The sequence below is a fragment of the Arthrobacter terricola genome, from assembly GCF_004354015.1.
Taxonomy (GTDB): domain Bacteria; phylum Actinomycetota; class Actinomycetes; order Actinomycetales; family Micrococcaceae; genus Arthrobacter; species Arthrobacter terricola.
On the sequence record NZ_SMRU01000003.1, the window covers coordinates 57672 to 113934 of the forward strand.

Consider the following 56263-nt stretch of genomic DNA (forward strand, 5'->3'; position numbering starts at 1 on the left):
AGAACTTCGGCGACGGTCCCGGCGAACAGATCAAGGTGTGGACGACGCGTACAAGCGGTTTCGCGGAACCGGATGACGTGATCGAGATCCAGGACGGCGAAGGCGGCCACGGCGGCGCCGATCCGCGTTTGATTTCGGAGTTCCTTCGCTTCGCTGCAGAAGGCGGGCGGACCCAGACCAATCCGATCGCAGCCCGGCAGGCGGTTGCGGCCGGTGTCCTGGCGACGGAGTCCCTCCGCGGCGACGGCTCCTCGAAGATTGTTCCAGTCTTGCCCGAAGGGCTCGTGGAATACTTCGACGCCGGCCAGCCCACCCGCGTCCGCGAACCCTAGCGCCCCGTGCCCCCGGCGAGCCCGGTCATGACCGTCCGCAATGCGTCGCAGACGGTCATGACCGACGCCCGCTTGAGCGTTTCCGGGCGGGCGAGGATATCGATCTTGCGCACCGAATTGACCCCGGCCAGCGGGCGCAGCACCACTCCGGCGTCCAGGACGCGCCGGGCGGTGAACCGCGGCAGCAGGCCGATCGCGCCTCCCGTCGCCACAAGGGCGGCAACAGTCGAGTAGTCATTGATGCGGTGCAGCACTTCTGCGGGCCGCCCGCTCACGGCGACGACGGCGGCCAGCACGTCCGCGGGCGAGTACCCGGCGCGGCTGGTCACCCAAGGTTGCCCGACGACGTCGGCCGGCTTGAGTTCGCGCCTGGCCGCGAGCGGGTGCCCGGCCGGCAGCGCGACGTCGAGCGGTTCGTCGGCAAGCGGGATGATGGCCACTTTGTCGCGCGGCCATTCCGGGCTGTGTTCCATCCGGTGGGCGAGGACGAGGTCGTACCGTGCGGCCAAGCCCGGAAAGTCTTCCTGCGCGACGTCCTCGTCAGCGAGCCGCAGCCGGGGTGACTTCCCGCCGTCGAGGGCCAGCAACGCCGCGAGGGGAGCGAAAAGGGCCTGCCCGGCGCTGTGGAAGGCGCTGACGGTCACGGTGGAGCCGGGGGAATCATGGTAGGCGCCGATAGCGGCCCGCGCATCCGCCATCGCGCTTACGACGGCGGCCCCTGCGTCGGCGAGGACCCTCCCCGCGTCGGTGAGCACCAGGGCCCTGCCCTCCTTGCGGGTCAGCGGGACCTCCACGGATTTCTGCAGGAGCGCGAGCTGTTGCGAAACGGCGGAGGGAGTGACCATGAGCGTCTCTGCGACAGCCTTGACACTGCCAAGATCTCCTAGTTCCCTGAGCATCTGGAGCTGGTGAACTTCCATTTAGTAAATGCTAAATCGTTGATTGAGAAAAACCTAGTTGTGCTAAACCTTTGCGGGGGCTTCAATGAAGTGGAACGGCAGGCCGAAGGCTCCGCCCCTTTGAGTTAGGAAGACCAATGAAGGCTCTCTACAAGTCCGGCCCGCACGCCGGTTTTGAACTCGTCGAACGTCCCGAGCCGGAAGCCGGTCCCGGCGACGTCAAAATCCGGGTCATGACTACGGGCATCTGCGGAACGGACCTGCATATCCAGTCCTGGGACGCGTGGGCGCAAAGCATCATTGAAACCCCGCTGATTGCCGGCCACGAGTTCTATGGCGAAGTGGTGGCCGTGGGGGAGGACGTCCGCGACGTCAAGGTGGGGGACCGGGTTTCCGGCGAAGGCCATGTGGTGTGCGGGATTTGCCGGAACTGCCGTGCAGGCCGCCGCCAGATGTGCATCCACACGGTGTCCGTCGGCGTGCAGCGCGATGGCGCGTTCGCCGAGTACGTCGTCATTCCGGAGACCAACGTCTGGGTCCACCAGGATCCTTCCGTTACCCCGGAGCTCGGCGCGATCTTCGATCCCTTCGGCAACGCCGTGCACACGGCCTTGAGCTTCCCGCTGGTTGGCGAAGACGTGCTCATCACCGGTGCCGGACCCATCGGACTCATGGCAATCGCCGTCGCACGCCACGCCGGTGCCCGCAAGATCGCCATCACGGACGTCTCGGCTCCGCGGCTGGAGCTCGCCAGGAAAATGGGCGTGGATCTCGCCGTCGATGTTTCAAAGATGCGGGTCAAGGAAGCCCAGCAGGAACTTGGCATGCGTGAAGGATTCGATATCGGCCTGGAAATGTCCGGGCATCCCACCGCGTTGCCTGAGATGATCGACAACATGAACCACGGCGGACGCATCGCCATGCTCGGCTTGCCCAGCCAGTCCATCGATATCGACTGGGGCAAGGTGGTCACGCACATGCTCACCCTCAAGGGCATTTACGGCCGCGAGATGTTCGAGACGTGGTACGCCATGAGTGCCATGCTGTCCTCAAACGCCGAACTCCACCGCAACATCTCCGCCGTCGTCACGGACAAGCTGTCCGCCACCGACTGGGAAAAGGGATTCGAGATCGCCCGTGCCGGCGTGGGCGGCAAGGTTGTCCTCGACTGGACCGAACTCTAGCAAAGACCACACACAGACTTTTCCTCCGAACCGGCACCGGGAGCCACCAATGTACTCAAGCATCAAAGACCAACTGCACGGCGAACTCGAGGAAATCCGCTCCGCCGGACTCTTCAAGACCGAGCGGCACATCGATTCGCCGCAGGCCAGCCACATCTCCGCGGGCCAGTTGGGGCAGCCCGCCAACTCCGTCCTGAACTTCTGCGCGAACAACTACCTTGGCCTCGCCGACCACCCGGACATCATCGCTGCCGCGAAGTCCGCCATGGACGAGCGCGGTTTCGGCATGGCGTCCGTCCGCTTCATTTGCGGTACCCAGGACCTGCACCTCGAGCTCGAAGCCCGCGTTTCGCAGTTCCTGGGAACGGAAGACACTATCCTGTTCTCCAGCTGCTTCGACGCCAACGGAGGCGTCTTCGAATCCCTTTTCGGACCCGAAGACGCCATCATCTCCGATGCCCTCAACCACGCCTCCATCATCGACGGCATCCGCTTGAGCAAGGCCAAGCGCTTCCGCTACGCGAACCAGGACATGGCCGACCTCGAGGCGAAGCTCGTCGAGGCTTCGGGCGGCGACGCCCCGGCCCGGCGGAAGATCATCGTGACTGACGGCGTCTTTTCCATGGACGGCTACCTGGCCCCGTTGGAGGCTATTTGCGATCTTGCCGATAAGTACGACGCCCTTGTCATGGTGGACGATTCGCACGCCGTCGGCTTCATGGGTGCGACCGGTGCGGGGACGCCGGAACACGCGGGCGTGTCCGATCGCGTGGACATCTACACCGGCACGTTCGGCAAGGCCCTCGGCGGAGCGTCCGGCGGCTATGTCTCCGGCCGCGCCGAAATCGTCGCGATGCTGCGCCAGAAAGCCAGGCCGTACCTGTTCTCCAACTCGCTGGCGCCCGCCATCGTCGCGGCAACCATCAAGGCACTCGAGCTCGTCCAGGGCTCCGGCGAGCTCCGCTCAAGGCTCTTCGCGAACGCCGGGCTGTTCCGCCGTCGGATGGCCGAGGAAGGCTTCGAGCTCCTCAACGGCGAGCACGCCATCATCCCCGTCATGTTCGGCGATGCCGTCGCTGCGGCGAAGGTGGCCGACGAGATGCTGGAGCACGGCGTCTTCGTCACAGCGTTCAGCTATCCCGTGGTGCCGAAGGGCGCGGCACGCATCCGCGTGCAGCTCTCGGCCGCACACAGCCCGGACGACGTCGAAGCATGCGTCCAGGCCTTCGTGAAGAGCCGTGCCGCAGCGGACCTCTGACCGGCCATGATCCTCACCCTCCTGGGCGGCGGCGGTTTCCGGGTTCCCTTGGTCTATTCGGCATTGCTGACGGACCACGGGCCCGGCCGCGTCACCGGGCTCCGGCTGTTCGATACCGACCCGGCCCGGCTCTCCGTCGTCGCCAAGGTGCTCGCCGAAATGGCGGAGGGGGTACCGGACGCTCCTGCCGTCGCGTTGTTCACGGAGCTCTCGGAGGCCCTGCCCGGCACCGACTTCATCTTCTCGGCCATCCGCGTGGGTGGCTTGGAGGGGCGTGCCGCGGATGAACGGATTGCCCTTGAGCACGGCGTCATCGGGCAGGAGACCGTGGGGGCAGGGGGGATTTCCTATGCGCTGCGGACCATTCCCGTGGTCTTGGACATTGCGGAGGCTGTGAAGAAGCACGCTCCGGAGGCGTGGTTCATCAACTTCACCAACCCGGCGGGGGTCATCACGGAAGTCATGACGCGGTTCCTCGGCGGCAAAGTAGTGGGGATCTGCGATTCGCCCGTTGGCCTCGCGAGGCGCTGCCTGTCCGCGGCCGGCATACGGGGGGTGGACGTCCGCGGGGAACGCGTGGCAATCGACTACATCGGCCTCAACCACCTTGGCTGGCTCCGCGGTTTGTCGGTCGATGGGGAGGATGTCCTCCCGCGCCTCCTGGCCGACGCCAGCGCCATCGAGTCGTTCGAGGAGGGCCGCCTGTTCGGAGCGCCCTGGATCCAGGCCCTCGGAGCGGTGCCCAACGAATACCTGCACTATTACTACTTCAGGCGGGAAGCGCTCGACGCCGATCGTCGCGCCGCGGACACCCGCGGTGCCTACCTCGAGCGGCAACAGTCCGCCTTTTACGAGGGCCTCCTGGCCGGAAACCACGACGCCGGAAACCACGACGCCGGACGGCACGTTCCGCGTGAAGGCGGCGGAAAGCCGGCGCTCAGGCTGTGGGAACAGACCAAGCTGGACCGCGAAGAGACGTATATGAAGAGCAACAGGGACGCCGCCGGTGCCTTCGAACGGGACGCCGCGGACCTGGAGTCAGGCGGCTACGAGGGCGTCGCGCTGGCGATCATGCGCGCTATCAGCCAAGGCGAAACCGCACGGCTCATCCTGAACGTGCCCAACGGGGCTACTTTGGCCGAACTCGGCCCCGAGGCCGTGATCGAGGCGCCGTGCCTCGTGGACGCGGACGGGGTCCGGCCGCTTCCGGCCCGGCCGTTGCCTGACTATGCTCGCGGCTTCGTGGTCAACGCCAAGGCCGTTGAACAAGCAACCATCGAGGCTGCGCTCACGGGTTCCCGGCGCGCCGCCTATAAAGCGTTCGCCATGAACCCCTTGGTGGACTCTGTCCGGGTGGCGCGGGGCTTGCTGGACGACTACATCGGCCACTTCCCGCAGCTCGGGTACTTGCGCTAGGCATGGCCCTGTCCCGCGACGCCCCGGAGGCCTAGGATCGGCACCATGGACAATGATGAAGCGCAACGCCCGGACGCAGGCCAGCAAGCCACCGAAGTGTTGGATTCCCAGGAATGCTGGAGCCTCCTGAGGAGCGTGTCCGTCGGCCGGCTCGCCGTGTGGCTCGGAGACCATCCGGATATCTTTCCGATCAACTACGCCGTGGACCAGGGGACGGTAGTGTTCAGGACCGGGTCCGGGACAAAGCTCGAGGCCGCCTTGAGCGATTTTCCGGTCGCCATGGAAGTTGACGGCGTTGACGCGAACACCGGGGTTGCCTGGAGCGTCGTGCTCCGTGGGAAAGCTGCCCCGGTGACGCGGATCGACGACGTCGTGAAGTCCTTTTCGTTGCCTCTCTTCCCGTGGGAAGCCGGCCGGAAAGACCATTTTGTGCGGATTCCCGCCGACTCGATCTCCGGGAGGCGTTTCACCGTCACGGAACCTTTGGCCTGGTGGACGCCGTACAGCGGCGTCAAACCATCAGCGATGGAGTAGGCCGGGATGGCTTCGATCTATGACGTGGTGATCGTCGGTGGCGGGATCGCCGGACTATCACTCGCTTCAGCGCTGGCGGGCCAGTGCTCGGTTGCCCTCGTGGAAGCCGAACAAACGCTTGCGTACCACACGTCTTCGCGCTCCGCCCGGCAGCTGATCCCGAGCTACGGTCCTGCAGTCGTGCAGGAACTCACTGTCCGGACTCTGGAGCTCATGGCGGCTCGTGACGCGGCGCTGCCGGTGCCGGTGCTGGAACCGCGGTCATTCATGCTGGTGGGCGACGAAGCGACCGTCAAAGCCGAAGCCAGCGGCCACATGCATTCGATCACGCACGCCGAAGCCCTGGAATTGTGTCCGGCGTTGATGCCCGGCGCGTTCACTGTGGCGGGTTTGGACACGGGATCGTTCGCCTGCAATGCGCCTGTGCTGTTGGATGACCACCGGCAGCGCGCCGGGGCCGGGGGAGTGGACATCATCACCGGGGCACGGGTCCATTCGGCCCAGCGGCTTGGCTCGGGTTGGCAGCTCGGCGCGGGGATGGAGGGGTTCCAGTCGGCCGTCGTCGTGAACGCGGCCGGTGCGTGGGCTGACGAACTTGCGGTGCTCAGCGGCGTGGAGAAGCTCGGGCTGCAGCCGTTCCGACGCACGGCGGCGATTGTCGACGTCGAACGCCCGCTTGCGCCGGGAACTCCCATGGTGGCGGCTGCCGACAACACTTACTACTTCCGGCGGGAAGGCGAACAGGTGCTCATTTCGCCGTCCGAAACTGTGCCGAGCGGACCGGAAGACGCGCGTCCCAGGCCCGGCGACGTGGACGCCATTGTTGCGCTCGTGAACTCCATCACCACCCTGGGGATCCGTTCCGTCGCCAAAGCTTGGACCGGGCTCCGCACCGAAGCCGCCGACGGCGTCCCGGTGGTCGGCTTCGACGCCGAAGCCCCCGGATTCTTCTGGCTCGCCGGTCAAGGAGGCTACGGATTCCAGACGTCCTCCGCGATCGCGGAACTCGCCGCGGCCGACATCCTGGGGTTCCTCTCCGCAACCAGTCCGGTATCCCGTACAGCGTCGGAGCTTGCGGCCACCCGGTGGTCCATTCGCCGTTGAACAATAGGTTCATGAGCGGGCAGACGAGCACACTGATAAGCAACATCGGCGAATTGATGACCCAGGACGCGGAGCACCGTGTCCTCAAGGATGCCGCAGTGGTGATGGAGGGCGAACGGATCTCCTGGATCGGCGCGACCGCGGACGCACCCGCTGCCGACCGGTTTGTGGATGCGGAAGGCCGTGCCGTGCTGCCGGGTTGGGTGGACTCTCACTCGCACCTGATTTTCGCCGGCGACCGTACCGCCGAGTTCGAAGCGAGGATGGCCGGCCAGAGCTACAGCGCGGGCGGCATTGCCGTCACCACCGGGGCGACCCGCGCGGCGAGCGATGACGAATTGCGCAGCCTCGCCGCCGGACGCGTGGCCGAAGCCGTTTCCCAAGGCACCACCTACCTCGAGAGCAAGACCGGCTATGGGCTGGACGTCGAGAACGAGGCGCGTAGCGCCCGCATCGCCGCCGAGACCGTAGACGAAGTCACCTACTTGGGCGCTCACCTTGTTCCCGCCGGCGCCGACGCCGAGGAATACACCGACCTCGTGTGCGGTCCCATGCTCGACGCCGTCCGTCCGCACGTGCGCTGGGCCGACGTCTTCTGCGAGCGTGGCGCCTTCACCGAAGAGCAGTCGCGCCGGGTCCTGGCAGCTTGCCGGGAGGCGGGCCTCGGCCTGCGCGTGCACGGCAACCAGTTGGGCGAAGGCCCGGGGGTGCAATTGGCCGTGGAGTTCGGGGCCGCGAGCGTTGACCACGTCAATTACCTCAACGACGCCGATATCCGGGCTCTTGCGGGAACGTGGAGCAAGTGGGACGCGTCCACGGGAACGGGGGAGCGTGGCACGGTGGCCACGTGCCTTCCCGCCTGCGACTTGTCCACCCGGCAACCGCTCGCGCCGGGCCGCGCGCTGCTTGACGCCGGCGTGCAGATTGCTTTGGCCGCGAACTGCAATCCTGGCACGTCCTACACGAGCTCGATCGCCTTTTGCGTCACGACGGCCGTGCTGCAGATGCACTTGAGCGTCCACGAAGCCGTCCGGGCGGCCACCTACGGCGGCGCGCTGGCGTTGGGCAGGGAGTCGGGCAACGACGTCGACGGCGAACGCGCGGTGGGCTCGATCGCCGTCGGGCACCGCGCGGACCTGCACATGCTCAAGGCGCCCTCGGCCACGCACCTCGCGTACCGTCCAGGCATCCCCTTGACGTTCGCCGTATGGCGGGCCGGAGAGCGTGCGGTCTAAAGCACACAGGCGTTGAAAGCAGGGTCCTTCCGTTCCGGAGGGACCCTGCTTTTTCTTTGCCCGCGCTGATGCTCAGACGATTCTTGTGCGATTGAAAATGATCGTTTAGTGTTTGTATAGATCACAAAACGTCAGAACGATCAGCGAGCAATCGGCGGACAGGAACGGTAAGCACGATGAGTAACAACGCCCTCGGTGCCTTCATGGAAGAAGAACTGGTATCGCAGCCCGAGGTCTGGCAGCGGGCCATAGGGCAGTCCACAACGGAGAACCTGCTGCCTGCGGACGGCGAGCGGGTCGCCGTCGTGGGTTGCGGAACTTCCTGGTTTATGGCGCAAAGCTATGCCGCTGCCCGCGAGGCGGCAGGCAAGGGCGTTACCGACGCATTTGCAGCGTCGGAAGCCTTCCTCAACCACAACAGCCCGGACCGCAAGTACGACGCCGTCATCGCCATTACGCGCTCCGGCACCACCACTGAGGTGCTCGAGTTGTTGGCGGCTTTGAAGGGCACTGTTCGCACCATCGCCGTGATCGGCGACGTGGAGTCGCCCATCACCGACCTGGCCGACGCCGTGATTGGACTCCCGTACGCCGATGAGAAATCCGTCGTCCAGACGCGCTTTGCCACCTCGGCCCTCGCATACCTCTTGACGAGCCTCGGTGTGGACCTGGGCGACGCCATCGCGGAAGCCCGCGCTGCCGTCGTCGAACCGGTCGCGCAAGAACTCATCGACGCTGAACAATTCACTTTCCTCGGAACCGGCTGGACCGTGGGCCTGGCCCACGAAGCGGGACTCAAGATGCGCGAGGCCGTGCAGGGGTGGACGGAATCGTACCCCGCCATGGAATACCGCCACGGCCCCATTTCCATTGCCTCACCGGGCCGTGTCACGTGGCTCTTCGGAGCGCAGCCCGAGGGCTTGGACGCGGAAATGGTCCGCACGGGAGCGCTTTACGTCAACACCGGCAAGCATCCCCTCGCAGAGCTTGCCCGCGTCCACAAAGTCACGCTGGAACGCGCACGCGCACGGGGACTTAACCCTGATGTGCCACGAAATCTCACGCGCTCAGTCGTCCTGAACGCCACGGCCTAGGCCCTCCCATGGTTCTCGGAGCCGCCGAATCCGCCGTCCTGGCCTTCGACGTCGGCGGGACGGACTTGAAGGCCGGGCTCGTCGACGCGTCCGGAAACATCCGTGGCCTGCGCCGGATTCCCACGCCACGCGATCCGGGCAATCCCGGTGATGCAATCGTGGACGCGGTAGGCAGCCTGGCCGCGGAGTTCGCAGCCGAATTCCCCGCCCACGCGGCAAAAGCCGCCTGCGTCATCGTCCCGGGAATCGTGGACTCGGACGCCGGAATCGGAATCTACTCGGCAAACCTCGGCTGGCGGAACTTCCCCTTCCGCGAGAAGGCAATGCAACGGCTGGGCCTCCCGCTCGCCTTCGGCCACGACGTCAGCACGGCCGCCGAGGCCGAATTCCGTTTCGGTGCTGCCCGCGACTACAGGAATGTCGTCGTGATGGTGATCGGAACAGGGATCGCAGCGGCCGTGATCTCGGACGGCTATCCGCTGCGGGCAGGGGGCTTCGCCGGGGAATTGGGCCATGCCCTCGTTCCGGACCCTGACGGCAAGGGTCACACGATCCTCGAGGCAGTCGGTTCCGCCGGCGGAATTGCTCGGCGCTACAGCGAAAAATCCGGGACTCCGCGCGCCGGAGCCCGCGAAGTAATCGAGCGGGCCAACGCCGGCGATCCCCTTGCTTCCCGGATCTGGGCCGATGCCGTGGACGCCCTCGCCTTCAGCCTCAGCCAGTGCGTGAGCATCATCGGTACCGAAGCAGTGGTGGTAGGCGGCGGCCTTGCCGAAGCCGGCGACCGACTCCTGGATCCATTGCGCATGCGCCTTGACAAGATGCTCGACTTCCAGCGCAGGCCCGTGATCGTGCGCGCACAACTCGGCCAGGACGCCGGACTGCTCGGCGCAGCCTTGCGGGCCCGCGCCCTCCTGCCCGCCGCGAAAGCCACCTCCGGAACAGGGGTGGGGCGATGAACCACGAGATGGGCCGCGTCGTCACCGTTACCCCCAATCCAGCCATTGACATCAGCTACCACGTCGCAGGCATCACCCCCGGGGCGAGCCACCGCGTGGAGTCCCCGATCAGCCGCGCCGGAGGAAAAGGCCTCAACGTCGCCCGCGTGGTGCACCAGCTCGGCTACCCGGCACTCGCCCTCGCCACCGCCGGAGGAACCACGGGAGCGGAGTTAGCCACGGACCTCCGCGCCAGCGGCGTGCCGCACCGACTGGTTCCCGTAGCAGCGGAAACGCGGCGCAGCATAGCGCTCGTGGACACGGTGGGCGGCGAAACTTCCATCTTCAACGAGCTGGGAAAGCCTCTGGAACCCGCCGAATGGCAGGCGCTCGCCGCCGCCGTCGTCGAGTCCTTGGAGAGCGGGAAGCGTACCGGAGTGATTGTCGCTTCCGGGAGCCTGCCGCCCGGCGCCCCCGCCGACTTCTACCCGGCGATCGTGAGGTTGGCGCACGACGCCGGGATCCCCGCCGTCGCCGACACCTCCGGTCCTGCGATCATCGCCGCCGCCCGCGCCGGAGCGGACCTGCTCAAACCGAACCATCACGAACTGCTCGAAGCTACCGGCGAAAGCGACCTCGAAGCCGCCGCGAAGCGGTTGATCGGTGAAGGAGCGAAGACCGTCCTGGTGAGCGCCGGCGCCGAAGGAATGTTCGCCTTCCATCACGCCGCGCCCGGCGGCTACTGGAGCGCCCGGCTTCCGGAAGCGCTCAGCGGAAACCCCACGGGAGCCGGGGACGCCGCAGTGGCTGCTGCCGCCGTCGTCCTCGCTGCCGGCAACCCTGACATTCGGACCATGCTCCGCAAGGCCACGGCTTGGTCGGCGGCGGCGGTGCTCATGCCTGCTGCCGGCGAGATCTCGCCGCTTTACGCGGACCTCGAACAACAACTGATTCTTAATTGGAAGGAGACCCCATGACCCTTGTCGGTTCCCGGGAACTCATGGAAACCGCCGCCTCGCGCGGCATCGGCCAAGGCGCCTTCAACGTCGTCCACCTCGAAACCGCGGAAGGGCTGGTAGCCGGGGCGGAAGCCGCAGGCCTTCCGGTGATCCTGCAGATATCGGAAAACTGCGTCCGCTTCCACGGCGGACTGGTACCGATCGCCCGCGCCACGATGTCCATCGCGCGGGACGCAGCGGTTCCCGTCGCAGTGCACCTCGACCACGCCGAAACCGAAGAGCTCGCATTGCAGGCCATCGACTTGGGCTTCGGTTCAGTGATGTACGACGGCGCCCACTTGCCTTACGCCGCCAACGTGGTGGTCACGCGGCGGGTCGCCGAATACGCCGAAGCCCACGGAGTCTTCTGCGAGGCAGAACTCGGGAAAGTCGGAGGAAAGGACCGCGCCCATGCCCCGGGCGTCAGGACCGACCCTGCCGAAGCACGGTCCTTTGCGGAAGAGACCGGAATCGATGCGCTCGCGGTCGCCGTCGGATCCTCGCATGCCATGACCGAACGGACTGCGGCCCTCGACCTCGGCCTCATCACCCGCTTGAAGGAAGCCGTCCATCTTCCGCTCGTCCTCCACGGTTCTTCCGGCGTAGCAGACGAAACCGTGGTGGCGGCGATCCGGGCAGGTATGACTAAGATCAACGTATCCACACACTTGAACGGGTTCTTCACCCGTGCCGTCCGTGAATACCTGGATGCCAACCCGTCAGTGGTGGACTCCCGGAAGTACATCAAGGCCGGCCGGGACGCACTGGTGTTGGAAACCGCACGTCTGCTGACGCTGTTCGCGAAAGTGGACTAGCTTCAATTTCCGGAAGGTTCGTGATGACCCGCAACGATCGGCTGACAGCCATCCTTGACCTCCTCGCAGAGTCAGGGCACGTTGAAGTCGAAGATATCGTGACCCGCTTGGGCGTCTCGCCTGCCACCGCGCGCCGAGACCTCGACAGCCTGGCCAAGCAGCGGCTCTTGAGCAGGACCCGCGGGGGAGCGACCACGGGCTCGGTGGCGTACGACCTTCCGGGGCGGTACAACCGGGATGACAACGCCGAAGCCAAGCAGCAGATCGCCCTTGCGGCATCGGAGCTGATTGTGCCGGGTGCCGTGATCGGACTCAGCGGGGGCACCACCAACACGGCCCTCGCCCAAGTCCTCTCCACCCGCGAAGACTTGAACGCGCCCTCCAACCGGCCGATGCTGACGGTAGTCACCAACGCCATCAACATCGCGGCTCAACTTGCGGTGCGCCCCAACATCAAGATCATGGTCACCGGGGGCATCCTGAACCCCCGCTCCTATGAGCTGGTGGGACCGTACACGGATGTCATCATGCAGAAAGTCGCCCTGGACATCGCCTTTATCGGGGTCAACGGGGTCGATCCCAAGATCGGCCCGACCATCACGGACGAGGGCGAAGCCATGGTGAACACCGTGATGGCCCGCCGCGCCACGGAGTCCTACGTCCTCGCCGATTCCAACAAGATCGGCAAGCGTGCCTTCGCGGCCATGGCAGGATACGAGTTCCGCCGGCTCATCACCGACTCCGGTATTTCGGATGAGGACAAGGCGGCGTTCGAGGCCGGCGGCACCGAAGTCATCGTCGCGAAGGCTTCGTAGCCGGCCGTTCAGAACCTCATGGGCGGCGCGTTCAGCACGGTGGCGTCCATGCCCCGCTGGACCCACTGGCTGAACGGCATATCGAGGTCATATTTGCCCTGCTCATTGAGAACGAGTGTCCGCAGCTCGGCATTGCCTGGGTTGTTGAGCGATTCGAAGTACTCCACCGACCAATGGAACCACCGCATGCAGAACAGCCGCATCGTGAGGCCATGGGTCACCAGCAGGGTGTTCGGGGCATAGTCCGGTTTTTCCCAATGCCGGTACAGCGTTTCCATGAAGGACGAAATGCGGTCGTACACATCCGAGCCTGATTCGCCTTCGCGGAAGCGGTAGAAGAAATGCCCGTAGAGGTTGCGCAGTTCCTTCTGGTCGCCGATGTCGCCGGCGATCTGGAAGTTGGCCCAGTCTTGTTCGCGCAGCCGGGGTTCCTCAATGACCCTTTCCGTCAGGTTGCCCAGGTCAAGTGCCTCAAGCGTCTGGTACGCCCGAAGGTACGGTGAGACATAGACGCAGACCGGCTCGCCGTCGAGCTTCCTGCGCAGTTCGGCGCCGGCAACCCGGGCTTCCTCGATCCCGCGCTCTGTGAGCGGGATCCGGTAGTCGGGCACGCGGTTGTAAATGGACGTATCGGCATTGGCGGCTGACTGGCCGTGCCGGATCATGAAAATTCTTGCGGGCGCGCTCATCCCACCAAGCATAGGGTCCGACGCCGGAGCGGGGCGCCGGTGCATTGGGGTACCGGCCATCCGGGTTCAGGCGCCTCACGGGAAAATATCAGGCAAATGCGGGCAAGATAGGAGCATGCTCCTTGCCTCAACGCGCCGGCTGCGCGCCGAAGTGCTGATTGTCCTCGGCCTGTCCCTGGGCCAATCAGCCGTGTATTCCGTGGTGCAGTTGTTGGACAAGATGACCCGGGCGCCCCTGGCACAGGGAACATCCACCCTCAACCAATCCCAGAGCCCGCGCGAGTATTTCGACCTCACCTACCAATTGCTGGACATTGCCTTCGCCCTGGTTCCCGTGGTGCTGGTGTTCTACTTCCTGGCGGTCGACCGACGTTCGGGGGAGAGCCCTTCCGGGTTCGCCCGCTTGGGCTTCAACTTCGCACGGCCTGGCCGCGACGCGCTGCAGGGGCTGGGGCTCGCTGCCTTGATCGGCATCCCGTCGCTCGCCCTCTACGCTGTGGGCCGGGCATTGGGTATCACCACAGCTATCATCCCCAGCGGCCTGGATACCTATTGGTGGACGGTGCCCGTCCTGATCCTCTCCGCTGTGCGGCACGCGATCGTCGAAGAAGTCATCGTGGTGGGCTACCTCCTGGACCGCTTCGCGAAGTTCGGCTGGAGCACGCCGCTGGCCATCGTGCTTAGCTCGCTCCTGCGCGGGAGCTACCACCTCTACCAAGGCTTCGGGCCCTTCATCGGCAACATGGTGATGGGCTTGGTCTTCGGCTGGATCTATACCCGGACGAAGAGGGTCATGCCGCTCGTCGTGGCCCATTCCCTCCTGGACATCGTGGCATTCGTCGGCTTCAGCGTGTTCGGGAAGGCGATCGGGCTGGGATAGGCGGCCGCGCCTCGCTCTACGCCTAGCCGCCGAGCGACGCTGCGGGTTAAAAAATTCGGCCGCCATTTACGGGTGACATCGTTGGCACCCGTGAATGGCGGCCGAAGCTGGCGGGCCTCCTTGCCCATGGCCAGTCAGTGGTGGCGCGTCAGATAGTGACGGCCCCGTTGGCGGTTTCAAACGTTACCGACATGATTCCCGGCGTTCCATGGGGAGCCATCCATTGGACTGCAACGTCCTCAAGGGGCTTCTCCACGGGCTCGCCGAGCCATTCGGTGACGCGCTCGGCGGAACCGGCGATGGTGAGGCTGGACATCTTGACGTCACTCGCGTAAACGAGGGACGGATGAAGAGCCGGGTCGCCCTCCCAGCGGAGCAGGTACGGGACCTGCGGATCCGCGATGAGGCCGAGGATGCCGATCTGCTGCCAGACGAGTTCGCGGCCGTCCGGGAACTTGCGGTTGCCGGGGACTGCGGAACGTCCGAGTCGCTGTTCGAAGGGGCTCAGGTCGTCAACGGCGACGCACCAGCCCATCCAGCCACCTCCTGCAGCGGAGCGTGCACGGACGGCTTGCCCAAAAGGTGCCTTGTCGGATGCCGGGTGGTCCAAGACCTCGACAACCTCCAGGTATTTGTGGTCAGCAAGGGGAATGATCATGTTGCGGGTACCGAAGCGCGGGTGCACTCCGCCCCGGACTGCGTCCACTCCCAATGCTGCGGAAATCCGCTCGGTGGTGGCCAAGAGGCCATCTCGTTCACAAGCGTAAGAGACGTGATCCATGCGCATGGCTTCATCTTGGCACTTTGTGATTGAGCTCTCAGCTAAGTCAAGCCTAACCAAGATGGGATGTACTAAAGATGCAGCTCAGGGACGCATGAAGACCGAATGCTACTGCGTTCGTCACAAAGGTTCCGCCCAGCGCGTTGCCATCCCTAGACTGGCGGGAACCGCGCGCCGGACGGCTGAACCGCGGCCCATTGCTCCACCCAACAACCCGAGGAACAAGGAGTCCGCAATGTCCCAAGGATGGTCATTCGAAACGCGACAGATCCACGTCGGCCAAGAGCCGGACGCCGCCACCGGCGCCCGGGCGCTTCCCATCTACCAGTCCACCTCGTTCGTTTTCCCCAGCGCCGAGAGTGCGGCAAACCGCTTCGCGCTGGCCGAGCTCGCGCCCATTTACACCCGCATCGGCAATCCCACGCAGGACGCTGTCGAACAGCGCATCGCGAGCCTCGAGGGCGGCTTGGCCGCGCTCCTGTTGAGCTCCGGCCAAGCAGCGGAGACGTTCGCCATCCTCAACATCGCCGAAGCCGGTGACCACGTGGTGGCAAGTCCGAGCCTCTACGGCGGTACCTACAACCTGCTGGCCCACACCCTGAAGAAGTTCGGAATCGACGTCACGTTCGTGGAAGACCCGGACAACCTCGAGCAGTGGCGCGACGCCGTCCGGCCCAACACCAAGCTGTTCTTCGCCGAAGTGGTCTCCAACCCGCGGCAGGACGTCCTGGACATCGAGGGTGTTTCCCGGACGGCGCACGAGGCCGGTGTTCCCCTGGTGGTGGACAACACCTTGGCGACGCCGTACCTGATCCGTCCACTCGAGTGGGGCGCGGACATCGTGGTCCATTCGGCCACGAAGTACCTTGGCGGCCACGGTTCCGCGATTGCCGGCGTCATCGTTGACTCCGGGAACTTCGACTTCGCCAAGGACCCGGAGCGCTTCCCCAACTTCAACACTCCGGACCCGAGCTACAACGGCCTCGTCTACGCGCGGGACCTCGGCAAGGACGGTGCCCTAGGGGCCAACCTCTCCTACATCCTCAAAGCTCGCGTCCAGCTCCTGCGGGACCTTGGTTCCGCGGTATCGCCGTTCAACGCGTTCCTCATCGCCCAGGGCATCGAGACGCTGAGCCTGCGGGTGGAACGCCACGTGGAGAACGCCACCAAGGTGGCGGAGTGGCTTGAAGCGCACGACGACGTCGAATCGGTCGCGTACGCGGGCATCCCGTCCAGCCCGTGGTTCGAGCGCGGCCGCAAGTACGGTCCCAAGGGCACTGGCGCAGTTGTTTCGTTCACCATCCGAGGCGGGATCGAGGCCGGCAAACGGTTCGTCGATGCCCTGGAGCTGCATTCGCACGTGGCAAACATCGGCGACGTCCGCTCCCTGGTCATCCACCCTGCGTCCACCACCCACAGCCAACTCACGCCGGAACAGCAGGCCGTGGCCGGCGTGAACCCCGGTCTCGTCCGGTTGTCCGTGGGCATCGAGCACATCGACGACATCCTCGCCGACCTCGAAGCCGGATTCAGGGCAGCCAAGGGAGCTTAGGGCACAGCCCCGAGCTCAGTAAGTCGTCCAGTCGTGGGCGTCCGCTTCGGCGGGCGCCCACGACCCCGTTAACCTCCGCTGTAGTACCCGGACGTATCGGCGATGAGCTGCACTGTGCCCGAGGAACTGTTGGTGAAGGCAATCGTGCCGTCCGGGCCGACGGGAGTGATGGCGAAGTTCGGGATGATTTGTCCCGCGGCATAGTTCACGTTCGAAGTGCTCGGCTGCGAGCTGCCGCCGGCATACGCCGTGATGTAGCCGAAGGACGTCGGGTTGGCTACGGTGATGTTCATCGCGACGGCGGACACGCCGGACGCTTGGATACCGCCCCGGCCGGTGACCTTGACCCTGATGGTCTGCCCTGGGGCGACCGGTCCGAGGACGCCGCCGGTCCCGTCGCGGGAGTCAAGTTGCCGGAAAGGTGCCTGGGCGGAAAACGCGCCGGCCGCCGTCGGCGTTCCCGCGAGGAAGTAGCCTGATGTGTCTGCGATGAGCTGGACTGTTCCGCCGGATGTATTGGTGAACGCGACCGTTCCGTCCGGCGCGACCGGCGTGATGGCGAAGTTCGGCACGATCTGCCCTTGGGCGAAGTTCAGGTTGGAAGTGCCGGGCCGCGGGGTCCCGCCGGCGTAGGCGGTGATGAAGCCGTTCGACGTCGGATTAGCCACCGTGATGTTCATTGCGACGGCGGAAACACCGGAAGACGGGATGCCGCCGCTGCCTGTGACCCGGACCCTGATGGTCTGGCCTGGTGCCACCGGCCCCCTGACCCCACCGGTGCCGTCCCTGGTGTCGAGCTGCCGGAACGGAGCCTGCGCGGAGAACGTGCCGGGTACAGTGGCCACACCGGTGGCAAGGTAGTAGCCCGTGGTGTCGGCGATGAGCTGCACTGTGCCGTTGGACGTGTTGGTGAAGGAGATGGTTCCGTCCGGAGCGACCGGCGTGATGGCGAAGTTCGGGACGATCTGACCTTGGGCGAAGTTCAGGTTGGATGTGCCGGGCCGCACCGTGCCGCCGGCGAAAGCGGTGATGAAGCCATTCGACGTTGGATTCGCCACAGTGATATTCATGGCGACGGCGGAAACACCTGACGCGGGGATTCCGCCCTGACCGGTTACTTTGACGCTGATGGTCTGGCCCGGGCTGAGGGCTCCGCTGACTCCGCCTGTGCCGTTTCGGGTGTCCAGTTGCCGGAATGGAGCCGTGGCGACGAAGCCACCCTGCGATACAACCGCCCCGTTGCTGTCATCGGGACCGACGTAGAGGAGGCGGTTCGGAGTCCCGGTGCCCGCGTATTGAATGACGCCGGGAGTTGCCGAGGCAGTCATTGACGCTGCCACCTGTGCGGGACTCCATGACGGGTGGGCATAGAGGATCATCGCTGCAGCGCCCGCGGCGTGGGGCGAAGCCATGGAGGTGCCGTTGAGGACAGCCGTGGCTGTATTCGAGGTTTGCCAGTCCGATGTGATCTGGACACCAGGGGCGTACAAGTCAACGCAGGATCCATAGTTTGAGAAGGATGCCTGGCCATCGAAGCTGTCGCTCGCGGCGACGGTGATGGCGGCGGGAACCCGGCTAGGGGACAAAGTGCACGCGTCCGTACTGGAATTTCCTGCCGCCAGGGTGACGGTGATGCCGCTGTTGATCGCGCCTTGGACGGCATCGTCCAGGCTTTGGTTTGCCGGTCCGGAGAGGCTGAGGTTCGCGATGGCAGGCTGGCCGGCCTGGTGCTGCTGGACTATCCAGTCCAAACCGGCAATGACGTCGGAAGAGTAGCCCGTGCCATCACAGCCAAGGACCCGCACCGGAACGATGGTGGCGGACTTCGCCACGCCGTAAACGCTTCCGGCCGCGATGCCGGCAACGTGGGTCCCGTGCCCGGCTTCCGAGATGGTCGGGTCGGTGCACGGAGCGTTGGCCGCTTGTCCCGAGAATGCGCTCCACCCGGCCGTGACCCGGCCACCGAAGTCCTGATGTGTACCCAGCACCCCGTTATCAACGACGTAGATGGACACCCCGGCGCCGCTTGAAGGTGGCGTGTAGCCCCCGGACAACGGCAGGGCCCGCTGGTCGATGCGATCCAGGTTCCACGGAGCCGGCGACTCGGTATCCGAAATCCGGACGGGCGTGTCCAGTTCCACCGATGCCACGCGGCTGGACTTCGCCAGTTGCGCGGCCTTGGCAGGCGACGCGGTGACCACTGCGCCCTTCACGGCGTGCGTGAAGGTCTTGTCCACCGCGACTCCCTCCGAGCGCAGTTCCTGGGCCTTGCCGGCGACGTCCGTCCCTGGAAGGTAGTGGACCAGGTAACGGTCCTCGCCCGCCGCGGGACCACTGTCCGCCTGGGCGGGGAGCGGGACTCCGAAAGTGAAACCCGAGGTGAGGAGGAACAGGGCTATCGGAACGAGGCCGAGCGGCTTTTTCACGATCTTCAATCTTCCTGTGGCGCGCAGTGCTGGTGGAGGCAATCGACGGCGGAGACTACTTCCCACCATTCTATCGAGCCACATGCGCACCACGCGTCCCTTCTTTTTCAGGACGCACCTGTCCGTGCTTGGCGAATAAAAGACCACCAATTGTCACAAAGTCGTCATAATCTTCGTCAGGAGGGTGCCGTTTTTCCTAGACTCTTCACACAAGGTCATGAGTGCCAGCAACAGCCCCGGCTTGCTGGCCGGCAACCCTCCTCTCGCGGTGGGGTGCCCCGGGTGAAGACCTGGCCCTTCGCTTGATTGGCGGCGGGCAAGCGCGATGTGAGGTGTCAACGAATGACAATTGCTGCAACAGCCGTACCCCTTTCCGGTTCCTCAGACGGAGCCCTCAAATACCAATCCGTCGGCGCCTTCGAGCTCGAAGCCGGCGGTTTCCTTCCCGACGTCGTCCTCGCGTACGAAACGTGGGGACGGCTCAATGCGGACGCTTCCAATGCCGTCCTCGTGGAACACGCCCTGACGGGAAGCACACATGTGGCCCGCGGCGACAGCGACGAGGAAGGCTGGTGGGAGCACCTCGTCGGACCCGGCGCCACGATCGACACCGACCGCTATTTCGTGGTCTCCGTCAACATCGTGGGAGGGTGCTACGGAAGCACAGGGCCGTCGTCGTCCGCTCCCGACGGGAAACCCTGGGGTTCCCGCTTCCCGCTGGTGACGCTGCGGGACAGCACCGTAGCCGAAGCCCGGCTCGCGGACGCACTGGGGATCCGGAGTTGGCACACGGTGGTCGGCGGGTCCATGGGAGGCGCCCGTGCGCTGGAATGGGCTGTCACCTTCCCGGACCGCGTCAAGCGGTGTGCGGTCATTTCGGTGGGTGCCTACAGCACGGCCGAGCAGATCGCCTTCGCCCAAGCCCAGACGCTCGCCATCCGGCAGGATCCTGACTTCAACGGCGGTGATTACTACGGCCAGGCCGCTCCCGAAGCAGGCCTAGCCCTTGCCCGGCGCATCGCCCACATCACCTACCGTTCGGCCCATGAGTTCGACTTCCGCTTCGGGCGCAACCCCCAGGGCGCCGAGACTCCTCTCGACGCGGCACGCCTGGACCGCCGCGGCCGCTACCAAGTGGAAAGCTACCTCGACCACCAAGGCAGCAAGCTGGTCAAGCGTTTCGACGCCAACAGCTACATCGCCATCACCGAAGCCCTCATGAGCCACGACGTCACGCGCGGCCGCGGTGCTTTGGAAGAAGCGTTGTCCGTGGCCACGGCAGAATTCTTCATTGCGGCAGTGAACTCGGACCGGCTCTACTTCCCGGAACAGTCACGCGAACTCGCGAACGCCCTGCCGGGCGATGTGCCTGTCCACGTGATCGAGGCGCCCATCGGGCACGACGGATTCCTCACCGAAATCGGCCAGCTCGGACCCCAATTGCGGGACGCCTTCTTCGGCTGAGGCTGCTTCTTCGGCTGAGGCTGCGCCTCTTGGGCGGCTTCAGCCGTTCATGATCTCCTGGCGGAGCTTCATGTACTCTTCCATGGCAATCTTCCCGTCGCTGAACTGCTGGTCGAGTTCGGCCAGTTTGCGCGCACGGTAGCCCTGGGGGGCTGCATCATGCGGGAGGGGGCTTTTCGCTGCCGGGATCGATGACGACGGCGGAGCGGCCTGCGGTGCGGGGGGTTCCGGTGGATACATGCTCGGATCGTAAGGCCTGGGATCGTAGCGGCCTGGAGGAGGCGGGTTCATGGGAGCGGGACCCGGGGGATAGGGGTTCTGCCCATACGGTCCTTGGTTGTAGTTCCCGGGCAGCCCGCCGGGGAAATTCCGGTAGCCGTTGTTCTCGAACTCGTCATTCCGGGTCCTGCGCATGCGCGAGCGGTTGTACATGCGGATTCCCATCGGAATCAGCCAAAAGCAGACGATGATCCAGAAGAACATACTGTTCACGGTGGCGGCCTCCCTGTCTTCCTCCAGCTTAGACCCGCACCCGCTAGCCCCTGGGCACGGGTGAACCGGCGGAACCGAAGACGGGTCCCGGCGTCGGGCGCTTTGGCAGGATTCCATCGCCGGACGATTGGTGGCGGATCCGGCGGATGACCCAGGGTACGAAGTACTCGCGCGCCCACACCAGGTCTCCCGACCGTGCCTCACGCCAACTGCGGGGCGGGAGCGGCTTGGGCAGGAGCGGCTCGAGGCGGTGCGGCACGTTGAGGGCATCGAGCACCATCGCGGCAATCGTATGGTGGCCAAGCGGCGAGAAGTGCAGCCGGTCCGCGTCCCACATCTGCGAATCGGCGAGTTGGCGCAAGGACCACATGTCCGCCACCACGGCGTCGTGCCGGGCGGCCACCGTCCGCAGGTTCTCGTTGTAGATGGCCACTTTTCCGCGGATGCGGCTCAGTACCGAAGATGCGGTGTCCGGTCCATTGAACAGGACGACTGTGGCGCCGTCGGAACTGAGAGTCTGGACGGCGGCGTCGAGTTTTTCGGCCAGGGCATCGGGGTCGCCTCCAGGCCGGATGAGGTCGTTGCCGCCGGCGGAAATGCTCACGAGGTCGGGCCGGAGCTCCATGCACGGAACAAGCTGTTCATCGAGGATCTGCTGCAGCAAACGCCCCCGGATGGCGAGGTTGGCGTAGGCGAAGTCTTGGTGCCCGCGGCTCAGTTCCTCGGCCACGCGATCGGCCCAGCCGCGGTGTCCGCCGGGGCTGTCGGGCTCGGGATCGCCGATGCCCTCTGTAAAGGAATCACCTAAAGCCACGTACCGGGTCCACGGATGAAGTCTTTCCCCGGAATCGTTGTCCGCCGTGGAATCAGTGTCACTCACGTTCTATCCTGCCTTTGCTGCGAAGCTACATGGCGTAACTAGTTACTCGTCGGTAACTGTAAGAATAGACCCATGAGTCAAGCTGCCGCCTTTCACGCCCCGTCCTTTTCGGATCCCGTAGTCCTCTGGTCCCACGAGGAAAACGAGCGGGCGGGAAGGCCCTTGCTTGTGCTGCTGCACGGCTACGGATCCAACGAGCAAGACCTCTTCAGCCTGGCAGACCTGCTGCCTTCGGAGTTCGTCGTTGCCTCCCTGCGGGCGCCGCTCGCCACGGGACCGGGCTTCATGTGGTTCCCGCTCACGGCGTCCATCGACTACTCGCTCGACGCCGTGAAGGACGCCGTGGAGTATGTCCTTTCGTGGCTGGACTCGGTCAAGTCCGGCTTCAGTTCGGTGACGCTCCTCGGTTTCTCGATGGGCATGGCGATGGCCACATCCGTGTTGCGGCGGCGCCCCGCCGACTTTGCTGCCGTCGTCGGGCTTTCAGGTTTTGCCGTCGACGCCGGAACGGACACCGCGTTCCGCGACGCCGAACTGGACGGTACTGTTCCGCTCTTTTGGGGACGGGACCAGCAGGACCCCGTCATCACGCCGGACAAGATCGAATTCACCATGGGCTGGGTGCGCAAGCACACCGACCTCACCAAGGTCCTCTATTCGGGCATGTGGCACGGCATCAACCAACAGGAAATCGGTCACGTCCGGGAGTTCCTCGAACACAAGGTTCTCACCACCAACTCCTAGGAATCCTTGGTGATGCGGACGGTTTGTCCGTTGACGGTCACGGTGTCGCCCGCGTGGAGCTGGCGGCCGCGGCGTTCGTCGATGTCTCCGTTGACTTTGACCAAGCCGTTCTTGATGAGCTCGGTGGCCTCCACGCCGTCCTCCACCAGGTTGGCGAGCTTCAACAGCTGGCCGAGGCGGATCATGTCGTCACGGATGGGGATCTCTTCGATTTCCGGGTTGCTCATACAAGCAATCATGCCTGACGGACAGCCTTTGGTACTTTCCAAAGGCCGGTAGGCTAGGACACGCAGCTTCCTGCAAAGCATTCCCCTTGATGACTGTTCCCCTAGAGCAAAACCGCGGACCGCACCCAGCGGCCCTGTAGAACATTGGAGTACCCATGGCAGCAAAATCCGTCCTCGACCAGATCATTTCCCTCGCCAAGCGGCGCGGCTTCGTGTTCCAGGCCGGTGAAATCTATGGTGGCTCGCGTTCCGCTTGGGACTATGGGCCCCTCGGTGCCGAGCTGAAGGAGAACATCAAGCGGCAGTGGTGGCAGAGCATGGTTCGTGGCCGCGAAGACGTCGTGGGCCTGGACTCCTCCGTGATCCTGCCCCGCCAGGTATGGGAAGCCTCCGGACACGTCGAGGTCTTCTCGGACCCGCTGGTTGAATGCCTCTCTTGCCACAAGCGTTACCGCGCAGACCACCTCGAGGAAGAATACGAGGAAAAGAAGGGCCGCCCAGCCGAGAACGGCCTCAAGGACATTGCCTGCGCCAACTGCGGTACCCGTGGCGAATGGACGGAACCGCAGGAATTCTCCGGCCTGCTCAAGACCTACCTCGGGCCGGTGACCAGCGAAGAAGGCCTGCACTACCTGCGCCCGGAAACCGCGCAGGGCATCTTCGTGAACTTCAACAACGTCCTCACCACATCGCGCAAGAAGCCGCCGTTCGGCATCGGCCAGATCGGCAAGTCCTTCCGCAACGAGATCACGCCGGGCAACTTCATTTTCCGCACCCGCGAGTTCGAACAGATGGAAATGGAATTCTTCGTCGAGCCCGGCACGGATGAAGAGTGGCACCAGTACTGGATGAACGAACGCATGTCCTGGTACACCGGCCTGGGCATCAAGGCCGAGAACCTGCGCTTCTTCGAGCACCCGCTGGACAAGTTGAGCCACTATTCCAAGGGCACCACCGACATCGAGTACCGCTTCGGCTTCCAGGGCTCCGAGTGGGGCGAGCTCGAAGGCATCGCCAACCGGACCGACTATGACCTCTCGACCCACTCGAAGGCGTCAGGCCAGGACTTGAGCTACTTCAACCAAGCCACAGATGAGCGGTACACCCCGTACGTGATCGAGCCCGCCGCCGGCCTGACCCGCTCCTTCATGGCCTTCCTGATCGACGCCTACACCGAAGACGAGGCACCCAACACCAAGGGCGGCGTCGACGTCCGTACCGTCCTGAAGCTGGACCCGCGCCTTGCTCCGGTCAAAGCGGCCGTACTGCCGCTGAGCCGCAACGAGTCCCTGTCCCCGAAGGCCAAGGACCTCGGCGCACAGCTGCGGAAGAACTGGAACATCGATTTCGACGACGCCGGTGCCATCGGCCGCCGCTACCGTCGCCAGGACGAGATCGGCACGCCGTTCTGCATTACCGTTGACTTCGACACCCTCGACGACCAAGCCGTCACCATCCGTGAGCGCGACACCATGAGCCAGGAACGCGTCTCCCTCGACAAGGTTGAGGCCTACCTTGCCGCGCGCCTGATCGGCGCCTAGGAATGGCCCTCGAGTACCGCGAATGGCGGGAGGGCGACGACCTCGCCCTCCTGGAAATCTGGGGTGACCCGGAGACGTTGCCTGCCCAGCAATTCCGGGCGGCCTTCGCGCCATCGAGCGACGGCGGCCAAGGCCGGCAGTGGCGCCGTTGCATCGTGGCCGAGGACGTCGTTGACGGCGTCGGCATTCCGGTGGCCGCAGGTGTGGTCCACGAAGCGTCGCTGCACCCGGAACGGTTGTGGGCCTACATCGAGGTCGCCAAGGACCATCGCCGCAGCGGCATCGGGGCCACGCTCCTGACCATGCTGCGGCACGAAGCCGCAGAGTCGCCGTCGGGAGTCAGCAAACTGCGGAGCAAAGTGGAGCCGGGAACCTCCGGGGCGGCGTTTGCCGAATGGGCGGGGCTGGCCCCCATCCAGCGTTCGCAGCTCGTCGTCGTGGATCCCGAACCCTTAAAGCTCCCGGTGTTCGGAGACGGTTCCGAGGAAGCGGCGTCCGAGCAAGTGGAGGATCTTGCAACCGGATCCGTCGAGTTGAGCGACGTCGTCGGGCGCTATTACACGGCGGTGCACCATTGGGACAGCCCGGGCGAACTGGGCGTTCCCAAAGTGCAGCGCTTGTTCCTGGACGAGCTCGCCGGCGCCCATGGTGCGCTCGTGCTGCGCGCGCCGAAAGCCAGTGCGTTCGGTGCAGAGGTACCGGCGAGCCGCAAGGGTAAGCTGCAGGCCTTCGCCATCAGCTACGCGCAAGGCAACTCGGATGATCCGTCTGAGGTCTTCCTGGGCCACGAGCCGCGCTTGGAGGAAGGCCCGGCACGCGAAGCGGTGCGGGATTTGCTCGCGCTGATCGCGTACCAACACCCTGTGCTGTTGGAAGTGGACGATTCGATGACGGCCCTGCGCGCCGTCGTGGACCCCCTACTGGACCAAGGCAAAGCGAAGCTCCGCGGAGCGGATACCGTGGTAGTCAGCGACTGAACCTACCCCTTCGCTCGCGCGAACGGTGGCCGTTTCCCCTTGGAAACGGCCACCGTTGCGCGTTAACCCGGAACATCTTGACGGCGTTGCAATGTGGGTGTAGGCCTAACCGGGTAAGCCCCGGCCGCATGTCTGGTGGGTAGGCGGCAGGAAGCACGGATCCGGTCTCACACACGAGAATCGGCGGTAGCACCCATGAATGGAACAGCGCTCGACGGACTGCGCGAACAGCTCCGTGGGCCACTCGTCACCCCGGATGATCCTGACTACGATTCAGCCCGTTCTGTCTATAACGGGATGGTCGACAAACGCCCTGCCGGCATCGTCCGTGTGGCGCAGGTAGCAGACGTCATTGCATCCGTTAACTTCGCCAGGGACAATTCGATGCATTTGGCCATCCGGGGCGGCGGACATAGTGCTCCCGGTTTCGGGACGTGGGACGACGCACTGGTGATAGATTTCGCGAACCGCAACGGTGTCCGTGTGGACCCCGAAGCGGCTACGGCCCGTGCGGAGGCAGGGACCACCTGGGCCGACTTCAACCACGCGACGCACGCATTTGGGCTGGCAACCCCCGGCGGGATTGTCGGGTCCACGGGTATCGCAGGACTGACCTTGGGCGGCGGCATCGGGTACTTGGCCCGGAAGCACGGCCTCTCTTGTGACAACCTGATCTCCGCCGATGTGATTACGGCGGACGGTAAGTTCCTCGTTGCCAGCGAATCCCGCAACGAGGACCTTTTCTGGGCCTTGCGGGGCGGCGGCGGCAATTTCGGCGTCGTGACTTCGCTCGAGTACAAATTGCACCCGGTGGACATGGTCCACGTTGGCATCGTCATCTACCCGGCCGAACACACGGAAACCGTCGCCAAGTTCTACCGGGAGTACATCGACAATGCGCCGGAGGAGTTCGGGGCATTCCTTGGCTTCCACCAAGGGCCGCCTGTCCCGTTCCTCCCGGAAGAGTGGCACGGCAAACCGGTGAGTGTCGTCGTCGGGATGTGGACGGGGGACATGGCCGAAGGCGCCGCGCGCTGGCAGCCTTTCCTCGACGTCGCGCCCGTGGCGGGATCCCTCATTGCTCCAATGCCGTACCCTGCACTCAACACAGCTTTCGACGGACTCAACCCCAAGGGCCTGCAAGGGTATTGGAAAGCCAATTTCATCAGCGAACTCAATGACGGCATCATCGGGGCGCACAAGGAATTCGGGTCCACTGTCACCAGCGTCAACACCTCGGTCCACGTCTATCCAATCAACGGCGCCGCCGCACGGGTGGGGCCTACGGAGACGGCGTTTTCCAACCGCGGCATGAAGTTCGCCCCGGTCATCGCTGCGCAATGGCCGGACCCGGCGGACAACGAATCCAATATTTCCTGGGCCCGCAGCTACGCCGAGGCGCTCCGGCCGCACTCCGCGGCCAGTGGTTACATCAACTTCATGGACGCCGAGGACCAAAGCAGGATCCAGGATAACTACGGTGCCAATTACGACCGCCTGCAAGCCATCAAGGGAAAATACGATCCCGGAAACCTCTTCCACGTGAACCAGAACATCAAACCCGCATGACCTGCGGTCCCTGCTGCTCCAAGTAGGGTTGTAGGCATGAGGTCTTCCTACTGATGGGTCACGGTCATTCCCACGCCGACGCCGATAATCCGGAGCCTGGCCCGCAAGCGCTTGCGGCACGCAAGCGGGCAAATTGGCTCCTTGTGGCGGTCTTGGCGCCGCTGGCAGTGCTCACGGCCGTAGCAATGTTCCTCATGTGGCCGAGCGGGAGCAAGGAAGGCATTTCCTTCGCGAGCCCATACCAGGCGGCGCCGGGGGTGACTTTCGATACTGGCAAGATCCAGGCCGTCACCCAGGAGAACTGCACCCAGGGCGTCCCGCCCGCGGGGACAGGCCAGGACCCCAGCGGCCAGCAGCAACAAGGTTCGCAATGCACGTTCGCGTCCACGCAGCCGGACAAGGGCGGCAGCCCCGTCAAAGTGGTCATCAACCCGGATGTCGCCAAATCCCACGGCGTCAAGGTGGGGGACAGCATCCGCTACTTGAACCTCACCGGCGTGCAGGGCGCGACGGCGGGCAACGGCTCGCCGTCGTACGTTTTCCTGGATTTCGTCCGGAGCGTTCCCATGGCGCTCCTGGCGATCCTTTACGCCGTGGTGGTGATCGCGGTCGCTCGCTGGCGCGGCTTCCGGGCGTTGCTGGGCCTCGCGGGGGCATACGTGGTCTTGGTGAGCTTCATGCTTCCGGGACTAGTGGAAGGCAAGCCGCCGTTGCTCGTGGCGTTGGTCGGCTCCACTGCGATCATGATGGGCGTCCTCTACTTCGCCCACGGCTTCTCGGCCAGGACCTCCACGGCGTTGCTGGGCACCATTTTCGGTCTTGGCATTACGGCGCTCCTGGCGGCCTGGGCAACTGACGCGGCCAACCTGACGGGGATCGGAACCGGCGAGGGTGCCACGCTCGTGAACATGTCGGACAAGATCTCCCTTTCAGGCATCATCCTGTGCGGACTTATCATCTCCGGGCTCGGCGTCCTGAACGATGTCACGATCACCCAGGCCTCGGCCGTCTGGGAACTTTACGAACTGGCACCCGAAACGGGCGCGCGCAAACTGTTCACCTCGGCGATGCGGATTGGCCGCGACCATATCGCCTCCACGGTCTACACCATCGCTTTCGCCTACGCGGGAGCCGCCCTGCCCATCCTCATCATCGTCATGCTGTATGACCGGCCCCTGGTGGAGGCCTTGACGAGTGCCGAGCTGTCCGAGGAAGTCGTACGGACTTTGGTGGGTTCCATCGGACTTGTCCTGGCCATCCCTGTCACGACTTTGATTGCCGTGCTCGTGGTCAAGGCGACAGGACGACGGCGACTGGCCGCCGCCGATTCCCGGGCGGCTACGGAAGCGCCCGACGACGGCCCGTTCCGCGAGCTCGAAACCTCACCCCGGTCGGCGGACGCCTTCGAGTCGTTCGACACCGGTGAGCTTGCCGCCGTCGTTATGACCAGGAGGGCACGCCGGGAAGCCGAGCGCCGGCAGTAACCCGCCCGCCCGAACACCGGTCATGACATTTGTCATCCCGCATTGGTGACACGCGACCCGGGTGCCGGACCGGGAAAGCAGCTTTGATGGGTAGTGGAGCAAACCATCAGCCAAGGAGCGTCATGACAACAATGAGTGTGCCGGCCGTCCACGCGGCCGGACTTCACAAGAGCTTCGGGAAAGTCCACGCAGTCCGCGGCCTGGACCTGACCGTGCGACCGGGGGAAGTGGTGGCCTTCCTGGGGCCTAACGGCGCAGGCAAGACCACTACGATCGACATGATCCTGGGCCTGAGTGCCCCGGACCAGGGAAGCGTTTCCATTTTCGGCCATTCACCCCGCGGAGCCATCGCGCGCGGCCAGGTGGCAGCCGTCATGCAGACCGGCGGGCTGCTGCGGGATATCAGCGTCCGCGAGACCGTTCAACTTACCGCCGCGATGTTCGATTCTGCCCGGCCTGTTGACGAAGTCCTTGCCCGGGCCGGCATCTTGGAGATCGCGGACCGGCAGGTGGAAAAGTGCTCCGGCGGCCAGCAACAACGGCTGCGCTTCGCCATGGCCCTCGTCTCCGACCCCGGCCTCCTCATCCTCGACGAGCCCACCACCGGCATGGACGTCGCAGGCAGGCGCGATTTCTGGTCGGCCATCAGGGCTGACGCCCTTCGGGGACGCACCGTCATCTTCGCTACCCACTACCTTGAAGAGGCCGATGCCTACGCCGACAGGATTGTCCTGGTCCGGCAAGGGCGCATCGTCGCCGACGGCACCGCGGCGCAGATCAAGAACCTCGCCGCCGGTCGGACCGTCAAGGCCTCCTTGCCGCCGTCGGACCGTGCACTGCTGGGCGGAATGCCGCCGGCGGAAAGCGTGGAGTACGACGCCGGACGCCTCACCGTCCGGACGGGCGACTCGGACGCCGTCGTGCGCTTCCTCCTCAACACCACGGGGGCCCACGACATCGAGGTTGCCGCCAACAACCTGGAAGAAGCCTTCGTTGCCCTCACCGGAGACGAAGCCTTGACGGACACCACCACGAACACTTTCGAAGGAGACCTCGTATGAGCACGACGGCAATCATCCAGGACCGGGCTCCCTCCCGCGGCGGAGTCAACCGCACGTTCCTGTGGATCGAAATCAAACGGATGCTCCGGAACCGCCGGACCATCATTTTCACCTTGTTCATGCCAGCTGTCTTCTTCTTCATTTTCGGCCTGTCCAACAAAGACCACCACCTGCCGAACGGACACACGTACGGCCAGTACATCCTGATCAGCCTGACGGTGTACGCAGCCATGACGGCGGCCACTGGTGCTGGAAGCCAAGTGGCCGTTGAACGCGCACAAGGCTGGAGCCGCCAGCTTCGGCTCACGCCACTCATGCCGGGGGCGTACATCGCGGTGAAGGCATTGGCCGCGCTGACACTGTCCTTGGTGGCCGTCATTGCCCAGTTCACCATCGGTGCCATGGCCGGAGTCACGATGGATGTCCAGACCTGGCTGACGGCCGGTCTCGTCGCCTGGCTGGGGTCCCTGGTTTTCGCTGCCCTCGGCCTGTTCGTCGGGTACCTCATGCCAAGCCAGAACGTCATGCAGATCCTCGGCCCGGCCTTGGCCATCCTTGCCATGCTGGGCGGGCTGTTCATGCCGATCGAGGTCATGGGGGACACCTTCGGCCAGATCGCGAAGTTCACGCCGGCCTACGGAATCGGGCAATTGGCCCGGAGCCCCATCACCGGTGAGTTCGACTGGGCGTGGATCGTCAACGTGGTTCTGTGGCTCGCGGTCTTCGTTGCCGGGGCAGCGATGGCTTTCCGCCGCGACACGAAGCGCGTCTGAATCGGCCACTAAGGTAGGCACCATGGACAGCGGCATTTTTACCGGCAGACCCGGGCTTGAGGGACGCGGGCCCCGGGGCTGGTTCATCGGGGCAGGGTTCTCCATCCTCTTCTGGACCGGACCAACTTGGAGCCTCGTGTGGTCGGTTGACGAACCGGAAGCCTGGAAGGCGGCCTCGACGCTGGCCCTTATCGCGTTCTTCGCCGCCTATGTGTTCCTGCCGCAGTTCAGTTGGCGCCGGGGCACACGGACCGGCATTGCGTCAGTCGGCATCCTGGTGGCGCTGAACTCGGTGATCATTGCCCTGCTCGGAAAAGATGCGTTGTGGACGTGGACGTTCCTCGCGTGCGCGATCGCGATGACCGCCCTCCCTCGATGGGCGGACTTCTTCCTCATCCTCGGCCTGGCGGGTGCCTCCCTGGTCACGCAACTGCTGACAGGCAATGCTGACCAGGCCTACTTCCAGCCGGCAATCATCCTTTCCCTCGGTCTCATGATGTCCACCTTTGCCCGGTTGATCCGCCAGACGGTGCGGCTCCGGGAAGCGCAAACCGAATTGGCCGATGCCGCGGTGGCCGCAGAGCGCAGCCGCGTCGCCCGTGATATGCACGACATCCTGGGGCACTCGCTGACGGTGATCGCGGTCAAGGCCGAACTGGCCGGGCGGTTGCTCGACGCAGCGTCGCCGGATCCCGCCGTGGACTGGGAGTATCTGGACAAGGCGTCCGCCGAAATCGCCGCGGTGCAGGACCTCGCGAGGGGTGCGCTCGCCGACGTCCGGGCCACCGTGGCGGGATACCGCGGAGTCAACGTCCTCGCGGAACTCGCAACCGCCCGGACCGCGTTGGAGTCGGCCGGGATCGACGCCGAATTGCCCGGAACGGTCGAACAGGTCCCTGCACGGCATCGGGAACTGTTCGGCTGGGTGCTGCGCGAAGGCGTCACGAATGTGGTGCGGCACTCCGGTGCCGCGCACTGCCGCGTCCGGTTCACGCCGTCGAGCGTCCTGGTGGAGGACGACGGCGTCGGGCCGGTGTCGGGGGCACGCCCGGGCAGCGGACTGGCCGGGATCCGGGAACGGGCGGGAGCCGCGGGAGGAACAGTCAGCACCGGCCCGAGTGAGCTGGGAGGATTCAGATTGGCGGTCGAAGTATGAGTATTCGATTGGTGATTGCCGACGACCAGGCCCTGGTGCGCGGGGCGCTCGCGGCGTTGCTGGGCTTGGAGCCGGACATCGAGGTGGTCGCGGAACTCGGCGATGGAACCGGGGTGGCGGCGGCCGTCGTAGAGCATTCCGCCGACGTCGCCATGCTCGACGTCGAGATGCCCGGCTTGGACGGGATCAGCGCGGCCGCCGCCGTCCGGCGGGCGGCCCCGTCCTGCAGCGTTCTCATGGTCACCACGTTCGGGCGGCCGGGATACCTCAAGCGCGCTATGCTGGCAGGCGCTTCGGGCTTCGTGGTCAAGGACACCCCGGCGCGGCAGCTCGCCGAAGCCGTGCGGAAGGTCCATCAGGGCCTCCGCGTGGTGGATCCGGCGCTCGCGGCGGAATCGCTGACCGCCGGGGACAGTCCGTTGACCGACCGTGAGGCGGAGGTGCTCAAGGCAGCGTCCGACGGCGGCACGGTCGCCAACATCGCGAAGGCCGCGATGCTCTCGGAAGGCACAGTGCGGAACTACTTGTCCGCGGCCATGGCGAAAACCGGTGGCCGGACCCGTGCCGAGGCCGTGCGGATCGCCCAGGACAACGGCTGGCTGCTCTGACTGCCGGAAATCCATCTGGAACACCCGATTTGCCCCGCTTTGAGACAATGGACGGGTGACTGTCGTAGCAACACCCCCTTCGCCCAAGCTTGAACTGCCTCCCCTGCAGTTGGGCAGCATCACCGTGGACACTCCGGTGATCCTGGCCCCGATGGCCGGCATCACCAACTCGGCGTTCCGCCGCTTGTGCCGTGAATACGGCGGCGGCCTGTACGTCGCGGAGATGGTGACGTCCCGTGCCCTGGTGGAACGCACTCCGGAATCCCTCCGGATCATCTCGCATGACGACGACGAGAAAGTCAGGTCCGTGCAGTTGTACGGCGTGGACCCCGTGACCGTGGGCCAGGGCGTCCGCATGCTTGTCGAAGAGGACCGCGCGGACCACATCGACCTCAATTTCGGCTGCCCCGTGCCCAAGGTGACCCGGCGTGGCGGCGGTTCCGCGCTCCCGTGGAAGATCGACCTCTTCACGTCCATCGTGCAGACTGCGGTCAAGGAAGCGTCCAAGGGCGGCATTCCCTTGACCATCAAGATGCGCAAAGGCATCGACGACGACCACCTCACGTATCTCGACGCCGGCCGGATCGCGCGCGATTCCGGCGTTGCCGCCGTCGCACTCCACGGCCGCACGGCCGCGCAGTTCTACTCGGGGAAGGCCGATTGGTCCGCGATCGCCCGCCTGCGTGAAGCGCTACCGGACATTCCCGTGCTCGGCAACGGCGATATTTGGTCTGCTGAAGACGCCGTCCGCATGGTGCGTGAAACCGGGATCGACGGTGTCGTCGTCGGCCGCGGATGCCAAGGCCGGCCGTGGCTCTTCGGTGACCTGCAATCCGCTTTCGAAGGCAGCGAAAAGCGCCACCGTCCCGGGCTGCGCGAAGTGGCGGACGGTGTGTACCGTCACGCGGAACTCATGATCGAGACCTTCGGCAACGACGAATACAAGGCGCTCCGCGAGATCCGCAAGCACATGGCCTGGTACTTCAAGGGGTATTCCGTCGGCGGCGAATTGCGGGCCAAGCTGGCCACCGTCCCCACCCTCGAAGTGTTGCGCGAATTGCTGGCCGAGCTCGACACGGACCTGCCGTACCCGGGCATCGACTCGGAGGGCCCGCGCGGCCGTGCCGGGACGCCCAAGAAGCCGGCCCTTCCCAAGGACTGGCTGCTCTCACGCCAGATGGACGCGGAACAGACCCGGGATATCACTGCGGCGGAACTGGACGTTTCCGGCGGCTGACCGCCGCGCATGCAAGACTGGCTTCAAGAAGCCATGACGGCGATGGGCCGGTAAAGCGGAGGAGGCAGATACCGATGGGAACGAAAGAGATGTCCGCGGCACGGGCTGCCGAAAACCCCGGGGGTATCCCCGGCTATGGGGATACCGACTCGGAACGCTGGGTGCAGGAACCGCGGAAAAGCACGTACCGATCGGATTTCGAGCGGGACAGGGCCAGGGTCCTGCATTCCTCCGCGTTGCGGCGCTTGGGGGCGAAGACCCAGGTGGTCGCACCGGACACGGACGACTTTGTCCGCACCCGCTTGACGCACAGCCTCGAAGTCGCCCAGGTAGGCCGCGAACTCGGCCGTGTCCTGGGATGCGATCCGGACGTCGTGGACACTGCATGCCTGAGCCACGATCTTGGCCATCCGCCCTTCGGCCACAACGGCGAATCCGCGCTCAATGAGGTAGCCCATGCCATCGGCGGTTTCGAAGGCAACGCCCAGACCCTCCGTTTGCTCACGCGGCTCGAGCCGAAGGTCCTTACGGCCGATGGCCATCCGGCGGGTTTGAACCTGACCCGCGCGAGCCTGGACGCAGCCTCGAAGTACCCGTGGTCCGCCGTCGACGCCCCCGTCATCCACGGACACCGGAGCAGCAAGTTCGGCGCCTACGAAGACGACCTGCCGGTCTTCGCGTGGCTGCGGGACGGCGCCCCCGGCAACCGCTCGTGCATCGAGGCCCAGGTCATGGACCTTGCCGACGACATTTCGTACTCGGTCCACGACGTCGAAGACGCGATCGTGGCCGGACATTTCCAGCTTAAGTGGCTCGACAACCCGGACCACCGGGCCCGCGTGGTGGGGTACACGAAGCAGTGGTACCTCCCGCACAACGATCCGGCCGAGATCGATGCCGCGCTGGCCCGCCTCGAAGCCACCAAGGTGTGGGTCCGGGAAGCCGACGGCAGCCGGAAATCCATGGCGGCGCTGAAGGACATGACCAGCCAGTTGATCGGCCGTTTTTGCCAAAGCGCCCTTGAGACCACGCGCGCCCGCTTCGGCCCGGACCGCCTCACGCGCTACGGCGCCGAGCTCATGGTTCCCGATGAAACAGTCACCGAGATCGCCGCGATGAAGGGCCTGGCCACCACCTTCGTGATCTCCACGGAGCACCGCCAGCCCGTATACGAGCGCCAGCGGGAAGTGCTGCACGCCCTCGTCTCCGTGCTCAACGCGAGCGGCGACCGGCACCTTGAACCGATGTTCGCCGCGGACTGGCGCGACGCCAACGACGACGGCGCGCGGCTGCGCGTCGTGATCGACCAAGTGGCGTCCCTCACAGACGCTTCGGCCCTGGCGATGTACGAGCGGTTGGTGGGCAGCCTCCCGTCGCTCTGGTAGCCGTCCCCGGGATCCCGACGGCGGTCCAAGCCAACCCAGCGGCGCTTCCGTCCGCCCTTCCACGTGTAAACGATTGATAGCCGACTCAAAGCGTTTACATAGGAAAAAGGCGCACCATGAAGTCAGGGGAAGCGCCGCATGGAGAGGAGCCGTTCATGAGTATCCGGAACAGAGGCAAACGCCTCGCCAGCGGCATCACCGCGGTGGCGGGAGCAGGGAGCCTTGCCGGCGCCGGGATCGTCGCGGCTGCCTTGTACGCGGGGACGCCGAGCAGCGCTTCGCGGGTTGACAATACCTCTACCAGCGATTCCGGGTCGACGTCCGGTGACGGCAGCTACTCGTACAACGGTTTCAGCCGGTCCCGGAACTTCGGCGGGACGAATCCGGTCCAACCCGGATACGGCGGAGTGACGCACGGGAACTCCTCCGGATCCTGACATGGGAGAAGAAACGGGCGGAAGCGCGCAGTCACGTTGGACCGTCTGGGGACTGGAAGCTTCGATAGTGGTGACCGACGCCGGTGCCCTCGCGGCAGCTGAAGACATTGTCCGGTCCGTCCTGGCTGAGATCGACCAGGCATGCAGCCGTTTCCGGGCCGACTCGGAACTTATGCGGCTCCAACCGGTCCTGGCCCACGGGGCACGTGTCAGCCCGACCCTACTGACCCTGGTGAATCACGCCCTCGACGCCGCCCGCTGGACGGACGGCGACGTCGATCCGACCCTTGGCGCGGATTTGACCGCCCTCGGGTACGACCGGGACATCGTCAGCGTGCGGTTGTCCCCGGACAGCCTCACCAGTGGCGGGGCTCTCAACCTGGACCGTGGTGAGGCTTCCCTGCCTTCCCGCAACGGTGCAGGATGGGCCAGGGTCACTGTCGACGGCGATGTCCTGACGGTTCCTGCAGACCTCCGCCTTGATTTGGGGGCCACCGCGAAAGCTCATGCCGCCGACCGCGCAGCGGCGACGGTCCACTCCCTTCTGGGCTCTGGCGTCCTCGTCAGCTTGGGTGGCGACATCGCCACGGCCGGCCCGGCACCGTTACCTGGAGCGTGGCAGATCCTGGTCCAGGACTTGCCGTCCGATCCGCTCCAGCGAATCTCCCTTGAGCCCGGATTCGCCGTAGCAACCTCGAGCACGCAAAAACGGCGCTGGAGGCACGGCGGAAAGGACGTTCACCACATTCTTGATCCGCGCTTCGGACTACCCGCGGAGGACGTGTGGCGGTCGGTGACCGTGGCTGCCCCGAGTTGCCTCGAAGCCAACGCGTTCAGCACTGCCGGCGTCGTTCGCGGCCGTGCCGCCCCTGGCTGGTTCCGCCCCATAGGGGTGCCCGCACGGTTTGTCGACCGGGAAGGACGCGTGGTGACCACGGGAGGTTGGCCGAAGGAGAACTACGTTCGCGAAGAGGTGGAAAGCCATGGATGAGGCGATGTGGGCCTTCGGGAGGGCCAGTGGATTCATCTCCCTCGCGCTTTTCACGGCTTCGGTCCTTTTGGGCATCGTCAACCGTTCCGGCAGGCCCCTGTTGACCCTGCCAAGGTTTTCCATCAGCATCCTGCACAGGAACATCGCCCTCCTCGCCACAGTGTTCCTCGGCTTGCACGTGGGCTCCTTGATGTTGGATCCGTTCGCCAGGTTGCGGCCGGTGGACGTCCTGGTGCCCTTCCTGGGTTCCTACAGGCCGCTTTGGCAAGGGCTTGGGACGGTAGCTCTCGACCTTCTGCTCGCTGTTGTGGTGACGGCCCTCCTGCGCCAGAGAATCGGCCCGAGGGTGTTCAAAGCTGTGCATTGGTTCGCGTATGCGGCCTGGCCCGTGGCGATGGCGCACGCCCTCGGCAACGGCACGGATGCGGGCAGCGCGTGGTTCCTCGCATTGGCGGTTGCGTCGGCGGCTGTGGTTGTCGGTGCGTTGTTATGGCGGCTCTCCGCGACATTCCTCGAAACCACCAGGGCCCGTGAAGGGAGGCCGCTATGAACGTGCCTGCCGGCGTGGACCAGCAAGCCGCGCGCCCTCCCCAACAGCAGGTCCATCCCAAGGCAACGCGGCCTCTTCCTTCCCGGCTGATGGCCGCGGGTCCGGGTGCCGGCATCGCCGCCCACCTGGCTACCTTCGGACCCCTGGATGCCGAGGCCGCCGCCCCGTCCCTTCCTGGCATGCTGGAGGCATCCGGACTGACGGGACGCGGCGGCGCTGCCTTCGCGACGTGGCATAAGGCGTTGTCCGCCAGCCGTTCGGGGAGGCAAGGAGCCGTGGCTCCTATGGTCATTGCGAACGGGGCCGAAGGCGAACCGCTGAGTTTCAAGGACCGTACGCTGCTGGCCAACGCCCCGCACTTGGTGATCGACGGATTGCTCGCAGTGGGCCGGGCTGTGTCCGCAGCACAGGTGTATATCTACGCTTCCAGCGTGAGCCTGCCCGGAGTTCAACGAGCCGTCGCCGAGCGCCCGCGTTCATCCGGAATAGCGCTCGTGGAAGCCCCTCCGGGCTTCATTTCCGGGGAGGCGAGCGCCGTTGTGAACTACTTGGCAACAGGTACCGCGATCCCGTTCGACAAACAGGGGCGGCTCAGCGAAACGGGGTTCAAGGGGCAGCCAGCGGTAGTGCTCAACGTGGAAACCCTGGCACACATTGCCCTGATTGCCAGGTACGGGCCGGCTTGGTTCCGCGAAGTCGGCACGCCGGAGGACCCTGGTACCCGGCTCGCTTCAGTGTCCGGCGGTGCGCCGGAGCACGACGTCGTCCTGGAACTGCCCGGGGGAGCGGTGCTCACCGACGTGCTCTTGGCCGCCGGAACCAACCCTGCCAACGTCTCGGCCGTACTCGTGGGTGGCTACCATGGCCGGTGGGTCCGGCCGGAACCATACTTGATCGCTCCGTTCGGCCCCGCCCACCGCGTGGTCCGGCCTGGCGCCGGCGTGATCCATTCGATCGCCGCCGGACAATGCGGACTGCAGGTGACCGCGGGCATGGCCCGATACCTTGCCGGCGAATCCGCCAAGCAATGCGGACCGTGCATGTTTGGACTACCCGCCATGGCTTCGGTTTTCGAACGGCTCGCGGCACGAGTGCCGGATCCGCGGCTACCGTCCGAAATGGATCGCCTCGCGGCCCTCGTTTCGGGCCGTGGTGCCTGCAGCCACCCGGACGGTACCGCACGGTTGGTCACCAGCGCGCTCGAGGTGTTCTCGGACGATGTCCAGGCACACCTCTCGGGACGCTGCCTGTCGGCAAGGTGGAACTAGCCATGGGTACTATCCTCCATATTGACTGGACCAGGTGCGATGGTCGCGGCCTTTGCACGGAGTTGCTCCCGGCAGTGCTGGGCCGCGACGACTGGGGCTACCCTGTTGCCCGTGGGTACCAGGGCCGCGCCCGCACCGATGTCCCGATTGAGCCACGTGACGAGGAAGCTGCCCAAGAAGCAGTCTCGCTGTGTCCGACCATGGCGCTCGCGCTGAGGAAGGCTGCCTCCCGCGGAGACTAAGATGGTTGAGTGGCTGGACTGATCAAACGTGAAGATATCGACGAAGTCCGCCAGCGCACAGACATCAAGGAAGTGGTGGACGGTTACGTCACCCTGAAAGGCGCGGGACTCGGGACCTTCAAGGGCCTGTGCCCTTTCCACGACGAGCGTTCGCCTTCGTTCACCGTGCGTCCGCAAGTGGGTCGCTACCACTGCTTTGGATGCGGCGAAGACGGCGATGCCATCTCGTTCGTCCAAAAGATGGATCACAGTTCGTTCCATGAAGCGGTGGAAAAGCTCGCTGCAAGGATAGGCTACGAGCTCCGCTACGAAGACGGCGGAACCGGCCCCAACCGCGAGGAGGTCGGCAAGCGGCAACGGCTCCTGGACGCGCACAAGATCGCGGACGAGTACTTCCGGTCCCAGTTGCTCACTGCCGGCGCGGCAGAGGGCCGGAACTTCCTGCACGGCCGCGGCTTCGACCGGTCCGCCGCCGAACAGTTCGGCGTGGGGTATGCGCCGCAGGGTTGGGACTCGCTCCTCAAGCACCTCCGTGGCCGTGGTTTCACGGACGCCGAGTTGAGGCTTACCGGGATGTTTTCGGAAGGCAACAGAGGCATCTACGACCGTTTCCGTGGCCGGCTTATCTGGCCCATCCGGGACATCGCCGGTGACACCATCGGCTTCGGTGCCCGGAAACTCTATGAAGAGGACCAGGGCCCCAAATACCTGAACACTCCCGAGACGACGCTCTACAAGAAGTCCCAGGTCCTCTACGGCATTGATGTCGCGAAGCGGAACATCGCCAAGGACCGCCAGCTTGTGGTGGTGGAGGGCTATACGGACGTCATGGCCTGCCATTTGGCGGGCGTCGGCACCGCGGTGGCTACGTGCGGCACCGCATTCGGTACGGACCACATCAAGGTCGCCCGCCGCTTGCTGTCCGACGACGGCAGCGGGGGAGAGGTCATCTTCACCTTCGACGGGGACGCCGCCGGCCAGAAAGCCGCGCTGCGCGCCTTCGAGGAGGATCAGCGCTTCGTCGCCCAGACTTACGTCGCCGTGGAACCCAGCGGGGCGGATCCGTGTGAACTCCGCCAGCTCAAGGGCGATGCCGCCGTCCGGGAACTGATCGGCACCCGCAAGCCCTTGTTCGAATTCGCCATTCGCGCCTCGCTCAAACGGCACAACCTGGACACCGTGGAAGGGCGCGTGGCCGCACTGCGGGAGGGGGCACCCGTTGTTGCCCAGATCCGCGATTCCGGACTCCGCCCCGGCTATGTGCGTGAGCTGGCAGGGTGGCTCGGCATGCCCATCGAGGAGGTCAGCCGCGCGGTGGGCCTCGCAGCAAAGCGCGCTGCTTCGGGCGCGTCGCCGGCGTCCGGTTCCAGTGCCCAGGGAACGGGACCCTCGACGGCGGCAGTCCAGTCAGGGCCGGGAGCGCCGGCAGGCCAGGCGGCAGCACCGCCGTCGGACGCTTCCAGCCCTTTCATGCGCCCGGACCCGAGGGACCCTGTTGCCGCCATGGAGCGCCAGGCCCTGGAAGTGGTGGTCCAGCATCCTGCCTCGCTCGGCGACGGCACCGTACACCACGAAACGTGGCAGCGCTTCGAGGAGTCCCATTTCACGACGCCTGCCTACGCAGCCGTGCACACCGCTGTCCGGGCCGCCGGACTGGCGCACGCGGGCGATCCCGTCGCGTGGGTGGAGGGGATTCGCCAGGAGGTGCCGGAACCGCTGCAGGGCCTTGTCTCCGAGCTCGCGGTGGTGCCGCTGCCAGCCAGTACCCCCGAGGCGCTCCAGCGGTATTGCCGCGACATCCTGGCCCGGCTCTTCGAGCTGCAGATCACCAGGGTCAAGGCGGACAAAATGGGCCAGCTCCAGCGCCTGGACGCCGCGGCCTTCCCTGAAGAATTCCAACGGCTCAACCGGGAACTCATGGAGTTGGAAATGCAGCGTCGAGCCCTCCGCGCGGACGGATAACGGCTCTTCAGAGACGCTTGATGGCGCCGATTTCGTTTCCTGCCCGGCCTTTGTTAGGCTAGTACCCGCTTCATTCCTCCGTAGCTCAATTGGCAGAGCATTCGACTGTTAATCGAAGGGTTACTGGTTCAAGTCCAGTCGGAGGAGCGCTACTGAAAAATCCCCGCCCTTGCAGGAGGGCGGGGATTTTTTGATATGCCGAGTCAGCGCGGCCCGGGACGTCGGCCTCCCAGCTCACCCGAAAGGCGGGTAGCTGCCTTCCGAGACGAGGTCCGTGATTCCGTTGGGGGTCTCCAGGTGGGGCCCGTGGCCGGGCAGGACATGCCGCACATCGAGCTTCCTCAAGGCATCCACGCTGGTTTTGGCCTCGGCGGGCTTGTAGTGGAACACCGCAGGGAGCAGCTGTGGTCCGCGTACCGGGCTGACGGCGTGGCCGGTGATGAGTGCGTCCCCGGTAATCACGGCCTTGGCGGACGGGACCAGGAAGGCCGCGTGTCCGCTCGTATGTCCAGTGCAGGCAATGAGCTGCGGGCGCCCGGGAAGCCCGTCCAGGACCTCCTGGGTGACGGCTTCCACTCCGGGAACCGCGACGTCGGACAAGCCGCCCGCGCTGACGGCGTGGAAGGCCCAGGCTCCCAGCCGTGGGTGCAGTATCCGCAGGCCGAAATCCTTCACGCCGACCTGTTCCAGGATCTCGCGCCGGACATTCGGCAGTTCGGCGGCGTCGGCAAGTACCGGGATGCCCAGGGCGGATATTCTCGCGGCATTGCCAATGTGGTCCGAATGGCCATGGGTCAGGAGCACCGCAGCGGCGTTTTCCATCGACAGGCCCAGATATTCGATGCTGGATTGGAGGAGCGGCCAGTTTCCTGGATATCCCGTGTCAACGAGCGTGAATTCCTTGTTCCTCCGAAGGATGGTCCAATTGACGGCCGGGCCTTCGACGAAAAAGACGTCTTCTGTGACTTCCTTCACGTTGTTCCCGGGGGACCAGTTCTTCGACATGCTTCCGTCCGTTCGTTGCTGTCGGAGCATCGTGTCTCCGGGGACCGTGGGGCGGTTTCAGCATAGCGGGGGAGGCCGTGCGGAGGGCTTTGGGCAGCAGTTTTCGAGCCGATTTCACTTGTGGCAAAACCTTTGCTAAAGTCATAACCGCTTCATTCCTCCGTAGCTCAATTGGCAGAGCATTCGACTGTTAATCGAAGGGTTACTGGTTCAAGTCCAGTCGGAGGAGCAAATAACAAATGAGCCCCGTATCGGTTATTTACCGGTACGGGGCTTGTTTTGTTTTCATTAATAGCTGCTTGCCGTTTTTTCTACCCCGCAAAAGTCGAATGCCGCATATCCGAGAACCGGGTGCCTAGACGAAATCCATCTCGACTTGCAGGAACCGTGCGGCTTCTTCCACTGCGTCCTGGAACGCCTGGTCCTCTGTGGGCGGGGTTCTAGGATCCCGAGGATGCCACTCGTGGGCCGCGGAATGGACCCGGGTGAAGCCGCCGCCAGGGGGCGCGTAGAAGATTCCGAAGCGCTGGACGGGCCATTCGGGTGACGTTTCGGGGGCTACCAACAAGGCCGATCCGTTGCTTGGATTGAACCATTGGGCGATCGGCCTGCGGCGGTCTTCCGTGAAAAGCCCGGCGGCGTAGAGGGCCGCAGATTGGGGGCTGGTCACGGTGCACAAGCGGTCCCACCACAGCGGGAGGATGCCGTCATCCTTGCGCTGCCAGGGGGTCGGAAGAGGCTGTAATTCCTGCCAACGGGGCACATCTCAACTTTATCGCCGGGCACCGGACTGCAACAGATCCCGCGCGCTCCAGCCTGCTCAGTCGCGCTTCCACGGGCCCGGATTGATGCGGTACAGGAGCGCTGCCCCGACGACGGCACCCAGGAGGGCGCCGAACAGCGGGTTTCCGCCCCGCGTCAGGAAGAAGCCGACGACGGCGCCAAGCACCGCGCCGATGAAAAGTCCCCGGCCGTTGCGGTTTGGTTTGCGCGTCATTCCTCGAGCCTACTTGCTGCGGGCGCCCGCACGTCCCCGCGGGCGCCCGCGCCGCCGTCGTCATCCTGCATCAGTGGATGGACGGCACGGACCGGGGACGAACCACGAGCCACAACGCCGCGACGGCAAACGCGAGGCAGACCGCCTGGACTCCGCCCATGGGGATGGCGGAACCCACGCCGAGCCAGCCGACGATCGGCGGAATGACGCCGGCCATGAAGAAGTTGGAGGCACCGAGGAGGGATGCCGCGGTTCCTGCTTGTGCGCTGTGCTTGGCCAAGGCGAGGACCTGGACGCAAGGGAACATGAAACCTGTGGCGAGGATGTAGAACCACAGCGGGACTACGATGCCCCACAGTCCGAAGTCGAGCATGTCGAACAGGACGATGAGGGCCGCCATGAGCAACATCCACGCGGTAGCGACGGCCATGATCCATTGGGGCGCGACGCGCTTGATGACCCTCGAGCTGATCTGGACGCCGGCCACGATGCCCAACGAGTTGATGCCGAAGAGCAAGCCGTATTCCTGCGGCGAGAAGTCGTAGACCTGTTGGAAAAGGAACGTCGATGCCGAAAGGTAAGCGAATAGTCCGCCGAAGTTGAACCCGCCCACCAGCAGCATGCCGACGAAGATGCGGTCGGCGAACACCGCTTTGTAGCGTTGGCCCGCCGTCGACGTCGTCTGCCGGCGAAGTTCGGCAGGGTACGTTTCGCGGATGAGGAACACGGCGGCGATGATCACCAGCAGTCCGTAGATCGTGAGGAAGTAGAAGATCCCGGGCCACGGCATGATCAGCAGCAATTGGGAGCCGATGATGGGCGCGAGGATGGGCGCCAGGCCATTGACCAGCGACATACGGGAGAACATGCGGACCATGGCGTATCCGGCGAAGAGGTCGCGCACCATGGCCATGGCCACTACGCCGCCGCCCGCGGCTCCAACGCCCATGAGGACGCGGAACAACGCGAGGGTTCCGATGTCTGTGGAAAGGGCGGCGCCCAGCGAGGATCCGATGTGCAATGCGGTAGCGAGGATCAAAGGCATGCGGCGCCCGAATTTGTCACTGAAAGGCCCCACTACCAATTGCCCGACGGCGAAGCCAACCGTTGTGCCGGTCAATGTGAGTTGAATCGCAGCAGCCGGGACGTCGAAATGATGCTCCAAAGCCGGGAATGCCGGTAGATAAAGGTCTACCGTAAATGGACCCAAGGCAGTAAGCGCCCCAAGGAGCAGTATATAAAGGAGTTTTTCTCGTCGGCTCAGGGAATCGCCCGGTGCAGGGGGAGTGGTCACGATCACCAATCCTAGGTGCCAAAGATCATATTTATCGGGTTCGAAGGGGCGCGCCGCGCGACTATACCGGAAGTTGAGGCTGAAGCTGAATGGTAGTTTTGTGGACAGGTGCGCGTGGGCAGTAATTCGTCCCGGCACTATGCCGGGGTAAGAGCAAAGTAGGAAGCAGTGAGGCGGAACCAATGAGTGGACGTCACAGCGGACGGGCTGGCCAGCGCCCGGGTATTTCGGCATTGCCGGACACCCTCAAACTTGCAGCCAGGCTCGCGCCGAGGCAGCTTAATGACGAAATCAGCCTGGCCAAGATCGAACTCGCGGGCAAAGGAAAGCAGCTCGGGGTGGCGGGTGCGTTTGTCGGCGTCGCGCTGGTCTTCGTGGGACTTCTCGTCATTGCCTTGGTTGTCGCAGCCATCCTTGGCCTGGCCACCGTGATGCCTGCCTGGCTGGCGGCGCTTGTTGTCGCGGCCGCGTTCCTCCTGATCGTCCTTATTGGTTCATTGATCGGCCTCCGTGGGTTCAAGAAGGCCATGCCCGTCCTGCCCGAGCAGACCGTCCGTGGCGTCAAGCACGATCTCGGCATCCTCAAGGAAGGATCGTCGTTCGACGCCAGCGTCCTCGACCCGTCGTCGGACGCGTACAAAGCCGCGCAGGCCGCCAAAGCCGCGAAAGCTCAAATGGCAAAGGCCGAAAAGGCAGCCAAGGACGCGGCCCGCAAAGCCGAGCAGCCCCCTGCGCCCAGCGAGGCCGAGCTTCTCCGGCGCTTGAAGCAGCGCCGCGAGCACCTTGCCAGTGTTCGTGACCAGCTCAACGTCGAACTAGACGTCAAGACCCAAGGAAAGGCCCTCCTCGACGCCGCCGAGCACAAGCTCGACGATGGCCGCCGCTTCGCATCCAAGACGTTCGCCGATCTCTCCGCCAAAGTCCCGGCCGGCCTCACCGAAAGGCTCATCGCCCGCTGGAAGGAAATCTTCCTCTTCGCCGCCTCCGCCACGGTGGCGACCGTGGGATTGAGGAAGCTGTTCAAGAAGTAATCGAGACGGCTATCGACACCATCAGCCGCGGATTGCAGAAAGGGGGACAGATGAAATTCATCGGCGCAGGCGCCCGCCCGGGACAACCGCAAATCGATCACGATCTCGTCTTCACCGTCCCCAATTTCCTGACCGTCCTGCGCTTCATGGGCGTTCCGATCTTCGTCTGGCTGGTCCTGTGGGAGAAGGAATACGGCTTCGCCGTGCTTGTCCTCGCCATCATGGGCGGGACCGACTGGGTGGACGGCTATGTGGCCCGGCGCTTCAACCAGACTTCCAAGCTGGGCCGCGTCCTCGACCCCGCCGCCGACCGCCTCGCCCTCATCACCGTTGCCGTAACCCTTGCCTTGGCTGGCGTGGTGGATTGGTGGTACCTCGCCGCGCTGGTGGTTCCCGACGTGATCCTTGGCACCGCCTCCCTCTTCTACTTCCATAGCCACCCGGACCTTCCCGTGAGCCGGATCGGCAAGATCCGCACTGCGTTCCTACTCCTCGGCACGCCGCTCCTGGTGCTTTCCAAGTTGCCGATTCCCTTCGTCGGCACCTATTTCGTTATTGCCTGGTGCTGCCTCAGCCTCGGCCTCCTGGGGCACTGGGTGGCCGCCTACAACTACTTCTGGGCGATCCTCCGCAAGGGCAAAGAGCTGAAAGCCCACGACGGCGGTCGTCGCTGATGGTGTGGTTCGCTGTACTTCTCGCCGTGCTCGGCGCTTTCTGCCTCGCCATCGGTGCCCAACGCCAAGGGAGCGCCGTTAAAGCTGACACCGGCGGCCTCGCGCTCAGCTCCCGCGGATTCCTGCGGCTCCTGCGCAACCCGCGGTGGGTCCTCGGGCTTTTGTTGCTCGGCTTGGGCATGGCCATGAACGCGATCGCCCTGGTCTCGGCACCCCTGACCGTGGTCCAGCCGATCGGCGCCATCGCCCTCGTCATTACCACCGTGGTCAACGCCAAGGACCAAGGCCTCACCATCAACCGGGGGACAGTCGTAGCCATCTCCTCCTGCGTGACGGGCTCGGCGTTGTTCGTCCTCCTGGCGGTCAACGCCACCCAGGAAAACCACCACGTGAGCGGCGAAGACGAAGCAACCATCGTGCTCCTTCTCGCGCTTGCGGTGGGACTGTTCGGATCGCTCGCGGCGATGTTCCGGCACCGCATGAACGCCTTCGTGTACATCCTTGGCGCCGGCGTGCTCTTCGGTTTCGTGGCTGTGTTGACGCGCATCATCGGCAGGCACTTGCTGGATCCGAACGGGCTGTTTCTCCTCAACGTCCAGTGGTACACCGTGGTGGCTATCGCAGCTGCCGGCGGGCTCGGTTCCTGGTTCGTCCAGAGCGCCTACTCCAGCGGACCGCCGGACCTGGTCATCGCGGGCCTGACCGTGATTGACCCGATTGTGGGCATCGCGATCGGCATCGCCATTTTGGGTGAGCTTCGTCCCGATGTCCACGCCGTGCTGGCAATCGCCATGGCTGCGGCCGCTCTCCTTGCTATCGTGGGGGTTATTGCCCTGAGCCGGCACCATCCCGAAGTCACCAAACGCAAACGTGACGCGAAGGCGGCATCCAGCCGGAAGGCCTAGGTCAATAGCTCGACAACAGTGCCCGCACACCTGCGGCAGGCAACCGGCGAAAACATCGGAGGGCCAAGCGCCTTTCGATGTTCGCACCGTGACAATCAGGAGTTCTCCACGTGACCATTCCCGAAACCACCAAACCCCTTACCATCCTGATAGCGGCAGATACGTTCCCGCCGCACGTCAACGGCGCAGCCCAGTTCGGGTACCGGCTGGCCAAGGGCATGACGGCGAGGGGGCACAACGTCCACGTCCTGGCTTGCAGGGCGGACCGGGGAAAGAGCTTCACCGAATTCCGGGACGAAGCCACGGTGCATCGCCTGAGGTCCCACGCAGTGTTCACGCATGAATACTTCCGGATCTGCTTCCCTTGGGAAATCAAGAAGGAGATCGCGCTGCTCTTCGACCGTGTGAAGCCCGACGTCGTGCACATCCAAAGCCATTACATGATCGGCGAACACGTCCTGTATGAGGCCGTGAAGCGCGGCATCCGGGTGGTGGCCACCAACCACTTCATGCCGGAAAACCTCAATCCCTTCCTGCCCTTCCCGCAGTGGTTCAAGAACATCATCGGCCGTATTTCGTGGAAGGACATGGGCAAGGTCATGGGCCAGGCCGACGTCGTCACCACGCCCACTCCCTTGGCAGCCAAGGCCATGCACCAGCACGCCTTCCTTCGCAAGGTCCTGCCTTTGTCCAACGGGATCGACTCCGCGGCCTACGAGGTCAAGCCGGACGAAGTCATTGAACCCCATCCCTACCCGACGGTCCTCTTCGTCGGCCGGCTCGCCGAAGAAAAGCACGTTGACGTCCTGATCGATGCGATCTCCAAGACGCCCGCCGAGCTCAACGTGCACCTGGAAATCGTGGGAGGCGGCGAAGTCCGTCCCTCCCTTGAGGCCCAGGCGAAGCGTCTTGGCCTGGGGGACCGCGTCAAGTTCGTCGGCCTGGCGAGCGATGAGGACCTGCGCACGGCGTACATCCGCGCCGACATCTTCTGCATGCCTGGAACCGCCGAACTGCAGTCCCTCGTGACCCTCGAGGCGATGTCGGCCTCGACGCCGGTGCTCCTCGCCAACGCCATGGCGCTGCCGCACCTCGTCAACGAAGGCGAGAACGGCCATCTCTTCACTCCCGGCGACAGCAACGAACTCGCCGCACGGATCACAGAGCTCTTCCGCCTCCCCGCCGGCGAACTGGAGACCATGGGCAAGGCCAGCCGATGCATGGTGGAACCGCACAGCATCCAAGGGACCCTGCAGACCTTCGAGGATCTTTACCGCGGTGCGTCCTACGAGGACAAGGTGCTCTAGCGGTCACGCGGCGGAGCAATGGCCGTGGTGGGCGAATTGTTTTGCTAGAGTGTTCTGGCCGGGCGCTGACAGCAGTGCTTCCGGCCGACACGGGGCTATAGCTCAGCTGGTTAGAGCGCGGGACTCATAATCCTAAGGTCCTCGGTTCAAGTCCGAGTAGCCCTACCCGAAAAGTGCCCCTGACCTGCGGAAACGCGGTGAAGGGGCACTCTCGTTTTTGCGTTATAAGGTCATCACCCACCGGAAACCCACCGGAAACGTTTTGAGCTAGTTACCGAACGCCTCCAGCAACGAGGTGTTATCCGGTGCCTCATGCGTCTTCTGGATGTAGTGCTTCCTCGTCACGTTTTCGCTGGAGTGGCCAAGCTGGGCGGAAGCGACAGCCACGCCTGACGAGGCCTCCAGCAGGGTTCCAACGGTCTTTCTGAAGGTGTGCGGGGTGACCCATTGGAATCCAAGATCCAAGCTCGCAGAACGCCATTGCCTGCGGAAGTTGTTGGGATCGCGCAGCGAACCGACGGCCGAGGGGAACACGACGTCCCACGGATTGGCCTCCAGCTGGCCAATTTGCCGTCTCAGGAGCATTTCCACGGCGAAAGACGGTAGGAAGTACTTTTGCCGGGAATTGGCGCTCTTGGGGTGCTCCTGGATGGTCAGCCCCTTCTTGGGCACGTAGACAATCGTTCCGTTCACCGTGACTGTTGGTTTCTCGGATTTTAGATCGACGTCCTTCCAGCGAAGGGCCAAGGCCTCACCAATGCGCGCGCCAGTGGCGAGCATGATGTCAATGACGTCGAGGATGTCCGTGGTCGGGTATCGGCCCGCCTGCTTCTTGTCGGCCTCCCATTGCCTGAGGCCTGCACGTAATGCCCCAACCTCTGTCACGGTTAGCGCCCGGACTTCCTTGTGATTTATCGGGATCGTAGCCACATCCCGCAAGGGGTTCCCATCCAGGGCGCCGTGGCGCGCCGCGAGGCCGAGCATTCCAGACAGCACCGTTTTACACTGCTTCGCCGTACCGTTGCCATGCTTGATGCGCATGGTCTTGAGGAAACGATCCAAAGTGGAGACTGTTGCTTCGCGAATTCGTAAGCCCCCGACTCCGGGAGAAACGTAGTTTTCCAGGATGTCCCTATACCGAGTGCGCGTATTGATGGCGCGATCTGCATCCTCAAATTCCGCCCACCAAATCAGACCGAGCTTGGTGATCCGAGTGTCTGACGTGATGTCTTCGCCTGCGGGCATGGCTCGGTCAGTGAGCGCAGCGATCAGCAGCCGTTCGGCCTTTCCACCTTTGTCATTCTTCGACGTGGCCGCAGCCCGAGCCTCGACTTTGCGGGTGACGCCGTCGAAGTCCCGGAATCTGGCCATCGCACGCCAGACCCCTGGCGATACCTCGTCTCGGCTGATCTTGCCCCAGGTGCCGATTTGGAGCGGTGGCCTAGACATTGCGGGTGCTCCCTTCTCGCCCGATTGGCCTGCTCGAGCTCAGTTTAAAGCTGCCAGCCGACATTTATTAGGCTGGCCTCTCGCGTGGGCGGCTGGTCAAGCCCCATGCCGGGCTGCTGACTGGTGACTGCCCTGCGTCCGGCGGCCTCGATGAGTTGTTGAACGCTCACGGTCTGAGAATTCCGTTCCCATTCGTAGTCTGCAGGAACGGGTCCGAGTGGTAGCGGTGAGTCGTCGATGCCCCATCTGTCCCGGTAGACAGCGACTGCGCTAGTCACGCGGCGTAGATCCTCCGCACTCGCGTTCGGTCGCAGAGCCTCACGGAGGTTCCGCTTCCATTCGGGGTCATTTATGAGTGCTTCGAACGTGACTTTTTCGACCCGGCGTTGTATTCGCTTCTGTACCTGGCTGATTGTGTTGGCAAGGTCGGGCCTGGCGGTGTTGATGACCTCAGACAGGGGATCAGGCCCGGCAACGGTCATCTCGGACAAGAAGTGACGGAGCCGGGAGTGGATGATTGCGGTGGGGTCATTAGCGGACCCGGTTGTCTCCAACGCTTTGACGACAATCCGTCGTGCGCCTGACAGGCTGACCCTTGTGGATCGGCGCCAGGCTGCCACGGTCGCTCCCCACGACGGGGATTGTTGCAGTTCCTCCGCCCTTCCAGGGGCGTAGATCTTAAGGAACTTGGTTAGGTCCTCGGCCGCCGCAATTTGCGCCAGATAGTCGTATTCGGCGCTGAGCCGTTCCAGGCTGTCGGCGCTGGATCGTTCGGCGTCGCGAACTTCGTGGGCGGTCCGTTCGGCACCTTCGGCCGCGAGCACTTCGCCCAGGATTTCCTGCCACGACTCTTGCTGGGAAGGATCAACAGGCTCGTGATCGCCGGGATCGTTCTCGCTGACGTACGCGTAATTGCCGCCGCGTCCGCGGGTCATGCTGACGTAGAGAAGCTCGCGGGTGAGCCGGCCTTGGGTGACGACGGTGTGGCCGGTGTCCACGGTGATGCCCTGGGAGCGGTGGGCTGTGGTCGCGTATCCCAGTTCGACCGCGGACTCGACATAGTCGCGGTGCAGGGTGACGGTGGCGCCGGTGTCCCGGCGGACCGCCACCAGGGAGCCGTCGCGCCTGCCGACACGTACGACGTCGAGGAGGGTGCCGTTGCGGATGAAGTCACCGTTGCTGTCCGCAACGGTGCGGTCGTTGCGGCGCGCGATCACCGTGTCACCTTGGCCGGCGCGCAGCCCGTCGCCCAGAAGGACGGTCTGTTCGGCGTCCACGAGACTTTGGATCACGCGGTCAGCCTGGGCTCGTTCGTTGAGCATGCTGACGGTGTCGTTGTCAGCGGCGATGAGGATGGACGATCTTCCCGCGCGGATGTCGGATTGCCAGTTCAGATAGGCCTGGTCGACCATGTCCAGGTAAGCGCCGTGCCGGATTCGCTCGTGCCGGTCGTAGTCAGTGATGGCAGCGAAGTCGCCGAGGCGGAGCTTCAGGGAGGCATCTCGTTCCCAGACATGTTCGAACCGCCAGATGGTGCTCAGCCGGCTCGTTTTGCCTTGCCGGTCGAGCCAGCCGAGGACGCCGCCGGCATCGATGGCGTCCAGCTGCCCGGGGTCGCCCACCAACAGCACTTTGGCTCCGGCGTCCCGGGCCTGGTGCACCAGCGCCGAGAGCTGAAGGGTGGACACCATGGAGGCTTCGTCGACGACGACCAACTGCTTCGGATGGAACCGCCATCGGTTCTGCTCGGCGGCCAAGCGGGTTGTCTCCTGCGCTAGCCGGGCGCTTGGAGCGGGGGAGTTGCCGAGACCCTGCTCGGCGGCGAAGAAGCGTTCGGCCCGGTGGCCGGCTCCCTCGCCAACGGATTCGTAGAGCCACTTCGCCACATTTTCGGTGACCATGGACAGTTCCCGTCCCAGGACCTCGGCGCTCGCCGCGGCGGGTGCGAGTCCGACGACGCTGCCGGGCCCGAATTCTGCTTCCCAGGCTGCCTTGACTGCGCCGAGGGTGGTGGTCTTGCCGGTTCCGGCGGGTCCGACGACGGCGTCGAGCCGGTTCCCACTCAGCAGCACAGCGGCAGCGGCGGTCCGCTGGTCCTCATGCAGACCGAATTTGCCGTGGTGTTTGTATCCGGCGAGTGCCTCCACCGCAACGGTGGCGCGGATGGTGGGGCCGCCGTCGTCGTTCCTTCCGGCCATGATGGTCTCCTCGCTGGCGAGGGTCGTGGCGTCCGTGTAGAGACGGGAGCCGTGGAAGTCGAAGACGCTCTGCTTGCCGAGGCGGAGATCGGGGCGCGCGTCCGCGGGGACGCTGTACCGGTAGTCGTTCAGAGGGACCGATTGGCTTTCGGCGGCGGTGGCGACGGCGTCGATCAGGGCGTTGCGGTCCTGCGGGGCATGGCAGCGGATCGCGGCGCAGACGCGTTCCGCTTCGGCGAGGAGGTTCCAACGGTTCCAAATGGAGCGCTTGGCCGCGACACGTTCCCGGGTCAGTGATCCGACAGCGTCGACCCAGGACTCTTCGAAGTCGCAGCCTCGGAAAGGGGTGGCCTGCGCGCGTCGCACGGTGTTGGCCAGCACGAGGCGAGGTTCGAAACCTCTGGCGAGGGCCCGTGCCCGCCATTGTGTGGAGAGCTCGTGCAGCGGCGCGGTCTCGGGTTTGGGCGTTCGCGTGGAAAGGGTTGCCTGCTGGCGGAGCTTGATGGTGGTTGTCGCGGTAGGGGGAGTGCCGTGGGCTTTGGTCCATTCGGCCACCAGTCGGTCGGTCTCCGCCTCGATGAGGCGGGAACGTTTGGAGAATTCGCGGATCAGGGCGTCGTCGACGCCGGCGAGGTGCGCGCCGGGGTTGTGCGTGACTGCTGCGGGTTCGCGGATGTCGATGTCGGTCCCTAGCTGGAGGTGGAGGGCGTCGAAGAGCAGGCCGTTGTAGTGTTCGCTGGCGGCGACCGCGGCCTTGTAGAGGGTCCTGGAGTCGAGGGTGACCCAGGCGCCGTCGGTGATGCGTTGGACGCGGTTGGCGATGACCACGTGGGTGTGCAGCTGCGGGTCCCCAGCCCGCGACTCCCAATGGTCGAACGCGGCGGCGATCACGCCTCGGGTGCCGATCCGGGCAACGCCGTTGCGCCCCGCCCTCGTGTGGATGACCGATTCTTCGAGCCATTGAAGGGTGGCGTTGACGGCGTCGTGGTGGGTTTGAAGGACTCGGTCTTGGAGGGACCTGGGGCTCAGCGCCCAGAGCACGGACACGGACTTGGGCACGCTGAAGGTCAGATCGAAACCGGCGACGGCCCGACGCGTTGCGATTTGTCCTTGGGTGTTTTGGGCGACGGCGGGCTGGTGGTGCGGTCGGCCGAGGGGCGCGCCTGTATCGGGATGGATCGTGCTGTCGAAGATGGCTTTGGCGTCGGTTTCGGTGACGGCGTCGCCGCTGGCGCGGTTGATGCCGTCCAGGCCGGAGCCAAGCCAGCGCCCCTGCGGTGTCCCGGCCTTCATGTAGTACCTGGTTGCATCTGGGGGAGTGCGCGACACGTCGTCCATCATCGTGGTCTTGAACAGGTACTTCAGGCCCGACTGGGCAGAAAGCCTGGCGATCGACATGGTCATGGCCGTGTCCGTATCCGCCGTCGACCGCTACGGTCCCCATGGTCGCAGGGTGTACCGCAAAATCGCTGCGAGGTGCGAGACCGCACGAAGCCTTCACCATATTCACTGCAGTTCTTCCCGCTCACGTCGGTTCATCGACAGCGAGCCCAACCGCGACATGACGTGCCGTGAGTCAGCGCCCACGGCGACAGCCTTGAATGCCAGAGTTGTGGCGTTGAAGGGCTTATAGGCGTGCTCACGCGGAGGCAAGCTCAAGGACTGTGGCTCTGTCAGCTCGGCGAAGTAGGTTGCTTTGGATTCCGGCAAGAGACGAGAGGGGGTGGGATGGGGAGCTTTGGCCGAAGGCCGCTCGACGAAAAACCGTGAGCGACGGCCAGGATGACTTGTAATGCATATGGCTTGGAAGCCATAATCAGATATGGAACTTTTCTGGCCGGAAAGCTTTGACGAGCAGCTGGACCGGCTGGAAGACGAAGCTGATCATGGTGATGAGAGGGCCAGAACGGTATTCGAGTATGTCGTCGCGGAGATGGACTACCTGCGGCGGTTGCCGGCACCTCCTATGTCCGAGACCCCGACCCTCAAGCCCGTTCGTCAGTCGAAGAAACATGAAGTGTGGCGGGTCTCCCACCCCTACCATCACGGCATTGCGGTGCGGCTCATTTGTTGGTTTCCTCCGGATGAAAATACCGCAGTAGTGGCCCTGTTTTCGGGGGATAAGGCCAACATGGGGGACGTTTTCTACGACAGCGTGGGAAGCAGGGCGGACCAAATCATCGATCAATGGATCAGAGAAGGGGAGGGTGAGGAAAATGGTGAGGAAGGCATTTAGGAAGGGCAACGACCGGCTTGACCGTATCCTGGCAAAGCCTGGCATGGCCGAGCGTGTTGCTGAAATCCGGGAAGCGTCTGCACGCGAGGACCGCATCTATGCAATGAACCTGGCCACGATCCGCAAGGCGGCGGAGTTGACTCAGGACGAGCTGGCGCAGAGGCTCGGGATTGATCAGAGCGTGGTCTCGAAGACGGAGCGGCGCGAAGACATGCTCCTGTCGACCCTGATGGATCATCTTTCCGCCGCGGGCGTCGAAGACGCAAAGATGGTCGTTCATGTGAACGGTCGTGAAATAGAACTGGACCTTCGCAGCCTGCAGCATGATGCGCGAGGCTAAAACGGTGAGGAACCGTCGTCGCCACATGCTGTCGGCAGGTCCGAGGAGAATGTAGCCGATGCGATTGGTGTCGACGGCGATGAAATTCAGGCTTTCGTCGGGCCAACAACCTCGGGGTGGCAGGTGTAACTGACGACAACACGGCCGTTGCAACTCCCAAAATTTCTGGGTGTTGCAACGGCCGTTAGAACTGGAACGCAGGCTCGGTCAGTGGCCCAATATTAGGTGCCGGCGACGGTGTGATTGCACCGCCGCTGGCCGCCTCAGCGGCCAGTGGCAGGCCGGGGGATTACTGGGCGTAGAAGGAGGGCTTTTCCGGCATGCTGACGGTCACGACTTCCCCGGTGCGTTGCGCCTTGACGCGCGCCTCGACGACAGTGGCCGGGCGACGTCGGTGATTCCGCCGTCTCAATAACTAACATAACCAACAGCTTTTCGAGACAACCCTCCTTGACGAGAGGCGGGAAGGCTCGCCGGGTTCGTACGTTGGGCAGCCCGGGAGGTCATGCTCGTGTGCGCAGCAGAGCGGTCAGTTCCCAAGGGGCGAGGTCGAGGCCTCGGGAATGAGGGTAGTTGCCGATGATTCGCTGTGCTTGTGCCCAGCTGGGGTCGCCGATGTCGACGGGTTGTGGGTGCGGGGTGAAGTTTCCGAGGACGAGCAGTTCCTGGTCGCCGTGTCGGCGGATGAAGGCGTAGACGCACTCGTTTTCTGGTAGGAGCTTCGTGAAGTCGCCGTGGGCGATGACCGGCAGCTCGTGGCGGAGACCGATGAGGCGACGGTAGAAGTTGAATACGGAATCGTCGCGGGCGATCTGCTCTTCGGCGTTGATCTCCAATGCGTTGTGGTTGACGGACATCCAGGGGGTGCCGGTGGTGAAGCCGGCGTTGGGGCCTGCGTTCCATTGAACTGGGGTGCGTCCGTTGTCGCGGTTCATGGATGCCATCGAGGCGAGGACCTCGACGGGGTCGAGCCCGAGTTCAAGGGTGGCTTCGCGGTAGTGGTTGAGGGCTTCGATGTCACGGTGCTCGGCGATCGTGGCGAATGGCATGTTGGTCATGCCCAGTTCCTCGCCCTGGTAGATGTACGGTGTGCCGCGATGCAGGTGAAGAATGCCTGCGAGCATTTTCGCGGATGTCTCCCGGTAGGGGCCGTCGTCCCCGAAGCGGGAGACGATGCGGGGCTGGTCGTGGTTGCTCCAGTAGAGGCTGTTCCAGCCTCGCTCGGCCAGGCCGGCCTGCCAGCGTCCCAGGGAAGTCTTCAGGTCGGTCAGGCGCAGTTTCTTGGGGCGCCATTTGCTGCCGTCCCGGTCGAGGGTGACGTGTTCGAACTGGAAGACCATGTCGAGCTCGGCACGCGCCGGGTCGGTGAATAGCGCCGCCTCATCGATGGTGACCCCGGGCATCTCGCCGACGGTCAGTGGGGCTTGGTCGCGGTTGGCGAACACTTCGCGGTGCATTTCTTGGAGGAATTCGTGGATGCGCGGACCGCAGATGTAGGAATCGCCGCCCCGACCGTACGGCCGGCCGTCAGGGGTGGGGGCGTCGGGCAGGGCCGGGTCCTTGGAGATGAAGTTGATGACGTCCATGCGGAAGCCGTCGACGCCGCGGTCGAGCCACCAGTTCATCATCGCGTAGACGGCGCTGCGGACGTCGGGGTTCTCCCAGTTCAGGTCGGGCTGTTTCTTCGAGAACAGGTGCAGGTAATACTCTCCAGTGGTCTGGTCGTAGGCCCAGGCGGGGCCTGAGAAGTGCGATTCCCAGTTGGTGGGCTCGGCTCCGGGGGTCCCGGGTTCGAAACCTGGGCGGGCGGGCCGCCACCAGTACCAGTCCCGCTTCGGATTGTCCTTGGAGGAGCGTGATTCGGTGAACCACGGGTGCTCGTCCGAGGTGTGGTTGACGACGAGGTCCATCACGAGCTTCATACCGCGGGCGTGGAGCCCGGTGATGAGCGTGTCGAGGTCCTCGAGCGTGCCGAAGATCGGGTCGATGTCGCAGTAGTCGCTGATGTCGTAGCCGTTGTCGTCCTGCGGTGACCGGTAGACAGGTGACAGCCACACGACGTCGACGCCCAGGTGTTTAAGGTAGTCGAGCCTGCCGATGATGCCCGGGAGGTCGCCGATGCCGTCGCCGTTGGAGTCGGCGAAGCTGCGCGGGTAGACCTGGTAGACGACGGCGCGGTGGAACCAGTCCCTCTGTTGGGTGTGCCCGGCTTCGGGCTGGGTGCTTTGCAGTGACATGGCTGGTACCTCGTTGAATGAGTCTAGAGCCGGGGGCTCGGTGGGTGGATGCCCCGTTGCCGGGAGGATGGCGTCCGTGCGTTGTCAGCCTTTGACGGCTCCGGCGGTCATGCCGGAGACGATGCGTTTCTGGCAGACGAGGACGAGGATCACCAGCGGGATGGTGATGATGACGGAAGCGGCGCTGATGGTGCCGAGGGGTTGGTCGAATTCGCTGGTTCCGTTGAAGAACGCGATCGCCACGGGGACGGGCCGGGCTGCGGGTGAGCTGGTGAGGGTCACGGCGAGGAGGAATTCGTTCCAGACGGAGATGAACACGAGGATCGCGGTGGTGGCGAGCCCGGGGACGGCAAGGGGGAGGATGATCTTGCGGAACGCGGTGAAGGGTGAGGCTCCGTCCATGTAGGCGGATTCTTCGAGTTCGCGGGGGATGTCGCGGAAGAACGAGGTCAGGGTGTAGATGGCCAGGGGCAGGGCGAAGGTGAGTTTCGGGATGATGAGGCCCGGGAGTGTGTCGTAGAGTCCGATCTGGCGCCAGATGGAGAACAAGGGGGCCGCGATCGCGATCGCCGGGAACGTGGTGACACTGAGG

General features: G+C 64.6%; 54 protein-coding genes, 3 tRNA genes and 1 riboswitch (2 of these 58 only partly in view). Of the genes, 41 read left to right on the forward strand and 16 right to left on the reverse strand.

Going from position 1 to position 56263, the window contains the following annotated elements; genetic code table 11:
• On the forward strand, positions 1 to 332 hold the 3' portion of the coding sequence (locus tag E1809_RS03215) for a Gfo/Idh/MocA family protein (RefSeq protein WP_133202792.1). The gene continues 850 nt to the left of window position 1, outside the view; only the last 332 of its 1182 coding nucleotides appear in the window; the start codon falls outside the window, past its left edge; it ends in the stop codon at positions 330 to 332.
• Here E1809_RS03215 and E1809_RS03220 read toward each other — a convergent pair.
• A complete protein-coding gene (locus E1809_RS03220) occupies positions 329 to 1252 on the reverse strand; it encodes a LysR family transcriptional regulator (protein ID WP_133202793.1) in 924 nt (307 codons plus the stop codon). The genes E1809_RS03215 and E1809_RS03220 overlap by 4 nt on opposite strands.
• A 116-nt stretch (positions 1253 to 1368) precedes the next feature.
• Here E1809_RS03220 and tdh point away from each other — a divergent pair, with 116 nt between their 5' ends.
• From tdh to E1809_RS03275, 11 genes are all read left to right on the forward strand, one after another.
• Positions 1369 to 2415, forward strand: coding sequence for an L-threonine 3-dehydrogenase (tdh, locus tag E1809_RS03225; RefSeq protein ID WP_133202794.1), 1047 nt, complete (start codon positions 1369 to 1371; stop codon positions 2413 to 2415).
• Positions 2416 to 2464: 49 nt separating this feature from the next.
• A complete protein-coding gene (locus E1809_RS03230; RefSeq protein ID WP_133202795.1) occupies positions 2465 to 3673 on the forward strand; it encodes a glycine C-acetyltransferase in 1209 nt (402 codons plus the stop codon).
• 6 nt (positions 3674 to 3679) lie between these two features.
• Positions 3680 to 5089, forward strand: coding sequence for a 6-phospho-beta-glucosidase (locus tag E1809_RS03235; protein ID WP_133202796.1), 1410 nt, complete (start codon positions 3680 to 3682; stop codon positions 5087 to 5089).
• A gap of 45 nt (positions 5090 to 5134) precedes the next feature.
• Positions 5135 to 5623 carry a pyridoxamine 5'-phosphate oxidase family protein gene (locus E1809_RS03240; RefSeq protein WP_133202797.1) on the forward strand — a complete coding sequence of 163 codons (489 nt, stop codon included), beginning with the start codon at positions 5135 to 5137 and terminating at the stop codon, positions 5621 to 5623.
• 6 nt (positions 5624 to 5629) lie between these two features.
• Positions 5630 to 6727, forward strand: coding sequence for an NAD(P)/FAD-dependent oxidoreductase (locus E1809_RS03245; RefSeq protein WP_133202798.1), 1098 nt, complete (start codon positions 5630 to 5632; stop codon positions 6725 to 6727).
• Between the two features lie 11 nt (positions 6728 to 6738).
• A complete protein-coding gene (gene hutI / locus E1809_RS03250) occupies positions 6739 to 7962 on the forward strand; it encodes an imidazolonepropionase (RefSeq protein WP_133202799.1) in 1224 nt (407 codons plus the stop codon).
• A gap of 176 nt (positions 7963 to 8138) precedes the next feature.
• The gene (locus tag E1809_RS03255; protein ID WP_133202800.1) at positions 8139 to 9056 is read left to right on the forward strand and encodes an SIS domain-containing protein; all 918 of its coding nucleotides are present in this window, start codon (positions 8139 to 8141) and stop codon (positions 9054 to 9056) included.
• An 8-nt stretch (positions 9057 to 9064) separates the two neighbouring features.
• Entirely contained in the window at positions 9065 to 10015 is a 951-nt protein-coding gene (locus tag E1809_RS03260) for an ROK family protein (protein WP_133202801.1), read from the forward strand.
• Positions 10012 to 10971 carry a 1-phosphofructokinase family hexose kinase gene (locus E1809_RS03265; protein ID WP_235835409.1) on the forward strand — a complete coding sequence of 320 codons (960 nt, stop codon included), beginning with the start codon at positions 10012 to 10014 and terminating at the stop codon, positions 10969 to 10971. The genes E1809_RS03260 and E1809_RS03265 overlap by 4 nt, the downstream gene beginning before the upstream one ends.
• Positions 10968 to 11807, forward strand: coding sequence for a class II fructose-bisphosphate aldolase (locus tag E1809_RS03270; RefSeq protein WP_133202802.1), 840 nt, complete (start codon positions 10968 to 10970; stop codon positions 11805 to 11807). Before E1809_RS03265 ends, E1809_RS03270 begins: the two co-directional genes overlap by 4 nt.
• Before the next feature lie 23 nt (positions 11808 to 11830).
• Positions 11831 to 12622, forward strand: a complete 792-nt coding sequence (locus tag E1809_RS03275) for a DeoR/GlpR family DNA-binding transcription regulator (RefSeq protein WP_133202803.1) — start codon at positions 11831 to 11833, stop codon at positions 12620 to 12622.
• Positions 12623 to 12630: 8 nt separating this feature from the next.
• On the opposite strand, the gene E1809_RS03280 is transcribed toward E1809_RS03275, so the two are convergent.
• Entirely contained in the window at positions 12631 to 13311 is a 681-nt protein-coding gene (locus tag E1809_RS03280; protein ID WP_133202804.1) for a histidine phosphatase family protein, read from the reverse strand.
• Positions 13312 to 13426: 115 nt separating this feature from the next.
• On the opposite strand from E1809_RS03280, the gene E1809_RS03285 reads away from it, so the two are divergent.
• Positions 13427 to 14191, forward strand: a complete 765-nt coding sequence (locus E1809_RS03285; protein WP_133202805.1) for a CPBP family intramembrane glutamic endopeptidase — start codon at positions 13427 to 13429, stop codon at positions 14189 to 14191.
• A gap of 148 nt (positions 14192 to 14339) precedes the next feature.
• On the opposite strand, the gene E1809_RS03290 is transcribed toward E1809_RS03285, so the two are convergent.
• Entirely contained in the window at positions 14340 to 14978 is a 639-nt protein-coding gene (locus tag E1809_RS03290) for a VOC family protein (RefSeq protein ID WP_133202806.1), read from the reverse strand.
• Positions 14979 to 15168: 190 nt separating this feature from the next.
• Between E1809_RS03290 and E1809_RS03295 the strand changes: the two genes are divergently transcribed.
• Entirely contained in the window at positions 15169 to 16524 is a 1356-nt protein-coding gene (locus tag E1809_RS03295) for a bifunctional o-acetylhomoserine/o-acetylserine sulfhydrylase (RefSeq protein WP_268908660.1), read from the forward strand.
• A gap of 68 nt (positions 16525 to 16592) precedes the next feature.
• On the opposite strand, the gene E1809_RS03300 is transcribed toward E1809_RS03295, so the two are convergent.
• Positions 16593 to 18950 carry a S8 family serine peptidase gene (locus tag E1809_RS03300; RefSeq protein ID WP_235835410.1) on the reverse strand — a complete coding sequence of 786 codons (2358 nt, stop codon included), beginning with the start codon at positions 18948 to 18950 and terminating at the stop codon, positions 16593 to 16595.
• Positions 18951 to 19163: 213 nt separating this feature from the next.
• Positions 19164 to 19279: riboswitch (SAM riboswitch) on the forward strand.
• 13 nt (positions 19280 to 19292) lie between these two features.
• On the opposite strand from E1809_RS03300, the gene metX reads away from it, so the two are divergent.
• On the forward strand, positions 19293 to 20414 hold the full coding sequence (gene metX, locus E1809_RS03305; RefSeq protein WP_133202808.1) for a homoserine O-acetyltransferase MetX: 1122 nt from the start codon (positions 19293 to 19295) through the stop codon (positions 20412 to 20414).
• A 39-nt stretch (positions 20415 to 20453) separates the two neighbouring features.
• Here metX and E1809_RS03310 read toward each other — a convergent pair whose 3' ends face one another.
• Both E1809_RS03310 and E1809_RS03315 read right to left on the reverse strand, forming a co-directional pair.
• Complete coding sequence (locus tag E1809_RS03310; RefSeq protein ID WP_235835424.1) at positions 20454 to 20897, reverse strand: hypothetical protein; 444 nt, start codon at positions 20895 to 20897, stop codon at positions 20454 to 20456.
• Between the two features lie 52 nt (positions 20898 to 20949).
• The gene (locus E1809_RS03315) at positions 20950 to 21786 is read right to left on the reverse strand and encodes an SGNH/GDSL hydrolase family protein (protein ID WP_133202810.1); all 837 of its coding nucleotides are present in this window, start codon (positions 21784 to 21786) and stop codon (positions 20950 to 20952) included.
• Positions 21787 to 21858: 72 nt separating this feature from the next.
• On the opposite strand from E1809_RS03315, the gene E1809_RS03320 reads away from it, so the two are divergent.
• Positions 21859 to 22530 (forward strand): alpha/beta hydrolase, encoded by a 672-nt coding sequence (locus tag E1809_RS03320; RefSeq protein WP_133202811.1) that lies wholly within the window; start codon positions 21859 to 21861, stop codon positions 22528 to 22530.
• On the opposite strand, the gene E1809_RS03325 is transcribed toward E1809_RS03320, so the two are convergent.
• A complete protein-coding gene (locus E1809_RS03325; RefSeq protein ID WP_133202812.1) occupies positions 22527 to 22757 on the reverse strand; it encodes an RNA-binding S4 domain-containing protein in 231 nt (76 codons plus the stop codon). The genes E1809_RS03320 and E1809_RS03325 overlap by 4 nt on opposite strands.
• A gap of 155 nt (positions 22758 to 22912) precedes the next feature.
• Here E1809_RS03325 and E1809_RS03330 point away from each other — a divergent pair, with 155 nt between their 5' ends.
• The 17 genes from E1809_RS03330 (at position 22913) to E1809_RS03410 (ending at position 40145) form a co-directional block, all read left to right on the forward strand.
• Positions 22913 to 24298: a glycine--tRNA ligase gene (locus E1809_RS03330; RefSeq protein ID WP_133202813.1), complete on the forward strand. Its 1386-nt coding sequence runs from the start codon at positions 22913 to 22915 to the stop codon at positions 24296 to 24298.
• Positions 24299 to 24300: 2 nt separating this feature from the next.
• A complete protein-coding gene (locus E1809_RS03335) occupies positions 24301 to 25275 on the forward strand; it encodes a GNAT family N-acetyltransferase (RefSeq protein WP_133202814.1) in 975 nt (324 codons plus the stop codon).
• Positions 25276 to 25470: 195 nt separating this feature from the next.
• On the forward strand, positions 25471 to 26844 hold the full coding sequence (locus tag E1809_RS03340) for an FAD-binding oxidoreductase (protein WP_133202815.1): 1374 nt from the start codon (positions 25471 to 25473) through the stop codon (positions 26842 to 26844).
• Between the two features lie 53 nt (positions 26845 to 26897).
• Positions 26898 to 28328 carry a YibE/F family protein gene (locus E1809_RS03345; RefSeq protein ID WP_133202816.1) on the forward strand — a complete coding sequence of 477 codons (1431 nt, stop codon included), beginning with the start codon at positions 26898 to 26900 and terminating at the stop codon, positions 28326 to 28328.
• A gap of 122 nt (positions 28329 to 28450) precedes the next feature.
• Positions 28451 to 29389 carry an ABC transporter ATP-binding protein gene (locus E1809_RS03350; RefSeq protein ID WP_133202817.1) on the forward strand — a complete coding sequence of 313 codons (939 nt, stop codon included), beginning with the start codon at positions 28451 to 28453 and terminating at the stop codon, positions 29387 to 29389.
• Positions 29386 to 30162, forward strand: coding sequence for an ABC transporter permease (locus E1809_RS03355; RefSeq protein ID WP_133202818.1), 777 nt, complete (start codon positions 29386 to 29388; stop codon positions 30160 to 30162). The genes E1809_RS03350 and E1809_RS03355 overlap by 4 nt, the downstream gene beginning before the upstream one ends.
• Positions 30163 to 30184: 22 nt before the next feature.
• Positions 30185 to 31318: a sensor histidine kinase gene (locus E1809_RS03360; protein ID WP_133202819.1), complete on the forward strand. Its 1134-nt coding sequence runs from the start codon at positions 30185 to 30187 to the stop codon at positions 31316 to 31318.
• On the forward strand, positions 31315 to 31926 hold the full coding sequence (locus E1809_RS03365) for a response regulator transcription factor (RefSeq protein ID WP_133202820.1): 612 nt from the start codon (positions 31315 to 31317) through the stop codon (positions 31924 to 31926). The genes E1809_RS03360 and E1809_RS03365 overlap by 4 nt, the downstream gene beginning before the upstream one ends.
• 55 nt (positions 31927 to 31981) lie before the next feature.
• On the forward strand, positions 31982 to 33163 hold the full coding sequence (gene dusB / locus E1809_RS03370; protein ID WP_133202821.1) for a tRNA dihydrouridine synthase DusB: 1182 nt from the start codon (positions 31982 to 31984) through the stop codon (positions 33161 to 33163).
• A 74-nt stretch (positions 33164 to 33237) separates the two neighbouring features.
• Positions 33238 to 34548 (forward strand): deoxyguanosinetriphosphate triphosphohydrolase, encoded by a 1311-nt coding sequence (locus tag E1809_RS03375; protein WP_235835411.1) that lies wholly within the window; start codon positions 33238 to 33240, stop codon positions 34546 to 34548.
• A 155-nt stretch (positions 34549 to 34703) separates the two neighbouring features.
• Positions 34704 to 34985 (forward strand): hypothetical protein, encoded by a 282-nt coding sequence (locus tag E1809_RS03380; protein ID WP_133202822.1) that lies wholly within the window; start codon positions 34704 to 34706, stop codon positions 34983 to 34985.
• Between the two features lies 1 nt (position 34986).
• Entirely contained in the window at positions 34987 to 35976 is a 990-nt protein-coding gene (locus tag E1809_RS03385) for an FAD:protein FMN transferase (RefSeq protein ID WP_133202823.1), read from the forward strand.
• The gene (locus E1809_RS03390) at positions 35969 to 36526 is read left to right on the forward strand and encodes a ferric reductase-like transmembrane domain-containing protein (RefSeq protein WP_235835412.1); all 558 of its coding nucleotides are present in this window, start codon (positions 35969 to 35971) and stop codon (positions 36524 to 36526) included. Before E1809_RS03385 ends, E1809_RS03390 begins: the two co-directional genes overlap by 8 nt.
• Positions 36523 to 37794 (forward strand): NADH-ubiquinone oxidoreductase-F iron-sulfur binding region domain-containing protein, encoded by a 1272-nt coding sequence (locus E1809_RS03395; protein ID WP_133202824.1) that lies wholly within the window; start codon positions 36523 to 36525, stop codon positions 37792 to 37794. Before E1809_RS03390 ends, E1809_RS03395 begins: the two co-directional genes overlap by 4 nt.
• Positions 37795 to 37796: 2 nt before the next feature.
• Positions 37797 to 38036: a ferredoxin gene (locus tag E1809_RS03400; RefSeq protein ID WP_133202825.1), complete on the forward strand. Its 240-nt coding sequence runs from the start codon at positions 37797 to 37799 to the stop codon at positions 38034 to 38036.
• A 9-nt stretch (positions 38037 to 38045) separates the two neighbouring features.
• Entirely contained in the window at positions 38046 to 39998 is a 1953-nt protein-coding gene (gene dnaG, locus E1809_RS03405) for a DNA primase (RefSeq protein ID WP_133202826.1), read from the forward strand.
• A gap of 74 nt (positions 39999 to 40072) precedes the next feature.
• Positions 40073 to 40145: transfer RNA gene (locus E1809_RS03410), tRNA-Asn, on the forward strand.
• An 87-nt stretch (positions 40146 to 40232) separates the two neighbouring features.
• On the opposite strand, the gene E1809_RS03415 is transcribed toward E1809_RS03410, so the two are convergent.
• Entirely contained in the window at positions 40233 to 41003 is a 771-nt protein-coding gene (locus E1809_RS03415; RefSeq protein ID WP_165962194.1) for an MBL fold metallo-hydrolase, read from the reverse strand.
• A gap of 156 nt (positions 41004 to 41159) precedes the next feature.
• Between E1809_RS03415 and E1809_RS03420 the strand changes: the two genes are divergently transcribed.
• A tRNA-Asn gene (locus E1809_RS03420) sits at positions 41160 to 41232 on the forward strand.
• Positions 41233 to 41358: 126 nt separating this feature from the next.
• Here the strand turns inward: E1809_RS03420 and E1809_RS03425 are convergent.
• The 3 genes from E1809_RS03425 to E1809_RS03430 form a co-directional block, all read right to left on the reverse strand.
• Complete coding sequence (locus E1809_RS03425) at positions 41359 to 41766, reverse strand: hypothetical protein (RefSeq protein WP_133202828.1); 408 nt, start codon at positions 41764 to 41766, stop codon at positions 41359 to 41361.
• Between the two features lie 57 nt (positions 41767 to 41823).
• The gene (locus E1809_RS26540; protein ID WP_165962195.1) at positions 41824 to 42000 is read right to left on the reverse strand and encodes a co-chaperone DjlA; all 177 of its coding nucleotides are present in this window, start codon (positions 41998 to 42000) and stop codon (positions 41824 to 41826) included.
• Between the two features lie 70 nt (positions 42001 to 42070).
• The gene (locus tag E1809_RS03430; protein WP_133202829.1) at positions 42071 to 43300 is read right to left on the reverse strand and encodes a multidrug effflux MFS transporter; all 1230 of its coding nucleotides are present in this window, start codon (positions 43298 to 43300) and stop codon (positions 42071 to 42073) included.
• Between the two features lie 176 nt (positions 43301 to 43476).
• On the opposite strand from E1809_RS03430, the gene E1809_RS03435 reads away from it, so the two are divergent.
• The 5 genes from E1809_RS03435 to E1809_RS03455 all read left to right on the forward strand — a co-directional run bounded on the left by E1809_RS03435 (position 43477) and on the right by E1809_RS03455 (position 47376).
• Positions 43477 to 44325: a phage holin family protein gene (locus E1809_RS03435; protein ID WP_133202830.1), complete on the forward strand. Its 849-nt coding sequence runs from the start codon at positions 43477 to 43479 to the stop codon at positions 44323 to 44325.
• A 50-nt stretch (positions 44326 to 44375) separates the two neighbouring features.
• On the forward strand, positions 44376 to 44999 hold the full coding sequence (locus E1809_RS03440; RefSeq protein ID WP_133202831.1) for a CDP-alcohol phosphatidyltransferase family protein: 624 nt from the start codon (positions 44376 to 44378) through the stop codon (positions 44997 to 44999).
• On the forward strand, positions 44999 to 45904 hold the full coding sequence (locus tag E1809_RS03445) for a DMT family transporter (RefSeq protein WP_133202832.1): 906 nt from the start codon (positions 44999 to 45001) through the stop codon (positions 45902 to 45904). The genes E1809_RS03440 and E1809_RS03445 overlap by 1 nt, the downstream gene beginning before the upstream one ends.
• Before the next feature lie 110 nt (positions 45905 to 46014).
• Entirely contained in the window at positions 46015 to 47211 is a 1197-nt protein-coding gene (locus E1809_RS03450) for a glycosyltransferase (protein ID WP_133202833.1), read from the forward strand.
• Between the two features lie 91 nt (positions 47212 to 47302).
• Positions 47303 to 47376 (forward strand) — tRNA-Ile (locus tag E1809_RS03455).
• Positions 47377 to 47478: 102 nt separating this feature from the next.
• On the opposite strand, the gene E1809_RS03460 is transcribed toward E1809_RS03455, so the two are convergent.
• From E1809_RS03460 to E1809_RS27020, 3 genes are all read right to left on the reverse strand, one after another.
• A complete protein-coding gene (locus tag E1809_RS03460; protein WP_133202834.1) occupies positions 47479 to 48660 on the reverse strand; it encodes a tyrosine-type recombinase/integrase in 1182 nt (393 codons plus the stop codon).
• A 44-nt stretch (positions 48661 to 48704) separates the two neighbouring features.
• The gene (mobF, locus tag E1809_RS03465; RefSeq protein ID WP_133202835.1) at positions 48705 to 52262 is read right to left on the reverse strand and encodes a MobF family relaxase; all 3558 of its coding nucleotides are present in this window, start codon (positions 52260 to 52262) and stop codon (positions 48705 to 48707) included.
• A 102-nt stretch (positions 52263 to 52364) separates the two neighbouring features.
• A complete protein-coding gene (locus E1809_RS27020; protein WP_205754082.1) occupies positions 52365 to 52568 on the reverse strand; it encodes a hypothetical protein in 204 nt (67 codons plus the stop codon).
• Between the two features lie 112 nt (positions 52569 to 52680).
• On the opposite strand from E1809_RS27020, the gene E1809_RS03470 reads away from it, so the two are divergent.
• Together E1809_RS03470 and E1809_RS03475 are read left to right on the forward strand one after the other, a co-directional pair.
• On the forward strand, positions 52681 to 53094 hold the full coding sequence (locus E1809_RS03470) for a hypothetical protein (protein ID WP_133202836.1): 414 nt from the start codon (positions 52681 to 52683) through the stop codon (positions 53092 to 53094).
• A 43-nt stretch (positions 53095 to 53137) separates the two neighbouring features.
• Entirely contained in the window at positions 53138 to 53434 is a 297-nt protein-coding gene (locus E1809_RS03475; protein WP_133202837.1) for a helix-turn-helix domain-containing protein, read from the forward strand.
• A gap of 503 nt (positions 53435 to 53937) precedes the next feature.
• On the opposite strand, the gene E1809_RS03480 is transcribed toward E1809_RS03475, so the two are convergent.
• Entirely contained in the window at positions 53938 to 55671 is a 1734-nt protein-coding gene (locus E1809_RS03480) for a glycoside hydrolase family 13 protein (RefSeq protein ID WP_133202838.1), read from the reverse strand.
• Between the two features lie 84 nt (positions 55672 to 55755).
• A protein-coding gene (locus E1809_RS03485; protein ID WP_133202839.1) for a carbohydrate ABC transporter permease crosses the window boundary here: on the reverse strand, positions 55756 to 56263 show its 3' portion. Its footprint extends 392 nt past the window's final position; only the last 508 of its 900 coding nucleotides appear in the window; its start codon lies off the right edge, out of view; it ends in the stop codon at positions 55756 to 55758.

Bases quoted from the DNA above. Each gene is read 5' to 3' on its own strand.
- E1809_RS03255 (WP_133202800.1), top strand. From the start codon at position 8,139: ATGAGTAACAACGCCCTCGGTGCCTTCATGGAAGAAGAACTGGTATCG.
- E1809_RS03285 (WP_133202805.1), top strand. From the start codon at position 13,427: ATGCTCCTTGCCTCAACGCGCCGGCTGCGCGCCGAAGTGCTGATTGTC.
- tdh (WP_133202794.1), top strand. From the start codon at position 1,369: ATGAAGGCTCTCTACAAGTCCGGCCCGCACGCCGGTTTTGAACTCGTC.
- E1809_RS03280 (WP_133202804.1), bottom strand. From the start codon at position 13,311: ATGAGCGCGCCCGCAAGAATTTTCATGATCCGGCACGGCCAGTCAGCC.
- E1809_RS03385 (WP_133202823.1), top strand. From the start codon at position 34,987: ATGGGAGAAGAAACGGGCGGAAGCGCGCAGTCACGTTGGACCGTCTGG.
- E1809_RS03360 (WP_133202819.1), top strand. From the start codon at position 30,185: ATGGACAGCGGCATTTTTACCGGCAGACCCGGGCTTGAGGGACGCGGG.
- E1809_RS03415 (WP_165962194.1), bottom strand. From the start codon at position 41,003: ATGTCGAAGAACTGGTCCCCCGGGAACAACGTGAAGGAAGTCACAGAA.
- E1809_RS03380 (WP_133202822.1), top strand. From the start codon at position 34,704: ATGAGTATCCGGAACAGAGGCAAACGCCTCGCCAGCGGCATCACCGCG.
- E1809_RS03265 (WP_235835409.1), top strand. From the start codon at position 10,012: ATGAACCACGAGATGGGCCGCGTCGTCACCGTTACCCCCAATCCAGCC.
- E1809_RS03325 (WP_133202812.1), bottom strand. From the start codon at position 22,757: ATGAGCAACCCGGAAATCGAAGAGATCCCCATCCGTGACGACATGATC.
- E1809_RS03260 (WP_133202801.1), top strand. From the start codon at position 9,065: ATGGTTCTCGGAGCCGCCGAATCCGCCGTCCTGGCCTTCGACGTCGGC.
- mobF (WP_133202835.1), bottom strand. From the start codon at position 52,262: ATGACCATGTCGATCGCCAGGCTTTCTGCCCAGTCGGGCCTGAAGTAC.
- E1809_RS03440 (WP_133202831.1), top strand. From the start codon at position 44,376: ATGAAATTCATCGGCGCAGGCGCCCGCCCGGGACAACCGCAAATCGAT.
- E1809_RS03445 (WP_133202832.1), top strand. From the start codon at position 44,999: ATGGTGTGGTTCGCTGTACTTCTCGCCGTGCTCGGCGCTTTCTGCCTC.
- E1809_RS03220 (WP_133202793.1), bottom strand. From the start codon at position 1,252: ATGGAAGTTCACCAGCTCCAGATGCTCAGGGAACTAGGAGATCTTGGC.
- E1809_RS03470 (WP_133202836.1), top strand. From the start codon at position 52,681: ATGGAACTTTTCTGGCCGGAAAGCTTTGACGAGCAGCTGGACCGGCTG.
- E1809_RS03270 (WP_133202802.1), top strand. From the start codon at position 10,968: ATGACCCTTGTCGGTTCCCGGGAACTCATGGAAACCGCCGCCTCGCGC.
- E1809_RS03460 (WP_133202834.1), bottom strand. From the start codon at position 48,660: ATGTCTAGGCCACCGCTCCAAATCGGCACCTGGGGCAAGATCAGCCGA.
- E1809_RS03320 (WP_133202811.1), top strand. From the start codon at position 21,859: ATGAGTCAAGCTGCCGCCTTTCACGCCCCGTCCTTTTCGGATCCCGTA.
- E1809_RS03335 (WP_133202814.1), top strand. From the start codon at position 24,301: ATGGCCCTCGAGTACCGCGAATGGCGGGAGGGCGACGACCTCGCCCTC.
- E1809_RS03480 (WP_133202838.1), bottom strand. From the start codon at position 55,671: ATGTCACTGCAAAGCACCCAGCCCGAAGCCGGGCACACCCAACAGAGG.
- E1809_RS03330 (WP_133202813.1), top strand. From the start codon at position 22,913: ATGGCAGCAAAATCCGTCCTCGACCAGATCATTTCCCTCGCCAAGCGG.
- E1809_RS03345 (WP_133202816.1), top strand. From the start codon at position 26,898: ATGGGTCACGGTCATTCCCACGCCGACGCCGATAATCCGGAGCCTGGC.
- hutI (WP_133202799.1), top strand. From the start codon at position 6,739: ATGAGCGGGCAGACGAGCACACTGATAAGCAACATCGGCGAATTGATG.
- E1809_RS03310 (WP_235835424.1), bottom strand. From the start codon at position 20,897: ATGTTCTTCTGGATCATCGTCTGCTTTTGGCTGATTCCGATGGGAATC.
- E1809_RS03275 (WP_133202803.1), top strand. From the start codon at position 11,831: ATGACCCGCAACGATCGGCTGACAGCCATCCTTGACCTCCTCGCAGAG.
- E1809_RS03395 (WP_133202824.1), top strand. From the start codon at position 36,523: ATGAACGTGCCTGCCGGCGTGGACCAGCAAGCCGCGCGCCCTCCCCAA.
- E1809_RS03400 (WP_133202825.1), top strand. From the start codon at position 37,797: ATGGGTACTATCCTCCATATTGACTGGACCAGGTGCGATGGTCGCGGC.
- metX (WP_133202808.1), top strand. From the start codon at position 19,293: ATGACAATTGCTGCAACAGCCGTACCCCTTTCCGGTTCCTCAGACGGA.
- E1809_RS03365 (WP_133202820.1), top strand. From the start codon at position 31,315: ATGAGTATTCGATTGGTGATTGCCGACGACCAGGCCCTGGTGCGCGGG.
- E1809_RS03240 (WP_133202797.1), top strand. From the start codon at position 5,135: ATGGACAATGATGAAGCGCAACGCCCGGACGCAGGCCAGCAAGCCACC.
- E1809_RS03230 (WP_133202795.1), top strand. From the start codon at position 2,465: ATGTACTCAAGCATCAAAGACCAACTGCACGGCGAACTCGAGGAAATC.
- E1809_RS03290 (WP_133202806.1), bottom strand. From the start codon at position 14,978: ATGCGCATGGATCACGTCTCTTACGCTTGTGAACGAGATGGCCTCTTG.
- E1809_RS03355 (WP_133202818.1), top strand. From the start codon at position 29,386: ATGAGCACGACGGCAATCATCCAGGACCGGGCTCCCTCCCGCGGCGGA.
- E1809_RS03475 (WP_133202837.1), top strand. From the start codon at position 53,138: ATGGCCGAGCGTGTTGCTGAAATCCGGGAAGCGTCTGCACGCGAGGAC.
- E1809_RS03375 (WP_235835411.1), top strand. From the start codon at position 33,238: ATGGGAACGAAAGAGATGTCCGCGGCACGGGCTGCCGAAAACCCCGGG.
- E1809_RS03435 (WP_133202830.1), top strand. From the start codon at position 43,477: ATGAGTGGACGTCACAGCGGACGGGCTGGCCAGCGCCCGGGTATTTCG.
- E1809_RS03390 (WP_235835412.1), top strand. From the start codon at position 35,969: ATGGATGAGGCGATGTGGGCCTTCGGGAGGGCCAGTGGATTCATCTCC.
- E1809_RS26540 (WP_165962195.1), bottom strand. From the start codon at position 42,000: ATGACGCGCAAACCAAACCGCAACGGCCGGGGACTTTTCATCGGCGCG.
- E1809_RS03350 (WP_133202817.1), top strand. From the start codon at position 28,451: ATGACAACAATGAGTGTGCCGGCCGTCCACGCGGCCGGACTTCACAAG.
- E1809_RS03235 (WP_133202796.1), top strand. From the start codon at position 3,680: ATGATCCTCACCCTCCTGGGCGGCGGCGGTTTCCGGGTTCCCTTGGTC.
- E1809_RS03245 (WP_133202798.1), top strand. From the start codon at position 5,630: ATGGCTTCGATCTATGACGTGGTGATCGTCGGTGGCGGGATCGCCGGA.
- E1809_RS03340 (WP_133202815.1), top strand. From the start codon at position 25,471: ATGAATGGAACAGCGCTCGACGGACTGCGCGAACAGCTCCGTGGGCCA.